Genomic DNA, 41,705 nt, shown 5'->3' with positions numbered 1-41,705 from the left:
ACCCATCACAGGCCACCCCCCTGAGCAGTTACGGCTATGATTTCGCTGACTGCCGGCGCGCCCTGCGCAAGCGCACCATCGCGCGCCGACATCTTTACAGCCTTCCACCGAATCGCCGCCAGTTCCATATGCTGGAAGTCCTTCCAGAGACCATTCTGTCAAATACTCTAATTATCAAGAGACGTATGTGAGCGCCGATCCCATGTTGATACATCGAAAATTTTGAGGGGCTCAGACGTAATGCTGTCTATAAACTCATCATTTCGAGTCATTATTCCATCTCCTATCTCCAACGAAACTCTTTTCATAAAATTGTGAAGGTAACCGCTGAGATCACCGCGCGCTCCGCCTCTTTCGATAAACTGAACAGCAATATGAGAGTAAATTAGGAACCTGACAACATTATCCTCAAGGGACGAGGAAGACAAAATTTCGCGCAGAAACTTAGCAACAGCGAGGTCATTCCTTATATAGGTTCTTCCATAAGCTCTAACTGCCGAAACGTCGTTACTACACTCAAAGGTCACGTCGCACTTAGGTATCCATAGGCCGTTAAGTTGATTGGCACGGTTCGTCCTGTCGGGCATTAGATTGGACAGGACTCGCATTGAGTGAGTTACAAGTGGGTTTCTGAACTGCTTGCACTCTTCTAGTATTTTTTGTACTCGCATCCACCTTCCTGTTGCACTTTGCCACTCTATGTCAACCCTTCTCTGATTTTCTATCACACGAATTAGAACAGGCTCACACTCCTCTTCAACATTCCGTGAAACGATGCTCGTACCAAAATTGCAGAGAAGTGTTCCTTCTGGCATAGCCAAAGAGCGATCTCCGAGTGACTCAATTATTGCGCTTATAGTCGCATTTCCTGCCGTTTCCTTTATCATTTGCTCGCCTGAGCGTATAAGAGCAGAATCCACAGTATAAAATTTTCCCACCATTCTAAGCTCTTGAAATGAAATTGAAGAGCGTCGGCCGGATCGCTCTGTTATAAAAAGCGGAAGCTTTCGGATACTCTCTTTCAGGCAATCCGGACGAATTGCGCCACCACGCTCGTCTCCTGAAAGGACGGCATATATTAGCATCGGCGCGTTACTAATAGCCCACGTTTTTGAGTAATGAGACTGCATCCGCACCAGCTCGTTCGAGACATGATCAACATATAGATCGTACAACGTGCGAAGAAGATCCTCGCGCTCTTGTGTAGCCTCAAGATTTGATCGAGCAACATTCGTTTTAGGCGCGTTTTTCCCCGTTGCGTTTGCAATAGCAGGAACGCCTCTTCCTCTCAATCCAGGAGTTGTGAACTCGACAGCAATGCCCTCGATGCATGTTGATGGTATACCAATCTCATTGTCGAGACCATCGGCTGCTGACACCAACGTCCAGTCCTTAAAATATTCAGACCATCTCACTCCAAACGCAAGTGTAATTCCATTCTTTTCTTTCTGCACGATCCTAATACAACCTTCCCTTTCCTGACCATCAACATCCAACCCTCGCTTCTGAAAAAATTTAGTAAGTGCCGATTTTGGTGAATCATATCCAACAACTTCTGGGTCGCTGCCATCAATAGACAACAAAATTTTACAGCCAGGTATGATGATCCATCTCCGAGCTAGTGCAGCGAAATTCCCAATCTCTGCAGATGCCCGAACTTTCAAACGGAATCTAGTTCCATGTGGAGCCAGTTCTGCTAGTTCGCTCCGATTACCTTTGTCAATGAGCCGGATGAGGTACCGACCATGAACAGAGCGAAGAGCAATTCTCCGCGCATGTTCATCATCGATAGCACACGTGGTTATTTCGACGTTGTCGGAAACCATAAAAGCAGAAAGGACACCGATCCCGAACCTGCTGATAGGCGAAAATTCCGGAAAGTTTTCTTTGAAATCTAGTGATTGGTAGCGTGAAGATCCAGCCTTTAGTAGATGGCGCTCAATAATGTCCTGAGTCATTCCCGTTCCATTATCTGTCACCGATAGAGTTCTATCTTTTGAGCTCCATTCTATCTTTATTAGTCCTTCGAAGCTATGTCCGTCTATGATGCTTTGGAGGCGAACTGCGTCCAGAGAGTTTTGCACAAGCTCCCGAAGCACAACGCTCGTATCGTTATACAGTGTATGGCCAATGAGAAGATCAAGTATTTTCTTGGTATCGATATCAAAATTAAACGTTTTCCTGAGAAAGCCTTCTGCCTCGACTTCGTCTTCACTCACATCAGTCCAGACGAAGCGGTGATGCGGCGAATGCGCGCGTCGACACTTTTCGTTCCATTCCGCGCATTGCCGAAGCTCGGTGCGGACATACTGAAGAAACGATGTCAGTCCAAAAAACCCAACATCTTCGGTGAAGTGAGCATGAATCTCGATCGTGTCTTTAGGCGCAGAATGATCTGGCAGACCGTCCTTATTGCGTCCAACTCGTGGCATGACTCTCTTTACGGCATTCTGCTTTGCCCATTCTCGCTGGCTAATCGGGTCTGTAGGGCTAATTAGCCGGAACAGGATAGAAGGCGTGCGGTCTCGCCTCATGTGGAGAAGATCGACACTCCGAAGAATAAGCGATGCATAATGCACGTTAGCCGTTTCTGAATCCGTTGCTCCATATGCCTGAACTGGCTTATATTTCCTAAAGTTGTCTAGGTCATTAAGGTGGTGACTTTCCGCGATTAGGGCAAGATCTTTTTTTACGGCAAAATCAAGAGGAGAAATAAGTCTCTGAATCTCTTTAACTACGGACCCTGAGTATCCAAGTTCTGCATTATCTTTTCCTTCAATCCACCAGCGTATCCTGGTCGCATGATGGTGTCTGACAAATTCCTGGTACAGAAACCTATCAGCCTCATCCCGGCTCAATTTGTCAACCTTCTCTTTGTAATCTTTTCCATTTGCTCCGGAAAAAAGATGATTATCACAGAATGACAAAAATGATGATTTTCCCCTGTTTTCATACTCTTCTTTTGTTACAAGCATTCCCATATCATGAAAATATATCGATAGAGTAATAAGAAGCCAGTCAGCGTCGCTCATACATGCCTTAGTGTTTTCATCGACGACCCATTCGCTGAGTGACAACATTTCATCGATATGGGAAATGTCGTGCTTAGTATATTGTTCAAATATTCCGTTTTTACCGATCTCTCCGAGTATGTGGGCAACTGAACGCCTAACTTCGCTGAGATTGATTCCGAATGGTTCGAAGTGAGTTGCTGCATGCGCACGTTTCTCGGCAAGGCTATTGAAAGTAGTTTCCACGAGGTTCTCCCTTTTACATAATGCAATGCACAACACTCCTATGATAGCCGCGCGCGCGGTATTTGCAAGCTTCAGGTAACAGGGTTCTTCCTACAGTGAGGACATCGATGTGCGCAGGAATGTGGCGCTCGCACCGGTAGCTTTTTTGCTGAGTCTGGACGTGGCTTGGGACGCATCGCATAGGCGATGCCATCATGCTTACAATACTACTTACATGTTTGCGCTTCACGGCTGCGATGCTTATTATATCAATACGTTACGACACTCATTTGAGAATTTCCCAAGCTTACGACGAGGATTCGATTCCCTTCACCCGCTCCAAGGCATGGTCGCTGGTACGGCATTGATCGATGTGCCGGTGACCAACATCATGACGATCCTGGCTACCATGAAAATCCACCGCTTCGCGCGCTGATGGCGACGTGGCGGCTTCGTGCGCGGAACATGCATCGTGCTTCGGCTGCTGCGCTTGCGGTGCCGCCCAGCAGGTGATGCGCTGGCGGTTCATCGGGGCTACGGTTTCGAGCGGACGAACACCAGCATACGGATGTCGCGGTCCGGCACGAAATCGGTGGTCGTCGCCTCGAAGGTGGTCGGCCCGGTCCTTGTCAGCCCGTTCCAGCAGAGCGACAGGATGTTTTCCGGATCGCCCTTGTCGAGGGTGAGGTGGAAGCGGCCGATGGGACCGCGCCAGTTGCGGGCGGTGGTCAGGATGTACTCGATCTCGGCGGCGCTGAATGGCATGGCTTCGCCGGGATGCCGGAGCTCCACGGCGGTGAGCGCACTGCGGGTCGAGGCGTCGAAGCAGTAGCGGTCGTCGGTGGCGGCCTGCTCGCTGACGAGGCGGCCGACCAGCTTTCGCGCGTGGAGGGTCGAGGGCTTGCCGAGCAGGGCTCTGCCAACGAACGGGCGATAGGCGTGGCGGACACGGACCTCGACGCCGGGCGGGAAGGTCTGGCGCCAGTGGTAGCGGTTGCGCAGCACCCATTGCGGGTTGTTCGTGTCCTCGCCCTCGGCGATCAGGCCACGCGCGCGCAGCCGGTCCAGCGTGGCCGGCGGGATCGCCTTCGCGTCCTCGTCATAACCGGCACGCGACCAGGGAACCAGCCGGTCGAGCGCACCGGACTCCGCAAGTTCGGCGGTGACGTCCCTCCCGGCCAGGAAGGCGCGGCGTTCCAGCGCGGCCGGAACGGGCCGGTCGTCGATCCACAACCGGAATTCCAGGAAGTCGTGCGCGCGGACGGGGAAGGCCCAGTTGGGCGCCGTGCTGCCCAGGGACAGGTCCAGGTCCGGCAGCGGAAAGACCACCAGTGTGTCGATCGGCCGGTCGCTCTCGTTGCGGAAGACATAGGAGACGCGAACCTCGTCGAGCCCGATCCGCAAATCCTCCGACACCATGCGGATGGCGTCGGTGGTCGTGAGCTCGATGCCCGTGGTGCCCTGGAAACCGGTGCTGTCGTTGGCCGCCGCCGGCTGCGCCGGGAGCACAAGCGCCGCCGCGATGGCCGCGCACCGGACCAGGACCGCAACCGCCATGCCACCGCCCCCGCAAGCCCGGATCAACCGGACGTCAGTCTAGCGCAATCCGGCTGTGCGGTCATTCCGCCGCGCAGCGCAGCAGGCGAAGCCGGCGTCCGGCGCTGAGCGTCCGGTGCACGGTCGTCCCGAGCTTGATGTCGCGGACCTGCACCGAAAAGGGAACGCCGATGGCGTCGAGCCGCGCCTCGAACTGCCGAAGCGCGTCCAGAATGTCGGCGACCCGGTCGGAGCCATCCTGGGGATCGTCGGGGATCACGGTGCATGTGATGTCCAGCGGCACGTCCGAACCCTCTTGCCGATGTGCGAGTGTACGGATTCATACGCGAGTATTCACGCCGCGGATCGCACCGACTTTCGCCGTATGTTGCCGGATCAAAGCGCCGGCGTTGCCACCGGCCGGCCGAGGTCGAGCGCATCGGCGAGGCGGGCGAGGAACACCGCCACCTCCCCCGGATCGCGCAGACGCCATTCGGCGGCGGTGGGTGCCGGGCCGTCCATCACGCGGATGCCGGTGCCGCGCCCGGCCAGTGCGCGGAAGGCGTCCTCGTCCGTCTCGTCGTCGCCGATGTAGACAGGACGGACAGCGCCGCCCGCAAGGCCCAGCCTGTCCAGCAGAGACAGCACGGCGCGCCCCTTGTCCCACGGGACGTTCGGCCGCAGCTCGTGGATTTCCTTGCCGCCGGTGACGCGAAGCCCTTCCTCCGCCGCGGCCCGACGGTGCACGGCGTCGGCCACGGCGGGCTTGCTCTGCGGGGCCACCAGCCGGGTGTGGATGGCGATGGCGAAGCGCTTGCGCTCCACCAACGCCCCATCGATGCCGGCGAGGTCCTGGCGCAGTGCCGCTTCCGCCCGGTCGAGCGCGGGACCATGCTCCGCACCGATCTGCACGCGCAGGTCGGGGCCGCGGATGTCGAAGCCATGGCTGCCGGCGTAGACCAGGCCGGGAAGAGCCACCAGCCGCGCCACATCCTCCAGGTCGCGGCCGCTGACCACCGCCACCGGGCAGAGCCCCGCCAGACGCTCGATGCCGGACCGCACCGCAACGTCCAGCACCGCCAGATCCGGCCGTGGCATGATCGGCGTCAGGGTGCCGTCGTAGTCGAGGAACACCGCCGGCTTCCGGCCGGCCAACGACGCCATGAAGGCATCGAACCTGTCAAGGGCCGAGGGCACGGGCGTTGTGGAAGCATCAGCCATGGTGGGGTTCCCTGCACGGTGACGGGCCGGCGCCGGCGCTCTCCTGAGGAAACCAGCGAGCAAGCTGCTCGATCCGGCGGATCCGGTTCCTGTTGCGCAGCAGCAACAGCACCCCCCAAAAAGCTTCGGCCCCCGCCGGGGGCCGAGCCGGCGCGGTTGCAAGACCGCGCGTATCGACTTACATTGTGCAACGCAGCAAGCGATTGCTGCTTCGCCCTTCTTGGGCGTTTCCTCCCTAAACTCAGGCCGCTGCTCTCAGCGGCCTTTTTTCTGCCAGAAAGCCGGAAGGCGGGCAACCCCTTACCGAGGGCATACCCCGTCCGGTCCTTTCGTGCGTTGCCCCGGCACGACGGTGCCAAGACCGCAGGAAGAGGGCTTGCCCACCGGCAGCCGCTGCCCGCATGCTGCGCCCGGCGCAAACCGGAGCGAGGCCGCCAGAGTGCAAGCCCTTGTGAACGCTGACATCTTCACCGGCGACTCGGTGCTGTCCGACGGCGCCGTGGTGATCGATGACGGTCGCATCGCGACCGTGTGCCCGCGCGGCACGCTCGATCCGCGTATCGAATCGCAGGATCTCGGCGGCGGACTGGTGGCGCCAGGGTTCCTCGACCTGCAGGTGAATGGCGGCGGTGGAATCCTGTTCAACGCGTCGCCAACGGTCGAATCGCTCGTGCGAATCGGGGCGGCGCACCGGACGTTCGGCACCACCGGCTGGCTCGCCACCGTCATCACCGACGACGTCGGGGTGCGGCGAAAGGCAGCGGCCGCGGTCCGCGACGCGATGGCGGCGGGCGTGCCCGGCCTGCTCGGCATCCATTTCGAAGGCCCGCACATCAACCCGGAACGCCGCGGCGTGCACGACGCCCGCCACATCGCCCCCCTGGACGCCGCCGCGCTGGATCTCCTGACCGGAACCGGCATCCCCCATGCGCTGGTGACGCTGGCGCCGGAGCGGGTGCCGGCAGCGGCGGTGCGGCGGCTGGCGGCGGCGGGGCTGCGGGTGGCGGCGGGGCACAGCGCCGCCGGTTGGGAGGAGGCGACGGCCGGCTTCGCCGCAGGCATCACCGGCGTGACCCACCTGTACAACGCCATGAGCCCGCTCGGCTCCCGCGAGCCGGGGCTGGTGGGTGCCGCGCTGGCGGAGGACGGCTGCTGGTGCGGCATCATCGTAGACGGCCACCATGTGCACGACGCCGCCGTCCGCATAGCCTGGAAGGCGAAACCACCCGGCCGACTGTTCCTGGTGACCGACGCCATGCCGCCGGTCGGGGCGCCGGCCCCGGCGGCGGGCTTCGCGCTTTATGGCGAGACGATCGGAGTCGCCGACGGCCGCTGTGTCACCGCCGACGGACGGCTGGCCGGCTCGGCGCTCGACATGGCGACCGCGGTGCGCAACGCCGTCCGGCGTGTCGGCATCCCGCTGGAGGAGGCGTTGCGGATGGCGTCGGCCCATCCGGCGGCCTTCATGGGGATGGACGGAACACGCGGGCGGATCGCACCGGGGATGGCCGCCGACCTCGTCCATCTCGACGCGGAGCTGACCGTGCGCGGCAGCTGGATCGGCGGGAAATACGCCTCAGCCTGAACGGAACCGCTCCCCACCCCGGCCGGAGTGTCGTATAGAGGCGCATCGCACGCTTTCGGAGATCCGATCCATGGACATCGCCCTGCTCGCCGCCGCCGTCATCTTCTTCTTCTGGCAGACCATCACGGACTGATGGCCACGGACTGACGGCCCACCGGTGCCGGACGCCGGGTCGCGCCCAGCGGCGCCCCGGTGTCATGCACCGGCCGTCATGCTCCAGCTCTCACGCTCCGGCGCGCGTGTGCGCCGAGGCCACCAGTTGCAGGCTGTCCATGATGGCGCCGATGGCCTCGTGCAGTTCGGCCTGCGCCGCGTTCGACGGGATCAGGGACAAGGCGGATTCCAGCTCCTCCGCCGCCGATTGCAGGCGCCGGCTGGCGCTTTGAAGATGTTGCCGTGCGCTTTCGGTCATGGTCGTGCGCCCCACTCGGTCCCGGTGGGAACATATTATCGTATGCTGCGGGGTTGGCAACCACCGCCGCGACGGTCACGTTGACGCGGGCCACAACCACGCGGCGCCGCGCAGACCGCTGTCCGCGCCATGGCGCGCCCGCGCCAGCCGGGTGCGCGGCTCCCGCTCGATGGTCCACCGTCCCCAGCGGGCGCGCACCCCCTCCACCAGACCGGGAAGGCCGCAGAGCCCGCCGCCGATCACTATGGCGTCGGGGTCGAGCAGGTTGACCACGCCGGCCAGCGCCCGCGCCAGCGCGTCGAAGTAGAGGTCGAGCGTCGTCTGCGCCTGCGCGTCTCCCGCCTCGGCGCGGGCGGCGATGTCGGGCGGCAGCGCTTCCGTTCCCCAGCGCCTGCGATGGATCGATACCAGGCCGGCGCCGCTCAGGACCGTCTCGACGCAGCCGGACTGGCCGCAGGCGCAGGCCAGCGGCGGGCCGTCCACGGCCGGGCTTCGCCAGGGCAGCGGCGTGTGCCCCCATTCGCCCGCCAGCGCGTTGGCGCCGTTCAGGATGCGGCCATCCACCACGATGCCGCCACCGACGCCGGTCCCGAGGATGGCGCCGAACACCACCTCCGCCCCCGCCGCCGCACCGTCGGCGGCTTCCGACAGGACGAAGGCGTTGGCGTCGTTGGCGAGCCGCACCGGCCGGCCGAGCGCCCGCTCCAGCTCCGCGGCGAAGGGGTGCCCGTCGAGCCAGGGCAGGTTCACCGCACGTCGCACGACACCCTGGCGCGCATCCACCACGCCGGGCAGGCACAGCCCGATGCCGGGGGAGCAGCGGCCGACGGCCCCCTCCACCGAATCGATGACGGCGACCACGGCGGCGAGCGTGCCGGCAAGGTCGCGCGGCGTGGCCACGCGGGTTTCCGCATGGAGCGCCCCGTCGTCCTCGAGGGCGGCGGCGGCGATCTTGGTGCCGCCCAGGTCGATGCCGATGCGCATGGAAGGTCGTGTGCGGGGGCCGGTCGGGTGGGTCGGCAGCACCCTATACCGCCCGTCCGTCGCTGCGCCAGCCCTACCGAAGGGGGTGTTTTCACCGAAAGAGAGGGGCGCCATCCCCTCTGCGCCGTCGCAGCCGGGCGCCCGGACACTAGAGTCAGGGGTGAGCCCGTTCCGTTGGCCGAAACGCGCGTGATCATGGACCGCAACGCCGAACACCCGATGCCCGCACCCGTCCGCCACCCGTCCGCCCGTCTCCGCCCGGCGCAGGAGGAGGCCTTCGATGGCCTGTTGCTCGCCATGCTCGCGCGCAAGCGCCTCCTGATCCTGGTGGCGGGCGAGCGCGGGGAGCGCGGGCGCGTGTACCGCGAATTGGCCGACCATGTCGAATCCGACGGCTCGCTGGTGGTGACCGCGACCGCGCGGCCCGGCATGCAGGTCGAGGACATGATCGCCGGCGACGGGGAGGATGTTGATCTGGAGGCCGTGGTCGGCGAGCTGGAGGAGCGGCTCGATCTGGCCGGCGCCGGGCTTCTGGCCGTGGAGGAGGCGCATTGCCTCGACGTCCGGGTGTTGGCCGACCTCGCCGATCTCAGCCTGTCGGAGACGCCGGCCGGGCGCTTCCTCCAGGTGCTGCTGTGCGGCGGTCCGGAGCTGGAGCGCGCGCTCGCCCGCCCCGATCTGGCGGAAGCCGTGCGCGACTACGGCGTGATCTACCGGCTGGGCGACACCGCCGGCTGTTCCACCGTGCCGGCACCCGACCGCCACGGCATTGTGCGCGACGCCGACGAGAAAGGGACCGACGAGGACACGGTGGTGAATCCCGGTCCCGCGACGGTCGTCAACCACCCCGCCGCACCGGCGGCGGCCAACCCCGCCAACGACTGGCTGCGCCAGCGCGCGGCCGTGGCGCCCGCAGCCCGGATGGTGGCGGAGAATGGCGACGGCTACACCGACGACGACCCGGATCTCGACGGTCCGGAAGCCGACCGGCCGGTGGCGAGCCGGCGCGCGGCGGTGGCCGGGGTGGCGGTCGCCGTCGGCGCGCTGGTGGCGGTCGGTGTCGCCGGGGTCGCCCTGAACGCCCAGCGCTCCGGCCCGGAAGGGATCGCCGACGGGTTCCAGCGCGTGTGGACGCAGACGCGGACCTTCGTCAACGACCAGCTCGTGGCGCCGATTCTCGGCACTGCTCCGTCCGGAACGGCATCCGACCAGCCGGTGCCGCAGCGACCGGACCCGCGGGTGGCGGTGTCGGCACCCGCGGCCACCCCCGTCCCGAGCACCGCACCTTCCCGGCCGGAGCCGCGCGTGGAACCGCCGGCCACCGCGGCGACGCCACCGGCCGCGACGGCACCCGCCGCGACACCGCCGGCTTCCCCATCGCCCCAGGCCACCGCGGCGGCGCCCGCAACGCCGTCCTCCCAGCCACCAGCGGCTCCACCGGCGGCTTCGCCCGCGCCCCCTGCCGCGCAGCCGCTGCCCGCGGCCGGTTCCACCGGGGCGCCGCCGGCCGCCGGCTCGGCCGGTGGCACGGCGACGCCACCCGCGCAGGTCGCGGCGCTGCCCCCCGCCACCGCACCGGCCATCACCACACCGAACGCCACCGCACCGAACGCCACCCCCGCGCCGCCGGCCCTGGATGCGGCGGCGCGCCAGCGCATCACGGCGCTGGTGGAAAGCGCCCGCCGGCAGATCGGCGCCAAGCGGCTGACCACCCCGGCCGGCGACAACGCGGCGGAGACGGTGCAGCGCATCCGCGCCATCGACCCGCGGTCGGCGGACGCCGACGCGCTGGTCGCCGAGATCAAGGACACCTACCGCCGCTGGGCCGTGCTGGCCGAGCGCGACCGCAACCTGGCCGACGCCCAGCGCTTCTACGAGCGTGCGCTGTCGGTCGATCCGAACGACCGCGAGCTTCAGGATGCGCTGCGCGCCGCAGGCGGCACCCAGCCGGCGCCGGTCGACACCGCCGCGGTGCCGACCGACCCCGATACGGCATTGGCGTCGCGCGCCTCGGCGCTGGCGGTGCTGGAGCGGCCGGACGCGCTGCGCGGCCTGCTCGGCGCGATGGGTGATCCCGACCGCCGGCTCCCCGACGGCAAGACGCTGCTGATGCTGGCGTCGGAGGCCGGGCTGGCCGATTCCGTCCGCGCGCTGCTGGGCGCCGGTGCCAAGGCCAACGCCCGCTCCGGCGACGGCGCCACCCCCGTGATGTACGCGGCGTGGTACGGGCGTGACGACATCATCGGCCTGCTGGCATCGGCCGGCGCCGACCTCGACGCCCGCAACACCGACGGCAAGACCGCCCTGATGGCCGCGGCGGCACGCGGCAACACCGCGGCGGTGCGCGCGCTGGTCGAGCGGGGTGCGGCGGTGGACGCCGCGGCCAGTCATGGCTGGACCGCGCTGATGTACGCCGCCAACGCCGGCCACGAGCCGGTGGCCCGGCTGCTGGTCGAGCACGGTGCCGACCCCTTCCGCAGCGACGAGCGGGGGAACTCCGCCTACACGCTGGGCGCCCTGCAGGGCCACACCGAAGTGGTCGAGGCGCTGCGGCGGCGCTAGCCCGGCACCCGCGGTTTGCGCGGCGGCGGCGGGACCGGCACGGACGGGCCGGGTGCACCCGGGTCGGCCCGGTGGCGTTGGGCGGGCGGACGCCCCGCCTCTCCGATCGGCACGATGGTCTGCACATTGGGCGCGAAGGCGTCCCGGCACCACCCCTTGGCCTGCGCCTCCTCCAGCGCCGAGCCGTCGAGCTGCCAGCAATCAACGGTCTGCACGGCGCATCCGGCCGGCAACACGGCCAGCAGGGCGGCACCCGCCAGCAGGCCGAACCCCTTCCACGCCCTCGCCGCCATCCGCCCGCCACCGTCGCCGTCCGCAAGACACCCGTGACTATAGCCCTGTGCGGGGGAACACCGCCCCTGCGCAGGAAAGGGCGGAGCGTTCGTCCGTCGTACTGCCTTCGCTTCCTTGCCCACAGCCCTTTCGTCGCCCCCCGGCCGGCATGACCATGCGTCCGACCTTACCGCAAAGAGCGGGGTGATCCACCCCGCGCCGCACGCCGTACCTCCGGTCGGACACACAGGGAAGACAGCCAATGACCGACCCCATCCTGATCCTGGGCGCCGCCGGCGGCATCGGTGCGGCGCTGGCGCGCCTGCTGACGGAGCGCGGCACGCCGGTGGTGCTGGCAGGCCGAACCGAGGCGCCGCTGGCCGAACTGGGCCGCAGCCTCGGCGCCCGGCATGTCGTGCTGGACGCCACCGACCCGGCGAGCCTGGGCGAGGGCGTGCGCCGCGCCGCCGACGGCCGTCCGCTGGGCGGCCTCGCCTACTGCGTCGGCTCCATCGTGCTGAAGCCGCTGGGCTCCGCCACACCGGAGGATTTCGCGCAGGCCTTCGCCCTCAACGTCACCGGGGCGGCGCTGGCGGTGGCGGCGGCGCGCAAGGCGCTGACGGACGGGCACGGCTCGGTGGTGCTGTTCTCCTCCGTCGCCGCCGGGCTGGGCTTCCCCAACCACGCGGTGACGGCCGCGGCCAAGGGTGCCGTGGAGGGGTTGACCCGCGCGCTGGCTGCGGAACTGGCCCCGGCCGTGCGCGTCAACGCCGTAGCCCCCAGCCTGACGCGCACGCCCATGGCGGCCCCGCTGCTGGTCAACCCCGCCATGGCGTCGGCACTGGCCCGCCAGCACGCCATGGCACGTCTGGGCGAGCCGGAGGACGCCGCAGCGGCGGCCGCCTTCCTGCTGTCAACGGAAGCGGGCTGGATCACCGGGCAGGTGATCGGGGTGGACGGTGGCCGGTCGGCGGCGGCCGGCCGCGGCTGACGCCCATGGCGCTGCCGGTGCCCGAGGGTGACGTACAGGGCCGGCGCGTGCTACCACCCGCCATCGCCCCGCGGCTCCCGAGGACGCCCCGACCATGCATCTGAGACTCCTGCTCGCCGGCTTCGTCGGGACGCTGTTCCTGGCCTTCGTGGTGTTCGTCGGCTTCGGATCGGACGATCCGGCGGAGAATCGCGCGAAGGGCTTCCAGGAGGCGTGCGAGGGATCGGCCTTCGTCACCGCCCTGACGGAGGACCCGGCGCGCGTCACCACCGTGTGCTCCTGCATCCTCGGCTGGCATCTGAAGGACATACGGGAGGGGCGCGGCCTGCTGCCCATCGCGCTCTACACGGTGGACGGCCCCGCCGCCGCCAACGGCCTGCCGGAGCGCACGCTGACGACCGACCGGCGGGCGCGGCAATCCTGCACCGCCGGCCGGTCGGCCGGCTGACGGTCGCGGCCCGTCAGCCCTTCTCGCGCGCCCGCAACTGCTCGCGGTAGAAGATGTAGAGCCCGCTGCCGGCGATGATGCAGGCCCCGGCCACCGTGGTCCAGCCGGGCACCTCCCCGAAGAAGGTCGCCCCCGACACCGCCGCCCACACCAGCGTGGCGTACACGAAGGGGGCGATCACCGAGGCGGGTGCGGCGCTGTACGCGCGGATCATGCAGAAATGGCTGATCGCGCCGAGCGCGCCGAGAACCGCCAGCAGCAGCCATCCCGCCAGATCCGGCGACACCCAGACGAAGGGCATCACCGGCAGCCCCAGCACCGTGCCGACCATGCCGGTGTAGAGCAGCGTCGTCATCGCCGGGTCGTGGTGGTGCAGCATGCGGGTGGTGATCATGTACAGCGCGTTGACCAGTGCGCACAGGATCGGCACCAGAACCAGCAGGCTGAGCGACAGCCCGGCCGGGCCGACCACCAGCACCGCCCCGCACAGCGCCACCCCCACGCTGACCCAGCGCCGCCAGCCGACCTTCTCCTTCAGGATCGGGACGGACAGGGCGGTGACCAGCACCGGCGACAGGGTCATCACCGTGATCACCAGCAACAGCGGCAGCCGGCTCAGCGATACGAACATCAGGCTGGTGGCGGTGAACAGCAGCAGCGAGCGCACGATCTGCATCGACCGCCAGCCGGAGTGCAGCAGCACCGGCAAGCGCGGCCCCACCAGCGCGAAGGCGAACAGCGTGTGGAAGGTGAAGCGCGCCCAGGCCACCTCCATCACCGGGTAGATCTGCGTCAGGTACTTCGACAGGCTGTCCATGGTGGTGAACAGCAGCGTCGCCAGCAGCATCCAGGCGATTCCGGCCCTGGCCGACCCACCGCTCGTCACACCCGCGTCCTCCCATCCCCAGCGCGGGCGCCACTGTGGGGACCGCGGCCGGGACGCGCAACGGAAGGCCGCGCATGCCAGTCCTGCGGGTGGGCATCTGTGGAAAAATACGGCCAAGGCCGTCGACCGGGCGGCGGTGCCGCGGCATAGTGGCGCCCGCGAATGGCAGGGCAAACGGACGACCCCATGGACAACCCGACCAGCTTTCTTCGATCCCTCTTCGACGCGGCCGTCGCCGCGGTTTCGGCGGACAGCCGCGTGCCCCCGCACCTGCCGCCCCCGCCCAAGGGCCGCACGGTGGTGGTCGGCGCTGGCAAGGGTGCCGCGGCCATGGCCAAGGCGGTGGAGGATCACTGGGACGGGCCGCTGGAGGGGCTGGTGGTGACCCGCTACGACCACGGCCTGCCCACCACGCGCATCGAGGTGGTGGAGGCGTCCCACCCCACCCCGGACGAGGCGGGGCAGAAGGCCGCCGCGCGCATCCTGGAGCTGGTCAAGGGGTTGTCGACCGACGATCTGCTGCTCTGCCTGATCTCCGGCGGCGGCTCCTCCCTGCTGGCGGCACCCGCCGCCGGGATGACGCTGGACGACAAGCGCGCGGTCACCAAGGCGCTGCTGAAGTGCGGCGCCTCCATCGACGAGATCAACTGCGTGCGCAAGCATCTGTCCGCCGTGAAGGGCGGGCGGCTGGCGGCGGCGACCCCGGCGCGGGTGGTGACGCTGACGGTGTCCGACGTGCCGGGCGACGATCCCTCGGTCATCGCGTCCGGCCCCACCGTGTCCGACCCGACGACGCTGGCCGACGCCCGCGCCGTGCTCGCCAAATACGGGATCGAGCCGTCGCCGGCCGTCGCCGCGGCGCTCGACGACCCGGCCAACGAGACGCCCAAGCCCGGCGATCCGCGGCTGGCCGGCGGCGCGCTGACCATGATCGCCACACCCCAGGACGCGCTGGAAGCCGCCGCCGAGGTCGCCCGCGCGGCCGGCATCACCCCCCTGATTCTCGGCAATGCCATCGAGGGGGAGGCGCGCGAGGTGGCGCGCGTGCACGCCGGCATGGCGCTCCAGGTGGTGCGGCACGGTCAGCCCCTGCCGCGGCCCTGCGTCCTGCTGTCGGGTGGCGAGACCACGGTGACCGTGCGCGGCAACGGGCGCGGCGGGCGCAACGTGGAGTTCCTGCTGGGCCTCGCCATCGCGCTGGACGGGCTGCCCGGCGTGCACGCCATCGCCTGCGACACCGACGGGATCGACGGGACGGAGGACAATGCCGGCGCCGTCCTCACCCCCGACACGCTGACGCGCGCCGCCGCCGCCGGGCTCGACGCCAAGGCGATGCAGGCCGACAACGACGCGTACAGCCTGTTCCAGGCACTCGGCGATCTCGTGGTGACCGGGCCGACGCGCACCAACGTCAACGACTTCCGGGCGGTGCTGGTGCTGTGAGGAGCGGTCCCGTCACTTCTGCTCGCGGATCGCCTTGCCCTGGAGGATCATCGACGGCGACTCGGCGCTGGCCGGCAGCAGGGCGCGCTTGGGCGTGCGCGGCTGCATCATGATGCGGACCATGACGAAGACGGTCAGCGCCGCGCCGACCACCGTGAAATACAGGAACAGCCCGCTCGGCCCGTACCATTGCAACGCCATGGAGGCCGGAAACGGGCCGACCATGGCACCGGCCGCCCAGGCCAGCAGCAGCTCGCCCACCATCGTCACCATGCGGTCGGCGGGCACGAGGTCGCTGCCGTGCGACACGCACACCGCGTAGGTGCTGAAGGACAGGCCGCCCCACAGGATGAAGGCCGGAAGGATGACGAGGGCCGGGGTGCCCGGCTGCAGGCTGGCGACGAAGGCCGACATCAGGGCCGCCGCCCCGGTGACGCCGGCGATGACGAGGCGGCGGTCGATCCGGTCGGACAGCCGGCCGATCGGCCATTGGGTGACCAGGCTGCCGCCCTGCAACGCCAGCAGCAGCGCCGCCGCCGTCTCCTCCGACAGGCCCATGCGCACGCCATAGACGGCCGCCAGCGACACCATGGACCCGTTCAGCATGCCGACGCCGAAGCAACCGACCAGGGCCGAGGGCGCGATGGCGTACAGCTCCAGCGGACGCAGGCGTACGACGGAGGGTAGCTTCGGCGCACTGCCGCGCACGACCAGCAGCGGCAGCACGGCGACCGCCAGCATCGCCGCGGCGAAGGCGAAGAGGCCATAGCCCGTCACCTCCCCCAGCGCGACGCAGAGCGGGGCCAGCATCAGCGTCAGCCGCGTGCCGATCATGTGGACGGAAAACACCTGCCCGCGCGTGGCCGGCGGCGCCAGCCCGCTGATCCAACTGTCGGTGATGGTGAACAGCCCGGCCAGCGCCAGCCCCACCAGCGCCCGCAGCAGCATCCAGGGACCGACCGTCGTTCCGGCGACCGTGAAACTCAGGATGATCACCGCGGCCACCCCGCCCAGCAGGGCGAAAGCCGGCTTGTGTCCCATCCCCCGCACCACCCGCGGCGCCCAGATGCAGCCGATGATGAAGCCGAACCCGTAGGCGGACGCCACCCCGCCGATGCTCGTCGCCGACAGCCCGTCCGCCTGCATGCGCAGCGGCAGCAGCGCCGTCAGCAGCCCGTTGCCGAGCTGCAGCAGCATGGTGGCGGCGATCATGGAGAGGATGGCGGGGGGGAGTGTGCTCATGGCGGGCGCGATGTTGGCACACCGCGCCCGTCCGGCAACGCTCACGCCGCGCAAGGCTGGTTTGCGCGCCCTAATCGGCGATGGCGCGGTTGCGCACGGCCAGATCGTTCTCGACGCTGCGGGCGCCGGCGACGCGTGCCGCAGCCTCGTACGCGCGGCGCTCCACCTCGGACTCGACGAGGCCGGAGAGGTGCACGACGCCGTTCTCGACGCCCACATTGACCAGCGCCGGGCTGGCCCAGGGCTGGCTGCGCAGCAGCGCCTCCAGGCGTTCGGCGATGCCCGCGTCGTCGCGGGGAGCCTCCGGCTGCGCATGCCGGGCGATGCTGCGCAGGAGGTCGGAACGGCTGATGATGCCGACGATCCGCTCACCCTCGACCACCGGGACCCGCTTGATGCGGTGACGCTCCATGGTGGCGATCACGGCTTCCAGATCGTCGTCCACGGCCACGCTGACCACCGGAGAGGTCATGACGTCCGTCGCGCGGGTGCCGTGGCTGCGGATGAAGTCCGCGGCCATCATGTCACGGCCGCCGAGCAGCGAGGCCCACCAGCCGCGGCGGTGGGTCGTGTCGCTTTCCGCCCGCCACATCAGGTCGGCCTCCGACACGATGCCGACGAGGCGACCGTCCGCCGCGCACACCGGCACACCGCTGATGCGGCGGTCCAGCAGGAGGGCGGCGATCTCGCCGACCGGGGTGTCCGGGTGCACGGTGACGAGCTGGGTGTGCATGATGTCGCGGGCTCTCATGGGATCTCCTCCGGTTTTTGTTCGAACACCCTTACGCCGCCCGCGCCCCGCCGTAGTAGTTGATGACCGTGTGCTTGGCCTCGGCGAAGAACAGCCAACGTTCGGCGATCAATCCGGCTGCCGCGGCCAGCACGGCGACCACCAGCAACACGGCAGCCACCACGCCCCCGGTCAGCCAGGCCAGCAGGGTGAGCGCCAGCGGGGCGGCGAAGCCCGCTCCCCGTGCGATCATCCGCAGCCGTTCAGCATGCTCCCGCCCCGCGCGGAAGCCCATCTCTTTCAGCAGGTAGTTCTCTTCGGAATGCGGCGCCTCCAGCAGGCGCACGCGGCCGAGCCGGCCCAGCCCGGTGGCGCTCTCCGGGGTGGCCGTCGGTCCGGCCGTGCCGAAGGCGCGCCAGTAGGCCTCCTTCGCCACCCATGCCGCCGCCAGAGCCAGCGCCCCCAGCACCAGCAGCCAGCCGCGCGCGCCGCCGAACAGCGCGGCCAGGGTGTTGGCGAGCAACAGGCCGCTCGCCAGCGACAGCAGCAGGTAGTTGGGTGGGACGTACGGGTTGTGCCACTGCCGGATCGTCTTCAGCGAGGCGTAGATCATCGCCGTGCAATAGACGGTGACCAGCGCCAGCGCGGCCATCAGCCAGCCGAACAGGCCGGCCACACCGCCCGGCTCACCGAAGAACACCCAGGCGATGCCGAACACGGCGGCGGGCGCGTAGGTCAGCAGCGACATCACGCCCTCGCGCGACAGCCAGGAGGACCGCCACTGCGACAGCGCGCGCCACGCCCGCTCGGGGTGGCCGAGGTGCAGCATCGAGGAGAGCAGGCCGGCCGTGACGAGGCCGAGCCCGACTGCCAGCGCCACGAAGCCGAATCCGGACCCCTGCGGCAGCAGCCCGAGCGGCACCAGAAGACCCAGCGCGAAGAGAAGGCCGTAGCCGGCACCCGACGCGGTGGTGAAGAAGATGATGGAGAATGCGGGATGCATGGTCGTCCTCAGGCCCCTGTCAGCGCGTCAGCGCCTTGTCCACCCAACGCAGCAGCTCGGCGAAGCCCTTCTCGGCCCGGCTCGGCTGTCCGGCGTTACGCGCGACGCGCTGGTCCTCCGGCACCACCGGGCGCGGGCGCGGCGGCAGATACTTGTTGACGGGCTGGTAGCCCATCTCCGGCATCAGGTCGTAGCCCCGGCGGTCGCGCACCAGTGTCGACACGGCGGAGTCGGGGTCGCCCAGGTCGCCGAAATGGCGGGAACTGGTCGGGCACACCATCACACAGGCCGGCACCCGCTCCTCCGCCTCCAGATGCGGGTTGTAGATGCGGTCGATGCACAGCGTGCACTTCTTCATCACGCCCACATCCTCGTCGAACTCGCGGGCACCATACGGGCAGGCCCAGGAGCAGAGCTTGCAGCCGATGCAGAGCGATTCGTTGACGAGAACGATGCCGTCCTCCGCCCGCTTGTAAGAGGCACCGGTCGGACAGACGGTCACACAGTCCGGCTTCTCGCAGTGCAGGCAGGATTTGGGGAAATGGACGGTGCGCGACGTGCAGCCGTGCCCCTGCTCCCCCGCCTCGAAGCTGTGGATGCGGTTGAACCACACGCCGTCGGGATCGGCGCCGTAGGCGGCGAGGTCGGTCAGCGGCGCCATGTGGCCGCCGGTGTTCCATTCCTTGCAGGCCACCGCGCAGGCGTGGCAGCCGACGCAGGTGTCGAGGTCGATGACGAGGCCGAGCTTCTTCGCACCCGGCATCGGTTCGGGAAGGCTGGTCACGGGCGGTTCCTCCGGCGTTCGGCGCGGAACAGGGCGCCGTAGCGCAGGGTATCGGGGGCGGGCTGGACGTTGGGGGGCAGCGGCTGCGGGTCGAACATCGGGGAGGTCTCGCCGAACTCCTCCGGTGCGGCCTTCTCGATGCGCACCATCACGTCGTACCAGGCGGCCTGGCCGGTGATCGGGTCGGCGTTGGGCGTGCCGTCGCCTGTGCCCGGCAGCACCTCGGAGATGAGGTGGTTGAGCAGGAAGCCCTGGTTGCCCTCCGGCGCGTCGGTCTTCAGCGCCCAGGCGCCGCGGCGCTTGCCGATGGCGTTCCAGGTCCAGACGGTGTTGGTGCTGGTGCCCTCCATCAGCTTGACCTGCACCTTGATGCGGCCGTGCGGGCTGGTCACCCAGGCCCAGTCGTCGTCGGCCAGCCCCAGCCCCTCGCCGGTCCTGCGGTTCACATAGAGCCGGTTGCGGGCGTAGATCTGGCGCAGCCACGCGTTCTGCGTGCCCCAGGAATGGTACATGGGCATCGGCCGCTGGGTGATGGCGTGCAGCGGGTAGGTCGCCGTCTCCGTCGCCTGCTCCTCCAGCGGGGCGTACCAGATGGGGAGCGGGTCGAAGTGCTTGCGCACCCGCTCGCGCTTGTCGGCCGGCGGCTGCACCGCCCCGTGCCCCTCGGCGGCGAGGCGGAACTTCTGCAACGGCTCGACATAGAGCTGCATGATGATCGGCTCGGGCGTGTCGAGCAGCCCCATCGCCACGGCGCTGTCCAGATAGGCCTTGTTGGAGTGCTTGAAATACTGCTGCTCCAGCGGCAGCTCGTGTTTCCAGAAGCACTGGTTCTCGATGTACATCTCCAACTGGCGAGGGTTGGGGGCGCCCTTGCCGACGCTCTTGCCGTCCTCGCCGCGGAAACCGGCCAGCGGGCCGATGCCCGGCTTGCGCTCGTGGTTGACGATGTAGTCGGGGTAGCCGCCGGGGAACTTGGCGGTGCCGTCCGGCTTGGTGAAGGCCGGCAGGCCGAGCCGGGCGCCGAGGTCGATCAGCACGTCCTGGAAGGGGCGCACGTCGCGGTTCGGCTTGATCACCGGCTGGCGGATGGAATCGCCCGGCCCCTCCGCCCCGCCGATGGGGCGGTCGAGCAGCGAGATGCAGTCCCAGCGCTCGAGGTACGTCGTATCCGGCAGCACGAGGTCGGCGAAGGCCACCGTCTCCGAGGCGTACGCGTCGGCGTACACGAAGAAGGGGATCTTGTACTCGCCCGTCGCCGGGTCGCGGTCGGTCAGCATCTCCATGACCGATTTGGTGTTCATGGACGAGTTCCAGGCCATGTTGGCCATGTACATGAACAGCGTGTCGATCGGGTACGGGTCGCCCTTCCACGCGTTGGTGATGACCATCTGCATCAGGCCGTGCGCGGCGATGGGGGCGTCCCAGCTGTACGCCTTGTCGATGCGCACGGGCTTGCCGTCGGGGTGGACCAGCAGATCCTCCGGCCCCATGGGATAGCCGAGCGGCACGCCGGGCAACGGCTTGCCGGGCTGGATCTGCTCCAGCTTGCCGGCCGGCTTGGGACCCGGCGGGGTCTGGCGCGGGTAGGGCGACTTGTAGCGCCAGCCGCCCGGCACGTCGATGGTGCCCAGCAGGATCTGCAGCACATGGATGGCGCGGCAGGTCTGGAAGCCGTTGGAATGGGCGGAGATGCCGCGCATGGCGTGCATCGCCACCGGGCGGCCGACCATCTTTTCATGGCGGTAGCCGGCCCAGTCCGTCCAGGGCTGGTCGATGACCAGCGGTTCCTCGAAGGCGGTGTGCGCGATCTCCGCGGCGATGCGGCGGATGGTGGCGGCGTCGATGCCGCACTTCCCCGCCACCGCCTCCGGCGCGTATTCCGGCTCCAGGTAGCGGGCGGCGATGGTGTGGAACACCGGCACCGCGCGCCGCCCGTCGGGCAGCGTGACCTCGCCGACCAGCGACGGGCTGAAGCCGGTGTCGCGCGCGTCCACCGCGCTCTGCTTGTCCTTGTCCCAGGCCAGCGGCGCGCCGCTCTCGTCGCGGGCGAACAGCCCGTCGTCGGCACCGCCGGGGTTCTGCACGACCAGCCAGGTGGCGTTGGTGTAGCGGACCAGGAATTCCAGGTCGATGCGTTCGGCCTTGATCAGCTCGTGGATCAGCGCCATCACGAACAGCCCGTCGGTGCCGGGCGTGATGCCGATCCACTCGTCGGCGATGGCCGAATAGCCGGTCTTGACCGGGTTGACGGAAACGAACTTGGCGCCGTGATTCTTCAGGTGGGCAAGCCCGATCTTGATCGGGTTGCTGTCGTGGTCCTCGGCGACCCCGAACATCAGGAAATAGCGGGTGCGCTCCCAGTCCGGCTCGCCGAACTCCCAGAACGCCCCGCCCATGGTGTACATGCCGGCGGCGGCCATGTTGACCGAGCAGAATCCGCCGTGCGCGGCGAAGTTCGGGGTGCCGAACTGGGCCGCCCAGAAGCCGGTGAGCGACTGCGACTGGTCGCGGCCGGTGAAGAAGGCGAGCTTCCTGGGATCGGTCTGGCGGATGCGCGTGAGCCGGTCGGCGACCATGCCCAGCGCCTCCTCCCACTCGATCTCGCGGAACTCGCCCTTGCCGCGCTCACCCACGCGCAGGAGAGGCTTGCGGAGCTTGGCCGGGGAATGCTGCGTCATGATGCCGGCGGAACCCTTGCCGCAGATGACGCCGCGGTTCACCGGGTGGCGCTTGTTGCCCTCGATGAAGCGGATGTCCCCGTCCTTGATGTGCACCTTGATGCCGCAGCGGCAGGCGCACATGTAGCAGGTCGTGTATTTGACCTCGTCCGACACCGGGGCGGCGGTGTCCACCGCCTCCACCGGGTTGAAATAATCGGCGAGCCACGAACGCCGCTCGTCCGCCTCGCGCGGATCGGCAAGCCCGATGCGCGGCATGTCCAGGCGGTCCGGCCCCAGGCGATCCGGCTTGTCGATGGTGCTCATGCCCTCTCCTGTCCTTTATTCTACACACAGGACCGTGTGTGATCCTACGCCAGCGCGTCCGCCAGCGCCTGCCCGATTTCGCCGGGCGTATCCACCACGCGTACGCCCGCCTTCTCCAGCGCCGTGCGCTTGCCGGCGTAGCTGCCGCGGTCGCCGGTGACGATGGCGCCGGCGTGGCCCATCTTCTTGCCGGCGGGGGCCGCGTAACCGGCAATAAAGGACACGACCGGCTTCTTGATGGTCGCGGCCAGCTCCGCCGCGTCCTCCTCCATGCCGCCGCCGATCTCGCCGACCAGCACGATGGCGTCGGTGCCGGGATCGTCGGCCAGCGCCTGGAGCGCGTCGCGGGTGGTGGTGCCGATCATCGGGTCGCCGCCGATGCCGAGGAAGGCCGACTGGCCGTAACCGGCGCGCACGATGTTCAGGCTGACCAGCGTGCCCAGGCTGCCGGAGCGCGAGATCACGCCGATGCGGCCGGGCTTGAAGACCAGCGGGTTGAAGGCCGGCATGATGCCGATGAAGCCCTCGCCCGGTGTCACCAGCCCGGCGGTGTTCGGGCCGACGACGCGGGTGCCGTTGGCCTTGGCGTGGTTCAGCAGGGTCATCACGTCGCGGGCCGGGATGTGCTCGGTCAGCACGACCAGCAGCCTGGCCCCGGCGTCGATGGCGTCGGTCGCGGCGTCCAGCGCCATGGCCGGCGGGATGAACATGACCGAGGCGTCGAAGGGCGCCTCCTTCATGGCGTCCTTGGCGGTGGCGAAGATCGGCACGCCGCAATGGGTGGTGCCGGCCTTCTTCGGGTTGACGCCGCCGACGACCTTGGTGCCGCAGGCCTGCATCTGCTCGGTCCAGAAGGTGCCCTGCTTGCCGGTGATGCCCTGGACGAGGACGCGCGTGTCCTTGCGGACGATGAGGGGTGCGGTGCTCATTGCGCGGCCTCCACGGCGTGACGGACGGCGTCTTCCATCAGATCGAAGGGCTCGATGCCCAGCTCTTGGCGGACGAGGCGGATCGCCTCCTCCTCACCGGTGCCGTGGATGGAGAAGAAGACGGGCAGCGTCGGCTTCAGCTCCTTCCAGGCGTTGATGACGCCCTGCGCCATCACGTCGGTGCGGGCGAAGGCGCCGCAGAAGTTCACCACCAGCGCCTTCACGCCGGGGTTCGACAGCACGAGGCTCAGCGCCTCCGTGCCCTTGGTGTAGGCCTCGCCGCCGATCTCCAGGAAGTTGGCGGGACGGCCGCCGAAGCGCTGGATGACGTCCATGGTGGTCATGGTCAGGCCGGCACCGTTGGCGAGCACGCCGACATTGCCGTCCAGCTCGATGTATTTCAGGCCGGCGTCCTTGCCGCGCTTCTCCAGCGCGGTCATCGGCTCCTCCGCACCCTGCGGCGCGATGTCGGTCTGGCGGTAGAGCGAGCTGTCGTCCACCGTCAGCTTGCAGTCGAGCGCCACCACGCGGCCGTCGGACAGCAGGGCGAGGGGGTTGACCTCCACCAGCTCGGCGTCGCGCTGCTCCCAGACCTTGTAGAGGCCGGCCAGCATGGCCGCGACCTGATCCGCGGCGTCGCCGAGATCCAGCCCCTGGATCAGGGCCTTGGCGTCGGCTTCCGAGAAGCCCTTGGTGGAATCGACGTTCAGCCGCTTCAGAGCGTCGGGGCGGCTGGCCGCCACCTCCTCGATCTCCATGCCGCCCTCGGTGGAGAACAGCACGAGGGGCGAGCGGTTGGCGGTGTCGAGCAGCACCGCGGCGTAGAACTCCCGCGCGATGCCGGCCTTCTCCTCCACCAGCACCTTGCCGACCTTATGGCCGTTGATGTCCATGCCCAGGATGGCGCGGGCGGCGTCGGCGGCGGCCTCGGGCGTGTCCACCAGCTTGACGCCGCCGGACTTGCCGCGCTTACCGGTCGGCACCTGCGCCTTCACCACCACGGGGCCGATGGCGCGCGCCGTCTCGGCGGCCTCCTCCGGGCTGTGGCAGACACGGCCCTGGGGCACGGGCAAACCGGCGCCGCGCAGCACCGCCTTGCCGGCGTGTTCCTCGAAATTCATTGAACGCTCTCCCTGTCCGCGTCGCCGGGCGGGCCCGCGGGGGCCCCGGCCCGGCACGCCCGGTTACTTGCCCACCTTCGCCCAGAGCGGGCCGAACAGCTCCTCCTCGGACGGCTTGTCCTCGGGGATGACGGTCACGAGGTGGGTGATGTTGAGGAAGTTCTTCAGGCTGAGGTTCTCGGTGATGCTGTTCTTGCCCCAGGTGCCGCAGCCCATGCTGAGCGTGAAGTTGAGGCCGGAGTTGAAGCCACCGCCGTTGCCGAAGGTGTGCGCCTGGTTGACCAGCACGCGCACCACCTCCAGGTCCTCCGCCAGATCGCGGGCGTGGTCCATGTTCTTGGTGTGGATGCCGCAGGAATGGCCGCGGCCCTGGAAATCCAGGATCTTGCGGATCTGCTCCTTGGCGGCCGGATAATCCTTGGCGCGGTAGACGGCCAGCACCAGCGACAGCTTCTCGCCGGAGAAGGGGTGGTCGTAGCCGACGCCGTCCTCCTCCACCATGAAGAACTTGGCGGAGTGGGCTTCGGGTGCGAGCTGGAAGGCTTCCGCCAGCACCTTGGCGTCGTGGGCGATCAGGTCTCGGTTCAGCTTGCCGTCGACCCACAGCAGGCTGAGCACGCGCTGGCGCTCCTCCGGCGTGCAGAGATAGCCACCGGCCGCCTTCAGGGCCGCCATCGCCTCGTCGTAGACGCCGTCGAGGATGGTGACCGAGTTCTCCGACGAGCAGGAGGTGGAGTTGTCGAAGATCTTCGACGCCGTGATCTTCTCCGCCGCGTCCTTGAAATCGGCGCTGTCGTCGATGATCACCGGCACATTGCCGGCACCGACGCCGATCGCCGGGGTGCCGCTGGAGTAGGCGGCGCGCACGTTGGCCTGCGAGCCGGTGGCGACGATCAGGTCCACCGACTTCATCAGCGCGTCGGTCATCGGCTTGGACGCCTTGGGCAGCGCCTGGATCAGGTCGGGCGGCAGGCCCAGCGCCTCCAGCGCCTGGCGAGCCAGCTCGACCGTCTTGCAGGTGGTCTTCAGGCCGGACGGGGAGGAGGCCATGATGATGGCGTTGCGGCCCTTGATCGCCATCATAGCCTTGTTGATCGGGGTCGCCGCCGGGTTGGTGGAGGGGGTGATCGCCGCCACCACGCCCACCGGCTTGGCGTACTTCACCAGCCCCTTGGCCTTGTCCTCCTCGATGATGCCGACGGACTTGGCGCGCAGCAGGTCGCGCAGCGTGCCGAAGGTCTTGCGGGTGTTCTTGGTCACCTTGTCCGGCACGTTGCCGATCCCGGTGTCCTCGACCGCCAGTTCCGCCAGCATCCGGGCGTGCTCGGGCTTGTAGAGGGACCACGCCACGGCGCGCACGGCCATGTCGGTGGTCTCCTGGTCGGCGTAGGCGAAGGCAGCCTGGGCCTTGCGGGCACGGGCGACATACTCCGCCACCAGGGCCTGCTCCGGCGTCTGAGGCCGTTCGGTCTTCGTGATCGTGTCCATGAGAAATGACCCTCCCAGTGATCGTCGGTTTGTTCGGCGGTCAGCCGCGGGCGGAGCCGGGCTTGTGGGGTGCGGCGCTGTCCGGGTCGGCAAGGCCGGAGGCCTTGGCCGGCCAGGCGCCGCGCAGCATCGGCCACAGGGCCCACAGGCAGAAGATCGTGGCCAGGAACAGGATGGTCCCGCTGATCGGCCGTTCGACGAAGATGAAGACGTTGTTGTCGTAGTTGGCGAGCGAGGTGAGGAAGTAGCGCTCGGCCAGCGGCCCCAGGATCACGCCCAACACCAGCGGTGCGGACGGAAAACCGGTGCGCTTCATGATGTAGCCGGCAACGCCGCAGCCGAGGCAGACCCACACGTCGAAGAAGTTGTTCCGCACGCTGTAGGCGCCGAGGATGCTGAGCACGATGATGAAGGCGCCCAGCACGGCGGTCGGCGTCTTCATCAGGGTGGAGAAGCCGCGCGCCACCATCAGCGCCGCCGCCACCATCAGCAGATTGGCGAGCAGCATGGAGGCGAAGATGGTGTAGACCATCGTCGTGTCGGAGGTGAACAGCAGCGGCCCCGGCGCGATCCCGTGCAGCATCAGCGCCGCCAGCATGATCGCGGTCGCCGCACTGCCGGGGATGCCCAGCGTCAGCAGCGGGATCATGGCCGCACCGGTGGTGGCGTTCTTCGCCGCCTCGGGGGCGGCCAGCCCCTCCTCGACACCGGTGCCGAACTGCTTGCCGCGCTTGGACGCCTGCTTCTCGATGCCGTAGGCGATCACCGCGGCCACCGTGGCGCCGGCGCCGGGAATGGTGCCGATGACGCAGCCGAGCGCCGTGGCGCGCGCCACCGCCCACTGGATCATCGGGAATTCGCTGAGCTTGAACCCCTGCCCCGCTTCGCTGTCGGCCTTGGGATTCAGGTTCATCTTGGAGCACATGAGGTCGACCACCTCGCCGATGGCGAAGAGGCCGATCATCACCACCGTGAAGTTGATGCCGCTCTGCGCATCGGCGATGCCGAAGGTGAAGCGCGCCATGCCGTACATCGGATCGACGCCGACCGTCGCCACCAGCATGCCGAGAAACAGCGACACCATGGTGATCACCGGCGCGTCCTTGGCGATGGCGATCACCGAGACGAGGCCCAGCACCGTCGCCGCGAAGAATTCCGGCTGGTCGAAGGTCAGCGCGAAGCGGGCGAAGGGCGGCGAGCCGAAGGTCAGCAGCAACGCGCTGGCGAAGCCGCCGATGGCGGACGAGGTCAGCGCGATGCGCAGCGCCCGCTTGGACAGCCCTTTCTTGGTCATCGGGTAACCGTCCCAGCAAGCCGGCAGGGATGCCGGCGTGCCGGGGATGTTGATCAGGATCGAGGAGATCGAGCCGCCGAAGACGCCGCCCACATAGATGCCGCCCAGGAAGGTCATCGCCATCGTGGGTTGCATCATGTAGGTGAAGGGCAGCGCCATGGCCATCGCGTTCACGAAGGAGATGCCCGGCAGCGCCCCCGCCACCGTCCCCACCATCATGCCGATGACCAGCACGCCGAAATTGTAGAGCGACAGCGCGTTGCCGAGGCCGGTGAGCAGAAGTTCGAAGGATTCCATGGGTCCGCCCCGTCCTCAGTAGATGCCGAGCAGGCGATAGGTCGCCACGGTGATGTCGTCAAACACGCCGTGACCACGGTCCAGCGGCATCAGCGCGATCATGACGAACATGTAGAGGAAAGCCATGGTGCCGAGCAGCCCGACCAGAAGCACTTTCACCGGCCGGCGGTAGCCGCCGAGCAGGCACCAAGTGATCAGGAACAGGAAGGTCGCGATGGGGAAGCCGATCTGCTGGATCAGATAAGCGTAGACGAACACCACGGCCATGCCGATCCAGGCCAGCTTGGTGTCGTACTCCTCCTCGTCCTTCGGCTCCTCGGCGGGGGCCGCGGCGGCGGGCGCCTTGCGGAGCATCCAGAACTCGTGCAGCGCCCACAGGGCGCAGCAGATGCCCACCCCCCACAACAGCCAGGTCGGCCAGAAGGCCGGACCGAAGGAGTCCGGAATCATCTGGGCGGCCCGCGGATTGTCGAAGATCCGGCCGGACAGAAGAAAGATGCAGACGATCATCGCGAGCGGCGTGGCGATGCGGGCAAACACACGCATATCGACCATGCTCGTTCCCTCCCGTTGTTTCTTGGGCCGCTTCCGTGCCGCACCGGACCGGAAGCGGCTTCGCGTCGCTGGGAGGGGACGGAACGACGATTCGGACAGTCTCACCCAGCGATATGATCCGTCTCGATCCTGCCAAAGTTCAGCATCAGGAGCAAGTGCTTTTCGACAATCCTATCATCAAACGATCCGTTTTGTCTCATTGAACGGAATCGTCGGACGCAATCCGGAGCACGACCTTGCCGCGCGTGGCGCGGCTTTCCATCACCCCGTGCGCCTCCACGGCGGCGTCCAGCGGCAGTTCACGGTCGATGGCGACGTGCAGGTTTCCGGTGCGGTACGCGGCGAACAGGTCGGACGCGCGCGCGCGGCGCTCGTCGGCGGTGGCGATGTAGTCAGCCAGATGCGGGCGGGTGAAGAAGATCGACCCGGCCTCCGCCAGCTCGATCGGCTCGATCGACGGCACCGGGCCGGAGCTGGCGCCGAACAGCACGCAGGTGCCGCGGCGGCGCAGGCTCGCCATGCTGCGGTGGATGGTGTCCTTGCCGACCGAATCATAGACGACGTGGACGCCCTCGCCACCGGTCAGGTCGCGCACGATCGGCTGGAAATCCTCCTCCCGGTAGAGGATGGCGCGCTCCGCCCCAAGCCCTTCGACGAGTTCCGCCTTGTCGCGGCTGCCCACCGTGCCGAACACCCGTGCGCCGCGGATGCGGCCGAGCTGGACCAGGAGCTGCCCGACCCCGCCGGCCGCGGCATGGACGAGGCAGGCCTGCCCCGGCTGCAGCGGGAACAGGGAATGGCTGAGGTAATGGGCGGTTGCGCCCTGGAGCTGCAACGCGGCGGCCACCGCGAAGGGCACGCCGTCCGGCACCGGCACCAGCTTGTCCACCGGCACCACCGCCCGCTCGGCGTAGGAGCCGCGCACCAGGCACCAGGCGACGCGGTCGCCGGGCTTCACGTCGGTGACGCCCTCGCCCACCGCCTCCACCACGCCGGCCCCCTCCATCCCCAGCGTCATCGGCAGCGGCGCGCCGTAGGTGCGGGAGTTCTTGTAGATCCCCTTGCGCATGTAGACGTCGATGTAGTTGATCCCGGCGACCGCCAGACGCACCAACGCCTCGCCCGGTCCCGGCTCCGGCTCCGGGACCTCGGCGAGGCGCATGGCGGAGGCGTCGCCGTACGCGTCGATGGTGATGGCTTTCATGGTTGTTCCCTTAGGTGTCCGCGTGGGGCCCCCACCCAAACCCTCCCCCCGCCCAGCGGAGGGAGGTCGGGAGGGGGGCCCGCTCAGCAACTCCCCCTACGCCACCATCGCCGGCATCAGCCGGGACAGCGGCTCGCTCAACTCATAGACGCTGCCGACGGCGAGCTGATGGTCGAATGGCACACGCTCCCGCTCGGCGCGGCGGCGCAGCTTCTCCTCGTGGATCTCCATCACGTCGCGCGGGATCGGCATGTCGCCGGCATCCAGGATGCGGATGCAGCCGTCGGCGTCGCGCGCCGGCAGCACCCGGCTCTTCACCTGCCGGTTCGGCGACCAGGGGATATCCATCACCCCGGCCGCGAAGGCCCGCACGGTGCCGACGGCGACGTCGCCGTCGCCCATCTCCAGCACCCGGTCGACCACCGCGCGCACCTCGCGCTTGATCAGGTCCACCTCGAACTCGTGGGCCGGCAGCCCGTCCAGCCGCACGCCGTAGGAGACGTGGATCGCCATGCGGGTGGTGCGCAGCCCCTCGGCGTTGGCCTGCGGGGTCGGGATGCCGATGGCCTCGTGCGTGCTCTTGGTGGTGACGCTGGACGCCCCGCCGACGGCCGCCAGGGTGCCGCCATAGCCGATCAGGGCGGCGGCCTGCGCCTCGTCCGCCGGCCATGCTCCCATCCAGTGCAGGCTGGTGACGGGGGTGAAGACGTCGGTGTAGCCGAAGCGCGCCAGATACTCCTGGCACAGCTCGCGGCAGGCGCGGATAGCCGCGGCGTCCTGCACGAGGTGCAGGCACTGCCCCAGCTCCAGCCCGTAATGCCGCACCCCCTGCCTGGCCGCCAGCAGCAGGTCGAGCACGCAGGTCATGATGGCGATGGAGGGCGGGATGATGGTGCCGGTCAGGAAACCCGGCTGGCGCCGGTGCAACTCCACCCCGTGCTCCTGGTAGAGGGCGGCGAGGCGGTCGACATACTGGTAGTTCCGGATGCCCTCCTCGATCGTCGTCTCCTTGGTGTAGGAGACGGTGTAGGCGATGCCCGATCCCAGATAGCCGGTGTAGCCGCCGGCGTATCCGATCTCCGCCGTCAGCTTGGGCATGGCGGTGCCGGACAGCACGATGGCCGGCTTCTCGATCCCCGCGATCAGCGCGCGGCAGGCGTCCACCCCGTAGTTGACCAGCGGAAAGCCGTTCAGCATCGACCGCCCGAGCCGTTCCGACTCCTCCACGCCCCGCTGGGCCTGCACGAACTGCTCGTTGCGGGTGTAGCTGTCGGTGGTGGTGGGCACGATGTCCGCCATGCCGTCGCGGTCCAGCGTGCGCATCAGCTCCGTCTGCATCGCCAGCGTGGCGAAGCCGCCGCGCGGCTGGGTCAGGCAACGGCCCTCCGCCACCGCCCGGCGCAGCACGGCGGGCAGCCGCTTGTGCGCGGGCAGGGTCTTGTGGAAGGCCGCCGCCTCCTCCACGTCGACGCGGGCGCCGGTCGGCCAGCGGGCGAGATTGTCGCGCCGCATGCGGGCGAACAGGTCGCCGGGAATGGCGGCGTCGCTCAGCGGCAGGGTCGGCGGGTTCGGGTCAAGAGACGCAACGGTGCCGGGCATGGCAGCCCTCCTCCAGCGTGTCGAGGTGGTTGAGACCGAGGGCCAGGGCTGCGGCGGGATCCACCGCGCGCAGCAGGCCGACGGCGTAGAGCAGGTAATGGCGGTCGAGCAGCATCCGCGGCCGTTCGGGCCGCAGCGATCCCGGCGCCGACGGGTCGGCCAGCGCCGGGCGCAGCAGGTCGGCCGGGTCGTCGGCGTGCACCAGGGCGCCGCCGGTCCCGATCAGGGTGGTGACGGCGCTCAGATCCTTGCCGCGCTGCACGGTCACCGGGCCGGTGACGGCGTAGACCGTCTCCACCGTGCCGGCGTGGCGGGCGGCGGCGAGGCCGATCGCCGCGCGGGCAAGCGCCCGGTCGAAGCGGGCCTCGTCCGGGGTCTGCGGCACCCGCTCCACCTCGTCGGCGAGCAATGCCAGCAGGGCCGCCACGCGCTCGGCCGGCAGGCCGGCGTCGGCGGCGATGCGGGCAGGCCCGACCGCCTCGACGATGGCGGCGGCGTTGTGGCGCATGCCGAGGTCGCCCTCCACCGTGCGCTTCAGGTAGGGCTCGGGCAGGCCGTGGACGAGCACACCGGAGCGCGCCGGCTCGCCCGAGCAGACCGAATGCACGTCGGTGGTGGCGCCGCCGATATCGACGACGACCAGTGGCCCCAGGCCGCCCTGCCCTTCGATCCCCTCGGCGATGAGCTGCGCGCCGTCCAGCACCGCGGCGGGGGTGGGCATCAGCACGGCGTCGAGCATGCCGGCGGCGCGGTCGATGCCCTTGGCGTGCACGATGCGATCGATGAAGATCGCGCGGATGGCGTCGCGCGCCGGTTCCAGGTCCAGCTTGCCGAACTCCGGCATCACGTTGCGGGTGACGACGACCGGCTTGCCGCCGGCCTCCAGCCGCCGCTTCGCTTCGGTCGCGGCGTTGCGGTTGCCGGCGACCACCACCGGGCAGCGGATCGACGCCACGGACAGCGCCGCAGCGTTCTCCAGGATCACCGCGCTGTTGCCGCCGTCGGTGCCACCGGCCAGCAGCAGGATGTCGGGGGCCAGATCCTCGATGGTGGTCACGTCCTCCGCCGTGAGGCTGTAGGCGAAGGTCCCCACCAGCTTGGCCCCGGCGCCGAGTGCGGCCAGCCGCGCGGCCTCCGCCGTCAGCTCCTTCACCAGCCCGACCGTGACCATGCGCAGGCCGCCGGCGGCGCTGCTGGAGGCCAGCCGGTGGCGGAAGACGGGCAGCGTCCCGCCGAGCCGACGGGCCAGATCCGCCAGCGCCTGCTCCATCCCCACCGTCACGTCGGTGGTCACGGTGGACGGCCCCTGCCCGGTGCCGACAATGCGGCCGGACGCCAGATCGACGGCGCGCAGCTTGGTGTAGGTGCTGCCGAAATCCACCAGAAGAGCGTGGCCGCCGTCGCTCACGACGCGCTCCGCACCGGTTCCGCGCGCGCGCCAAAGTCGCGTGCCAGGATGTCGATCACCTCGTCGGTGCGGGTGCCGGGCGGGAAGGCGCGGTCGAAGCCCATGTCGGTGAAGCGCTTCTCCACCTCCGGCCAGGGCTGCTTGCCGACCACGAGGTTGCCGCCGACATAGAGCAGGATGTCGCCGATCCCCGCCTCCACGCAGCGGTCGCGGAAGCCGCGGCAGTCCAGTTCCCCCTGCCCGTAGAGGGAGGAGACGAGGATGGCGTCGGCCGCCGTCTCGATGGCGGCACGGACGAACTCCTCCGCCGGGGTCAGCGCGCCCAGCGACACCACGCGGTAGCCGGCTGCTTCCAGCGCCATGGTGAGGATGCGGTTGCCGACGATGTGGGTGTCCGACCCGATCACGCCGGTGACGAGCGTTCTGCCGGTCATGGTGTCCTCGATTGTTTGGTTGTTCGCGGGGGTGATCGCGTCGGGCCCCCTATCGCCCGAACGCCGCCGCCGCCACGCTCAGCCGTTCCAGCCGCGCCGGGTCCGGTTGCGGCGTCCAGCCTTTCGGCAGCGCCACGTCCGGGCCCTGGCGGGTCAGCGGATCGGCAAGCACGCTCTCGCGCGGTTTCAGGAATCCGTTCATCTCGCCGGCGTTGCGGATGTGGCGGTGCGCGACGCAGGCCTCCATCCAGCAGCCGATGTCGGCGGCCACGCCGTTGCCCAGCACCGGCTCCATGCCGAGCGCGCGGATGCGCTCCAGCAGGTCGGCGCAGGCGGTGAGGCCGCCGCACTTCATGAGCTTGAGCTTGATGTGGGTGGCCGCGCGCAGCTCGGCCGCCCGCTCGATGTCCTCCAAGCCGTAGATGGACTCGTCGAGCATGATGGGGATGCCCTGACCGCGGCCGGTCTCGGCCACCGCCACCGCGGCGTCCCAATCACCGGCCGGGCAGAGCTGTTCGACCAGCTCGATCGCGGTGGGGTCGAGCGCCTTCAGGAAGCGCACGGCGCCCCCGCGGTCGTAACCCTGGTTGCCGTCCAGCCGGATCGTCGCCCGGCCGTCCAGCATCGCCTGGATGCCGGCCACCCGCGGCGCGTCGCGGTCCGGGTCGAAGCCGACCTTGACCTTCAGCGTGCGGTAGCCGTCGGCGAGGCGGGCTTCCACCTCCGCGCGGATGGCCGCCGGTTCCATGGCGTTGATGATGGCCAGAAGCGGCACCCGCCGCCCCTCCCCATGGTCGAGAAGCGGATGCCCTTCCAGCATCTCGATGGCGGTGACGGCGGCGGTGACGCCGAAGGGATGCTCGTGCACGTGACGGCCGAGTTCGGCCTTCGCCTCCTCCGCCGTGGCGCCCGCCAGCCGCCCCGTCTCCTCGCTCAGGAACCGCCACGCGACGTCCGGCACCTCCTCGGTGTATCCGGCGAGCGGGGTGGCTTCACCCCACCCCGTGCGCCCGTCCTCCCCCGTCACCGCCACCAGCATGGTGTCGAACGCCTCCACCGGCCCGAAGGCCAGCTTGTAGGGGATGACGAGCGGCAACCGCAGCCGATGGACGGCGATCCGGTCGATGCGCATGACGGTCACTCCTTACCCTTGATGCAGACTCAGTCCGGGGGCCGGATCAGCCACCCTTCGCCCCCTCCTTCACCTGCGGGAACTGCTGCATGTACTTCTGGACCGTGTCGTAGAAGCTGACGACCTCCTTCTGTGCCTCCTCCTGGCTCAGCGGCTTGGCGACGCAGGTGAAGGTGTCGGTGCAGAACTTCTTCCACTCCGGCGACGCCAGCACCTTGTCGAAGGCGGCGCGCAGCACCTTCACCTTGTCGGCGGGGGTGTCGGCCTTGACGACGAGCGTCCGGAAGTTCGGCAGATCGCTGATCTGCATCCCCATTTCCTTGGACGTCGTGACGTCGGGGAAGGATTCGTGGCGGTTGTCGTCGAAGATCAGCAGCGGACGCAGGTCGCCCGACTTGATGAACTGCACGACGTCGCCGGGCTCCTCGTAGATCACGTCGGTGTGCGCGCCGACGGTGGAAGCGTAGCGCTCCGCCGGGCGGGCGAAGGGCACGTTGGTCATCGGGAAGCCCTGCTGGGCGAGGTAACGCAGCGTGATGTCGTCCTGCGAGCCGTAGCCGGAGGTCGCCACGCGCAGCTTGCCGGGGTTCGCCTTGGCGTGGTCGAGCAGCTCCTTGGCGGTCTTGAACGGGCTGCTCTTCGGCACCAGCAGCATCGACGGCGAGTTCTGCATGAAGCCGACGACGGTGAAGTCCTTCGGCCGCGCGGTGCCGAGGCCGGTGGCCCAGGACGACACGGTGATGGCGATCAGCACGCCCACCGTCTGCCCGTCCGCCGGGTTGGTGGCGATGCGGGTCATGCCGGCGTTGCCGGACGCGCCGGAGATGTTGGCGACCGGCATGGCCACCCCCAGGATCGGCTCGGCCAGACGCGCCGCCTGGCGCGCCATGGCGTCGGCCCCGCCGCCCGGTCCCCAGGGCACGACGACGTCCACGGGACGGGACGGGAACTTGTCCTGCGCCAGCGCCGGGGCCGCGGCCATGGTGACGGCGGCGGCGAGAGCGAGGGCGATGCGGGTGGTTTTCATCGTTTTTCCTGCCATGTTTGACCTCCCCAGTTGGCCGGCCTCGTGTTTGCGGATCACGCGTAGGCCGGCAGAATGCGTTCACCGAAGCGCCGCATGCCGTCGATCGGCGGCATGGGCTGGATGACGACGTGGTTCACCCCGGCGTCGATCCAGCGGTCGAGCCGTTCCCGGATGCGCCCCTCGTCGCCGAGAAGGTTGGAGTCCAGGATGTCCTGCACGGTGGGCGGCACCGGAAAGCGGTGCTCGCGCTCCTTGGCGTACATGCGCGCCCAGCGCATGATCTCGTCCTCGCCGTCGCCGGACAGGTAGACCGCCGACACCGCCACCTCCAGCGGCCGGTCGGGGCCGCGCCGGGCACGCATCGGTTCCACCAGCGCCGCCACCTGCTCCGGCGGCTTGGAGTACATGAACCAGCAGTCGGCGAAATCGTGGATGATCTCCCGCGTGCGCTCGCTGTCGCCGGCGATCCAGAAGGGCGGCCAGGGCCGCTGCACCGGCTTCGGGTTGCAATAAGCGTCCTTGAACCGGTAGTGATATCCCGCGTAGGTTGTCACCTCCTCGGTGAAGAGCTTCTGCATCACCTCGCACGCCTCGTACATCCGGCGGCTGCGGCCATCGTGCTCGTCCCACTCGAAGCCGTAGGATTCCAGCTCGCTCCGGAACCAGCCGGACCCGGGCGCGATGATCACGCGGCCGCCGGTGATGTGGTCCAGCGTGGCCGCGATCTTGGCGGTCAGGCCGGGGTGGCGCAGGTTGTTGTTGAGCGAGTGGCCGCCAAGCCGGATGCGCTTGGTCAGCGCGCCGATGGCGGTGATGGTGGTCCAATGCTCCAGGATCGGCTTGGACCGGTCGAGGTGCGCATTCTCCACGTGGTCGGGAATCCAGGCGCTGTCGAAGCCCAGATCCTCGGCGATGCGCGCCATCTCCAGCGCGTAGTCGAAACCGGATGACGTGGCCCCCATCTCGCCCTGGACGGCGAGACGGACGCCGAAGGACAGCCTTCGGGCCATAGTCGTCTCCTCCCAACTCGGTTCCGGACGGCCTCGTTCGGCGGGCGGTCCGCTGCGCTGCCGTGGTCAGGCCGTACCGGTCTGGCGCGGCGGCAGCACGGTTGATTCGGCGAGCCGTCCGCGGATGGGCTGCGTGCCGGTCTCGAAGCGGAAGCGGTAGCGGTCGCCGCGGAAGATGTTGTGCCCGTGGATCATGGGCTCCCCCTCGGCATCGAAATAGGTGTGCTCGCGCCACAGCAGCGGCGCCCCGCGCGGCACGTCGAGCAGACGCGCCTCGCGCTCGTCGGCGCCGTGGCAGCCGACCATGTGCTCGATGCGGTGCAGCTTGCGCCCGGTGATCCGCTGCACCATCGCGAAGACCGGCTCGATCTGCAGCCCGTCCAGCTTGAGCTTCGCGCCGATCGATTCGGCGAGGATGCGCACCTCCAGTCCGAGTGGTGCGCCATCGACGATGCGCAGCCGCTCCAGCCGCCAGACGGCGGCGCCGACCGGAAGCCGCAGGGCGCGGGCGACAGGCTCGGTCGCGTCGCCGGCCTTCCAGCTCAGCAGCCGCGGCTCCACCGCCATCTGCGTCTCGATCATGTCCTCCTCGAATGAGGAGGCGCTCATGTCGTGTTCGACCGGGCGGGGCACGGCGAAGGTACCGCGGCCGGCGACGCGGCGCACCAGCCCGTCCGCCTCCAGCACGCCCATGGCCTGCCGGACGGTGAGCCGGCTGACGCCGAAGCGCCGCACGCATTCCGCCTCGCTCGGCAGCCGCAGACCCGACACCACACCCGCCGCGGCGATCGCCCGTACCAGCCGGTCGGCCAACTGCTGGTACAGCGGCCGCAGGCTTTGCGGGTCGAGATCGTCGAGGGTGGCGAGGTCGATGCCGGTCACACCGGAACTCCTCTAGATGACAGGACAGGTACAGTCTGGCTGCGGTTCGTTCGGAGGTCAAGCTTTTTGTTTGACGGACGGATGGTTTGTGTGCGGGGTGGTTGACGGCCGGCCATTGGTTGGAGGCTTGCGCCGAGCCTACCGCCCGTCCTCGCCATGATCGGTGGGGACAAGAATGGACATACTCAAGTATTCATTGCTGGCCGCTCGTGTCACCCTGGCCAGAATTCCCGCCTTCGGCTATCATCCCGCAGTGCAGCGTGGAGATGACCCATGAATCCGTTCGCCTGTCTGACCGACCCGGCCGTGGAACTGATGAAGACGACGACCGGAGAGTTCGAGAAGATCCTGTCCAAAGGCGCCGTCGGGGCGCCGATCACGGTCGGGGACTACACGCTCATCCCGCTGCTCATCACCACCTTCGGCGTCGGCTCGGGCGGCGGCTCCTACCTGGGCGAGCCGATCGGCGGCGGCGGGGGCGGCGGGGTGATCCCCTGCGCGGTGCTGGTCGTCGGGCCGGACGGCGTGGAGCTGAAGACCCTGCCGCACGAGGCGACGGACGCCGCGCACCGCTCCGTCGCGGCGCTGGTGGCGGAGGCCACCAGCCGCTTCAAGCGCCCGGCCGCGGTGGTGCCGGTCACGCCGGAGCCGGCCGTCCCCGTCGTCGTGACGCCCACCGCCGTCTGATCAGCCGCCGGCATCCACGATCTGCAACGCCCGGTCCGTCGGCGGCACGTAGGCGCGCTGGAAGATGGCCGGCGCGTCGCGGTAGCTGTAGCCGAGCAGGTGCCAGATCAGGCCGAAGCTGCCGCGCGGCAGGTTGATCAGGTTGCACACCCGCGGCGGGATCAGGCCGCACTGCATGCGCTGCTCCATGCGGAGCGTGGGCAGGTTGAAGCGCTCCGCCAGAAAGTCGCGGAGCAGCACGCCGTCCAGCTCGTCCGGCGGGATGTCGAGCAGCGTGCGCACGCGCGATCCCGGCAGGTAGAATTCGCTGTAGACGTCGAACTCCCCGCCGACGCTGAGGCGGCGGCGCAGCGTGACAAAGCTTGACTCGTCCTTGAGGAAATGGCTCCACGGTCCGGGCTCGGTGGTCTCGGCGATGCCGAGCACGGTTGAGAAGACCGGCAGCAGCCGGTCGCCGCCCTCCGACAGGAAGCGGAAGTGGCGCAGCGCCTCCTCCGGCGTGCGGCTGGTGCCGACGAAGGTGCCGCGCCCGTGCTGGCGCACCACCACCCGGTCCTCGACCAGAAGCTGGAGCGCCTTCTGCACGGTGCCCAGGCTGACCTCCATGGACTTCGCGAGGTCCGCCTCCGACGGAAGCTGGTCGCCGGGCTTCCAGACGCCCCCCTCGATCTGCCGCAGGATGCGGTTGGCGACCTGGCCGTATTTCGGCCCGCCCCCCTCCGCCGCCGCCCGGCGGCGCGGGTTCGCCCGCCCCTGGAAGGGCACGACCCCGCCCGTGTCCTGCTCCGACATCGCCACCCCACCCCGTCCGGCCCGCACCGGCGCTGCTCGCCGCATCCCGAGCAAACCATTGTAAGCGCTCCCGAACCGGCGTCCAAGGCCGGCTGCCCGCGGATACCGTCCGCACACCAAACATTTCCTATTGACACAGGTCCTCTATAGGACTTACGGTCGTGGCAACAGGGCGCCAAGGAGGAACCCCATCGTGCAGTCATCCGCCGCGCAGCCATCCGCCTCGACCGAACTCGGCGAGCTGACCGTTTCCGTCTGGCGCGGCGCCGCGGACGGCCGGCTGGAAAGCTTCCGCGTGCCGCACCGGACCAGCCAGACCGTGCTGGACGTGGTCACCTGGATCCAGCGCCACCTCGACCCGACACTGACCTACCGCTTCGCCTGCCGGGTCGGCATGTGCGGGTCCTGCGCCATGATGGTGAACGGGGCGCCGCGCTGGACCTGCCGCACCCATGTGTCGCGCGTGGCGAAGGACGGTCATCTGGAGCTGCGCCCGCTGCGCAACCTGCCGGTCGTCAAGGATCTGGCGGCCGACATGACCGAGTTCTTCGACAAGTGGCGCGACGCCTACGGCCGCTTCTCCCCCACCCCGACGGCGGACGGCGACTTCCACCGGGTGGACCCGGAGAGCGCCGAGCGCAAGGCGGCGTCCGCCGGGATCGAGTGCATCGGCTGCGCCGTCTGCTACGCCGCCTGCGACGTGGTGTCGTGGAATCCCGATTATCTCGGCCCCGCCGCGCTCAACCGCGCCTGGACGCTGATCAACGACGTGCGCGATGCCGACCGTTCCGGCCATCTGGCCGCCGTGGCCGACGACGCGGGCTGCCACGCCTGCCACAGCCAGGGCAGCTGCACCAAGCACTGTCCGAACGGGCTGAACCCGTCCATGGCGATCACCGGGCTGAAGAAGTCGGTGCTCGGCGCGCTGCTGCGGGGTGACCTGTGACCGCCGCGTCCTACGACACGGGTGCCGCGAAGGCCGGCGGCCGGCGCGGGCGCCGGCTGGAGCTGCGGCTGTTCGCCGCCCAGCGCATCAGCGCCATGATCATGGCCCCGCTGGTGCTGATCCACCTCGTCACCATCCTGGTCGCCGTGCGCGGGGGCCTGAGCGCCGACGAGATCCTGGCGCGCACCGAGGGAAGCGTCCTTTGGGGCGGCTTCTACGGGCTGTTCGTGGTCGCCGCGGCGGTGCACGCCGCCATCGGGCTGCGCGGCATCGTCCGGGAATGGACGCCCTGGCACGGGCGCGGCCTGGACGTGGCGGCGCTGGGCTTCGCGGCGCTCGTGCTGATCCTCGGCTTCCGCGCCGTCGCGGCCGTCGTCTAGGGAAAGGAAGGAACCATGTCCACCCTGTCCCGCGTCGCCGCCTCGCGCAACCACCCCGCCTACTGGGCGTTCCTGGTCCACCGGCTGTCCGGCCTGGGCCTCGCGCTTTTCCTGCCCCTGCACCTCCTTGTGCTGGGACTTGCCGTCGAGCGCGCGTCGCTCGACGGTTTTCTATCCTGGACCGATCGGCCGCTGGTGAAGCTGGCGGAGACCGGGCTGGTCGTCCTGCTGGCGGTCCATCTGACCGGGGGCCTGCGGGTCCTGGCGCTGGAGTTCCTGCCCTGGAGCGACGCGCAGAAGACGCGCATCGCCATCGCCTTCGGCGTGGCGCTCGCGGTCGGCCTTCTCTTCCTCCTGCTGGCGGTGTGAGCCATGACGCGTGAGACGATCCGGCAACACGAGACCGACGTGCTGATCCTGGGCTCCGGCGGAGCCGGGCTGTTCGGGGCTCTGCACGCCCACCGCGCCAATCCCGATCTGCGCATCACCATCGCGGTCAAGGGGCTGCTCGGCAAATGCGGCTGCACCCGCATGGTGCAGGGCGGATACAACGTCGCCCTCAACCCCAAGGATTCGATCGAGCGCCATTTCATGGACACGATCGAGGGCGGCAAGTGGCTGAACCACCAGGAGCTCGCCTGGAAGCTCTGCAACGTCGCGGTCGAGCGCATCCTCGAGCTCGAGAACGAACTGGGCTGCTTCTTCGACCGCAACCCCGACGGCACGCTGCACCAGAAGGCCTTCGCCGGCCAGACCTTCGACCGCACGGTGCACAAGGGTTCGCTGACCGGGATCGAGATCATCAACCGCCTGTCCGAGCAGGTCTGGGCGCGCGGCATCGAGCGGCTGGAGGAGCACCGGGCGGTCGCCCTGATCCCGTCCACGGACGGCTCGCGCATCGCCGGGGTGCTGCTGATCGACATGCGCGACGGCGGCTTCCGGCTGGTGCGGGCCAAGGCCGTGCTGCTGGCGACCGGCGGCGGCCCCAGCATGTACCGCTACCACACGCCGTCGGGCGACAAGACCTGCGACGGCATGGCGATGGCGCTGCACGCCGGCCTGACGCTCCGCGACATGGAGCTGGTGCAGTTCCACCCCACCGGCCTCGTCGCCGGCAACGACACGCGCATCACCGGCACCATCATCGAGGAGGGGCTGCGCGGGGCCGGCGGCCATGTGCTCGACGGCGACGGCGAGCGCTTCATGCACAAGTACGACCCGCGCGGCGAGCGGGCCACCCGCGACATCGTCAGCCGCGGCATGTACGAGGAGATGCGCAAGGGCAGGACCGGCCCCAACGGCGGCCTCTACATCACCATGCGCCACCTGGACCCGGTCATGGTGCGCCGCGAGTTCAAGGGCATGGTGGACCGCTGCCGCGACGTCGGCTTCGATCTCGTCTCCGGGTTGGTCGAGGTCACGCCCACCGCCCATTACATGATGGGCGGCGTGGTGTTCGAGACCGACACCAGCACCGCGCTGACCGGCCTGTTCGCGGCGGGGGAGGACACCGGCGGCATCCACGGCGCCAACCGGCTGGGCGGCAACGGGGTCGCCAACTCCACCGTCTTCGGCGGAGTCGCCGGTGACAGCATGGCCGCCTGGATCGCCGCGGAGAAGCCGGGCCTCGCCGAGCCCGATCAGACGGTGGTGGACGCCGCCGTGACACGTTGCCTGACGCCCTTCGGCCGCAAGGGCGGCGATCTGAACGCGTTGCGCGAGCGGATGCTGGACCTGATGTGGGACGATGTCGGCATCGTCCGCGACCGGGAGGGGCTGACCCGCGCGCTGACGGCACTCGACGATCTGTCGGCGGAGCTGGAGGCGACGGGTGTGGCCGAGGCATCGCGGGTGTTCAACCTGACCTGGCACGACTGGCTGAACCTGCAAAGCCAGCTCCTCGTCAGCAAGGCCATCGCCACCGCGGCCCTGGCGCGGGAGGACAGCCGCGGCGCCCATTACCGCGCCGACTTCCCGGAGACCGGGCCGCTGGAAACCTCGGCCAACACGCTGGTGCGGATGGTGGACGGGCGCCTCGCCCTCTCCACCGCCCCGGTCGCCTTCACCCGCGTCCGCCCCGGCGAGACGCTGATCCGCGACGCCGTCGCCGCGGAGTAGTCGAAACATCCCCTCTCCCGCCCCCGGCGGGAGAGGGAGGGACCCGCGAAGCGGGAGGGTGAGGGCCTTGGATTTTCCGAAG

At 68.5% G+C, this 41,705-nt stretch carries 39 protein-coding genes; 11 read left to right on the top strand and 28 right to left on the bottom strand.

Going from position 1 to position 41,705, the window contains the following annotated elements:
• Nucleotides 1-191: hypothetical protein (locus HL658_RS36615; protein ID WP_211109718.1), on the top strand; the 191-nt coding region annotated here is incomplete at its 5' end.
• Here the strand turns inward: HL658_RS36615 and HL658_RS11990 are convergent.
• From HL658_RS11990 to otsB, 5 genes are all read right to left on the bottom strand, one after another.
• The gene (locus HL658_RS11990; RefSeq protein ID WP_180281830.1) at nt 168-3,257 is read right to left on the bottom strand and encodes an HD domain-containing protein; all 3,090 of its coding nucleotides are present in this window, start codon (nt 3,255-3,257) and stop codon (nt 168-170) included. The genes HL658_RS36615 and HL658_RS11990 overlap by 24 nt on opposite strands.
• Before the next feature lie 286 nt (nt 3,258-3,543).
• Nucleotides 3,544-3,765: a hypothetical protein gene (locus HL658_RS11985; protein ID WP_180281831.1), complete on the bottom strand. Its 222-nt coding sequence runs from the start codon at nt 3,763-3,765 to the stop codon at nt 3,544-3,546.
• Between the two features lie 5 nt (nt 3,766-3,770).
• The gene (locus HL658_RS11980) at nt 3,771-4,793 is read right to left on the bottom strand and encodes a DUF4424 family protein (RefSeq protein WP_180281832.1); all 1,023 of its coding nucleotides are present in this window, start codon (nt 4,791-4,793) and stop codon (nt 3,771-3,773) included.
• Nucleotides 4,794-4,854: 61 nt separating this feature from the next.
• Nucleotides 4,855-5,076: a hypothetical protein gene (locus tag HL658_RS11975; RefSeq protein ID WP_180281833.1), complete on the bottom strand. Its 222-nt coding sequence runs from the start codon at nt 5,074-5,076 to the stop codon at nt 4,855-4,857.
• 92 nt (nt 5,077-5,168) lie between these two features.
• On the bottom strand, nt 5,169-5,936 hold the full coding sequence (gene otsB / locus HL658_RS11970; protein WP_246337527.1) for a trehalose-phosphatase: 768 nt from the start codon (nt 5,934-5,936) through the stop codon (nt 5,169-5,171).
• A gap of 508 nt (nt 5,937-6,444) precedes the next feature.
• On the opposite strand from otsB, the gene nagA reads away from it, so the two are divergent.
• The gene (gene nagA / locus HL658_RS11965) at nt 6,445-7,578 is read left to right on the top strand and encodes an N-acetylglucosamine-6-phosphate deacetylase (protein ID WP_343055073.1); all 1,134 of its coding nucleotides are present in this window, start codon (nt 6,445-6,447) and stop codon (nt 7,576-7,578) included.
• Nucleotides 7,579-7,801: 223 nt separating this feature from the next.
• Here nagA and HL658_RS11960 read toward each other — a convergent pair whose 3' ends face one another.
• Both HL658_RS11960 and HL658_RS11955 read right to left on the bottom strand, forming a co-directional pair.
• The gene (locus HL658_RS11960; RefSeq protein ID WP_180281836.1) at nt 7,802-7,990 is read right to left on the bottom strand and encodes a hypothetical protein; all 189 of its coding nucleotides are present in this window, start codon (nt 7,988-7,990) and stop codon (nt 7,802-7,804) included.
• A gap of 75 nt (nt 7,991-8,065) precedes the next feature.
• Nucleotides 8,066-8,974, bottom strand: a complete 909-nt coding sequence (locus HL658_RS11955) for an ROK family protein (RefSeq protein WP_180281837.1) — start codon at nt 8,972-8,974, stop codon at nt 8,066-8,068.
• 174 nt (nt 8,975-9,148) lie between these two features.
• Here HL658_RS11955 and HL658_RS11950 point away from each other — a divergent pair, with 174 nt between their 5' ends.
• The gene (locus tag HL658_RS11950) at nt 9,149-11,536 is read left to right on the top strand and encodes an ankyrin repeat domain-containing protein (RefSeq protein WP_180281838.1); all 2,388 of its coding nucleotides are present in this window, start codon (nt 9,149-9,151) and stop codon (nt 11,534-11,536) included.
• Here the strand turns inward: HL658_RS11950 and HL658_RS11945 are convergent.
• Nucleotides 11,533-11,829 carry a hypothetical protein gene (locus HL658_RS11945; protein ID WP_180281839.1) on the bottom strand — a complete coding sequence of 99 codons (297 nt, stop codon included), beginning with the start codon at nt 11,827-11,829 and terminating at the stop codon, nt 11,533-11,535. The genes HL658_RS11950 and HL658_RS11945 overlap by 4 nt on opposite strands.
• Nucleotides 11,830-12,071: 242 nt before the next feature.
• Here HL658_RS11945 and HL658_RS11940 point away from each other — a divergent pair, with 242 nt between their 5' ends.
• Both HL658_RS11940 and HL658_RS11935 read left to right on the top strand, forming a co-directional pair.
• Complete coding sequence (locus HL658_RS11940; protein WP_180281840.1) at nt 12,072-12,800, top strand: SDR family NAD(P)-dependent oxidoreductase; 729 nt, start codon at nt 12,072-12,074, stop codon at nt 12,798-12,800.
• 94 nt (nt 12,801-12,894) lie between these two features.
• The gene (locus HL658_RS11935) at nt 12,895-13,248 is read left to right on the top strand and encodes a hypothetical protein (protein WP_180281841.1); all 354 of its coding nucleotides are present in this window, start codon (nt 12,895-12,897) and stop codon (nt 13,246-13,248) included.
• A 13-nt stretch (nt 13,249-13,261) separates the two neighbouring features.
• On the opposite strand, the gene HL658_RS11930 is transcribed toward HL658_RS11935, so the two are convergent.
• Nucleotides 13,262-14,134, bottom strand: a complete 873-nt coding sequence (locus tag HL658_RS11930) for a DMT family transporter (RefSeq protein ID WP_343055072.1) — start codon at nt 14,132-14,134, stop codon at nt 13,262-13,264.
• 186 nt (nt 14,135-14,320) lie between these two features.
• On the opposite strand from HL658_RS11930, the gene HL658_RS11925 reads away from it, so the two are divergent.
• Nucleotides 14,321-15,577 carry a glycerate kinase type-2 family protein gene (locus HL658_RS11925; RefSeq protein WP_180281842.1) on the top strand — a complete coding sequence of 419 codons (1,257 nt, stop codon included), beginning with the start codon at nt 14,321-14,323 and terminating at the stop codon, nt 15,575-15,577.
• 12 nt (nt 15,578-15,589) lie between these two features.
• On the opposite strand, the gene HL658_RS11920 is transcribed toward HL658_RS11925, so the two are convergent.
• The 18 genes from HL658_RS11920 to HL658_RS11835 form a co-directional block, all read right to left on the bottom strand.
• Nucleotides 15,590-16,819, bottom strand: a complete 1,230-nt coding sequence (locus HL658_RS11920) for an MFS transporter (protein WP_180281843.1) — start codon at nt 16,817-16,819, stop codon at nt 15,590-15,592.
• Between the two features lie 70 nt (nt 16,820-16,889).
• Nucleotides 16,890-17,570, bottom strand: coding sequence for a CBS domain-containing protein (locus tag HL658_RS11915; RefSeq protein ID WP_180281844.1), 681 nt, complete (start codon nt 17,568-17,570; stop codon nt 16,890-16,892).
• Between the two features lie 31 nt (nt 17,571-17,601).
• Nucleotides 17,602-18,552 carry a dimethyl sulfoxide reductase anchor subunit family protein gene (locus HL658_RS11910; protein ID WP_180281845.1) on the bottom strand — a complete coding sequence of 317 codons (951 nt, stop codon included), beginning with the start codon at nt 18,550-18,552 and terminating at the stop codon, nt 17,602-17,604.
• Between the two features lie 19 nt (nt 18,553-18,571).
• Nucleotides 18,572-19,336 (bottom strand): 4Fe-4S dicluster domain-containing protein, encoded by a 765-nt coding sequence (locus HL658_RS11905; RefSeq protein ID WP_343055071.1) that lies wholly within the window; start codon nt 19,334-19,336, stop codon nt 18,572-18,574.
• Nucleotides 19,333-22,320 (bottom strand): molybdopterin oxidoreductase family protein, encoded by a 2,988-nt coding sequence (locus tag HL658_RS11900; protein ID WP_281378742.1) that lies wholly within the window; start codon nt 22,318-22,320, stop codon nt 19,333-19,335. The genes HL658_RS11905 and HL658_RS11900 overlap by 4 nt, the downstream gene beginning before the upstream one ends.
• Before the next feature lie 44 nt (nt 22,321-22,364).
• The gene (gene sucD, locus HL658_RS11895) at nt 22,365-23,249 is read right to left on the bottom strand and encodes a succinate--CoA ligase subunit alpha (protein ID WP_180281846.1); all 885 of its coding nucleotides are present in this window, start codon (nt 23,247-23,249) and stop codon (nt 22,365-22,367) included.
• On the bottom strand, nt 23,246-24,370 hold the full coding sequence (sucC, locus tag HL658_RS11890) for an ADP-forming succinate--CoA ligase subunit beta (protein ID WP_180281847.1): 1,125 nt from the start codon (nt 24,368-24,370) through the stop codon (nt 23,246-23,248). The genes sucD and sucC overlap by 4 nt, the downstream gene beginning before the upstream one ends.
• A gap of 63 nt (nt 24,371-24,433) precedes the next feature.
• The gene (gene sauS / locus HL658_RS11885) at nt 24,434-25,858 is read right to left on the bottom strand and encodes an acylating sulfoacetaldehyde dehydrogenase (protein WP_180281848.1); all 1,425 of its coding nucleotides are present in this window, start codon (nt 25,856-25,858) and stop codon (nt 24,434-24,436) included.
• A gap of 40 nt (nt 25,859-25,898) precedes the next feature.
• Nucleotides 25,899-27,449 carry a tripartite tricarboxylate transporter permease gene (locus HL658_RS11880; RefSeq protein WP_180281849.1) on the bottom strand — a complete coding sequence of 517 codons (1,551 nt, stop codon included), beginning with the start codon at nt 27,447-27,449 and terminating at the stop codon, nt 25,899-25,901.
• A 15-nt stretch (nt 27,450-27,464) separates the two neighbouring features.
• Nucleotides 27,465-28,004 carry a tripartite tricarboxylate transporter TctB family protein gene (locus tag HL658_RS11875; RefSeq protein ID WP_180281850.1) on the bottom strand — a complete coding sequence of 180 codons (540 nt, stop codon included), beginning with the start codon at nt 28,002-28,004 and terminating at the stop codon, nt 27,465-27,467.
• Nucleotides 28,005-28,200: 196 nt separating this feature from the next.
• A complete protein-coding gene (locus tag HL658_RS11870; protein ID WP_180281851.1) occupies nt 28,201-29,208 on the bottom strand; it encodes a quinone oxidoreductase family protein in 1,008 nt (335 codons plus the stop codon).
• Nucleotides 29,209-29,304: 96 nt separating this feature from the next.
• Nucleotides 29,305-30,807 (bottom strand): methylaspartate mutase subunit E, encoded by a 1,503-nt coding sequence (locus tag HL658_RS11865; protein ID WP_180281852.1) that lies wholly within the window; start codon nt 30,805-30,807, stop codon nt 29,305-29,307.
• The gene (glmL, locus tag HL658_RS11860) at nt 30,782-32,215 is read right to left on the bottom strand and encodes a methylaspartate mutase accessory protein GlmL (RefSeq protein ID WP_180281853.1); all 1,434 of its coding nucleotides are present in this window, start codon (nt 32,213-32,215) and stop codon (nt 30,782-30,784) included. Before glmL ends, HL658_RS11865 begins: the two co-directional genes overlap by 26 nt.
• Complete coding sequence (gene glmS / locus HL658_RS11855; protein ID WP_180281854.1) at nt 32,212-32,649, bottom strand: methylaspartate mutase subunit S; 438 nt, start codon at nt 32,647-32,649, stop codon at nt 32,212-32,214. The genes glmL and glmS overlap by 4 nt, the downstream gene beginning before the upstream one ends.
• A 49-nt stretch (nt 32,650-32,698) precedes the next feature.
• Nucleotides 32,699-33,781 (bottom strand): mandelate racemase/muconate lactonizing enzyme family protein, encoded by a 1,083-nt coding sequence (locus HL658_RS11850; protein ID WP_180281855.1) that lies wholly within the window; start codon nt 33,779-33,781, stop codon nt 32,699-32,701.
• Nucleotides 33,782-33,827: 46 nt separating this feature from the next.
• Nucleotides 33,828-34,808 (bottom strand): tripartite tricarboxylate transporter substrate binding protein, encoded by a 981-nt coding sequence (locus HL658_RS11845; protein ID WP_180281856.1) that lies wholly within the window; start codon nt 34,806-34,808, stop codon nt 33,828-33,830.
• Nucleotides 34,809-34,861: 53 nt separating this feature from the next.
• On the bottom strand, nt 34,862-35,818 hold the full coding sequence (locus HL658_RS11840; RefSeq protein WP_180281857.1) for an LLM class flavin-dependent oxidoreductase: 957 nt from the start codon (nt 35,816-35,818) through the stop codon (nt 34,862-34,864).
• 66 nt (nt 35,819-35,884) lie between these two features.
• Nucleotides 35,885-36,700: a UTRA domain-containing protein gene (locus tag HL658_RS11835; protein ID WP_180281858.1), complete on the bottom strand. Its 816-nt coding sequence runs from the start codon at nt 36,698-36,700 to the stop codon at nt 35,885-35,887.
• A 273-nt stretch (nt 36,701-36,973) separates the two neighbouring features.
• Between HL658_RS11835 and HL658_RS11830 the strand changes: the two genes are divergently transcribed.
• Nucleotides 36,974-37,387 carry a GerW family sporulation protein gene (locus HL658_RS11830; RefSeq protein WP_180281859.1) on the top strand — a complete coding sequence of 138 codons (414 nt, stop codon included), beginning with the start codon at nt 36,974-36,976 and terminating at the stop codon, nt 37,385-37,387.
• Here HL658_RS11830 and HL658_RS11825 read toward each other — a convergent pair whose 3' ends face one another.
• Nucleotides 37,388-38,179 (bottom strand): GntR family transcriptional regulator, encoded by a 792-nt coding sequence (locus HL658_RS11825; RefSeq protein WP_180281860.1) that lies wholly within the window; start codon nt 38,177-38,179, stop codon nt 37,388-37,390. It abuts the gene before it with no gap.
• A gap of 193 nt (nt 38,180-38,372) precedes the next feature.
• Here HL658_RS11825 and HL658_RS11820 point away from each other — a divergent pair, with 193 nt between their 5' ends.
• Genes HL658_RS11820 through HL658_RS11805 form a run of 4 tightly spaced genes read left to right on the top strand, consistent with a single transcriptional unit; the run spans nt 38,373 to nt 41,623 of the window.
• Entirely contained in the window at nt 38,373-39,125 is a 753-nt protein-coding gene (locus HL658_RS11820) for a 2Fe-2S iron-sulfur cluster-binding protein (RefSeq protein ID WP_180281861.1), read from the top strand.
• Nucleotides 39,122-39,505, top strand: coding sequence for a succinate dehydrogenase (locus tag HL658_RS11815; protein ID WP_343055070.1), 384 nt, complete (start codon nt 39,122-39,124; stop codon nt 39,503-39,505). Before HL658_RS11820 ends, HL658_RS11815 begins: the two co-directional genes overlap by 4 nt.
• 15 nt (nt 39,506-39,520) lie before the next feature.
• The gene (locus HL658_RS11810) at nt 39,521-39,874 is read left to right on the top strand and encodes a succinate dehydrogenase/fumarate reductase transmembrane subunit (protein ID WP_180281862.1); all 354 of its coding nucleotides are present in this window, start codon (nt 39,521-39,523) and stop codon (nt 39,872-39,874) included.
• 3 nt (nt 39,875-39,877) lie between these two features.
• Nucleotides 39,878-41,623, top strand: a complete 1,746-nt coding sequence (locus tag HL658_RS11805) for an L-aspartate oxidase (protein WP_180281863.1) — start codon at nt 39,878-39,880, stop codon at nt 41,621-41,623.
• The last annotated feature ends 82 nt before the right edge of the window (nt 41,624-41,705 follow it).

The organism is Azospirillum oleiclasticum, assembly GCF_013423485.1.
Lineage (GTDB): Bacteria > Pseudomonadota > Alphaproteobacteria > Azospirillales > Azospirillaceae > Azospirillum > Azospirillum oleiclasticum.
This window is presented reverse-complemented; position numbering and strand designations above follow the sequence as displayed.

Coding starts and splice junctions, on each gene's coding strand:
- HL658_RS11985 (WP_180281831.1), bottom strand. CDS start 3,765: ATGAACCGCCAGCGCATCACCTGCTGGGCGGCACCGCAAGCGCAGCAG.
- HL658_RS11980 (WP_180281832.1), bottom strand. CDS start 4,793: ATGGCGGTTGCGGTCCTGGTCCGGTGCGCGGCCATCGCGGCGGCGCTT.
- otsB (WP_246337527.1), bottom strand. CDS start 5,936: ATGGCGTCGTTGGCCGGCCGGAAGCCGGCGGTGTTCCTCGACTACGAC.
- HL658_RS11960 (WP_180281836.1), bottom strand. CDS start 7,990: ATGACCGAAAGCGCACGGCAACATCTTCAAAGCGCCAGCCGGCGCCTG.
- HL658_RS11955 (WP_180281837.1), bottom strand. CDS start 8,974: ATGCGCATCGGCATCGACCTGGGCGGCACCAAGATCGCCGCCGCCGCC.
- HL658_RS11945 (WP_180281839.1), bottom strand. CDS start 11,829: ATGGCGGCGAGGGCGTGGAAGGGGTTCGGCCTGCTGGCGGGTGCCGCC.
- HL658_RS11940 (WP_180281840.1), top strand. CDS start 12,072: ATGACCGACCCCATCCTGATCCTGGGCGCCGCCGGCGGCATCGGTGCG.
- HL658_RS11935 (WP_180281841.1), top strand. CDS start 12,895: ATGCATCTGAGACTCCTGCTCGCCGGCTTCGTCGGGACGCTGTTCCTG.
- HL658_RS11925 (WP_180281842.1), top strand. CDS start 14,321: ATGGACAACCCGACCAGCTTTCTTCGATCCCTCTTCGACGCGGCCGTC.
- HL658_RS11920 (WP_180281843.1), bottom strand. CDS start 16,819: ATGAGCACACTCCCCCCCGCCATCCTCTCCATGATCGCCGCCACCATG.
- HL658_RS11915 (WP_180281844.1), bottom strand. CDS start 17,570: ATGAGAGCCCGCGACATCATGCACACCCAGCTCGTCACCGTGCACCCG.
- HL658_RS11910 (WP_180281845.1), bottom strand. CDS start 18,552: ATGCATCCCGCATTCTCCATCATCTTCTTCACCACCGCGTCGGGTGCC.
- HL658_RS11900 (WP_281378742.1), bottom strand. CDS start 22,320: ATGAGCACCATCGACAAGCCGGATCGCCTGGGGCCGGACCGCCTGGAC.
- sucD (WP_180281846.1), bottom strand. CDS start 23,249: ATGAGCACCGCACCCCTCATCGTCCGCAAGGACACGCGCGTCCTCGTC.
- sucC (WP_180281847.1), bottom strand. CDS start 24,370: ATGAATTTCGAGGAACACGCCGGCAAGGCGGTGCTGCGCGGCGCCGGT.
- sauS (WP_180281848.1), bottom strand. CDS start 25,858: ATGGACACGATCACGAAGACCGAACGGCCTCAGACGCCGGAGCAGGCC.
- HL658_RS11880 (WP_180281849.1), bottom strand. CDS start 27,449: ATGGAATCCTTCGAACTTCTGCTCACCGGCCTCGGCAACGCGCTGTCG.
- HL658_RS11875 (WP_180281850.1), bottom strand. CDS start 28,004: ATGGTCGATATGCGTGTGTTTGCCCGCATCGCCACGCCGCTCGCGATG.
- HL658_RS11870 (WP_180281851.1), bottom strand. CDS start 29,208: ATGAAAGCCATCACCATCGACGCGTACGGCGACGCCTCCGCCATGCGC.
- HL658_RS11865 (WP_180281852.1), bottom strand. CDS start 30,807: ATGCCCGGCACCGTTGCGTCTCTTGACCCGAACCCGCCGACCCTGCCG.
- glmS (WP_180281854.1), bottom strand. CDS start 32,649: ATGACCGGCAGAACGCTCGTCACCGGCGTGATCGGGTCGGACACCCAC.
- HL658_RS11850 (WP_180281855.1), bottom strand. CDS start 33,781: ATGCGCATCGACCGGATCGCCGTCCATCGGCTGCGGTTGCCGCTCGTC.
- HL658_RS11845 (WP_180281856.1), bottom strand. CDS start 34,808: ATGAAAACCACCCGCATCGCCCTCGCTCTCGCCGCCGCCGTCACCATG.
- HL658_RS11840 (WP_180281857.1), bottom strand. CDS start 35,818: ATGGCCCGAAGGCTGTCCTTCGGCGTCCGTCTCGCCGTCCAGGGCGAG.
- HL658_RS11830 (WP_180281859.1), top strand. CDS start 36,974: ATGAATCCGTTCGCCTGTCTGACCGACCCGGCCGTGGAACTGATGAAG.
- HL658_RS11825 (WP_180281860.1), bottom strand. CDS start 38,179: ATGTCGGAGCAGGACACGGGCGGGGTCGTGCCCTTCCAGGGGCGGGCG.
- HL658_RS11810 (WP_180281862.1), top strand. CDS start 39,521: ATGTCCACCCTGTCCCGCGTCGCCGCCTCGCGCAACCACCCCGCCTAC.
- HL658_RS11805 (WP_180281863.1), top strand. CDS start 39,878: ATGACGCGTGAGACGATCCGGCAACACGAGACCGACGTGCTGATCCTG.